Annotated in this window: 46 protein-coding genes and 1 riboswitch (2 of these 47 cut by a window edge); of the genes, 27 read left to right on the forward strand and 19 right to left on the reverse strand. The window is 49.9% G+C overall.

Translation table 11 applies throughout. The features are described 5' to 3' along the window. Together FPE01S_RS19645 and FPE01S_RS19650 are read right to left on the reverse strand one after the other, a co-directional pair. On the reverse strand, window positions 1-690 hold the 5' portion of the coding sequence (locus FPE01S_RS19645) for an amidohydrolase family protein (RefSeq protein WP_046370810.1). It extends 609 nt beyond the left edge of the window; only the first 690 of its 1299 coding nucleotides appear in the window; the start codon lies at window positions 688-690; its stop codon lies beyond the left edge, outside the window. A gap of 11 nt (window positions 691-701) precedes the next feature. Next, window positions 702-3782 (reverse strand): amidohydrolase family protein, encoded by a 3081-nt coding sequence (locus tag FPE01S_RS19650; RefSeq protein ID WP_046370811.1) that lies wholly within the window; start codon window positions 3780-3782, stop codon window positions 702-704. Between the two features lie 78 nt (window positions 3783-3860). Between FPE01S_RS19650 and deoC the strand changes: the two genes are divergently transcribed. Genes deoC through FPE01S_RS19665 form a run of 3 tightly spaced genes read left to right on the forward strand, consistent with a single transcriptional unit; the run spans window position 3861 to window position 6192 of the window. Beyond that, the gene (gene deoC / locus FPE01S_RS19655) at window positions 3861-4535 is read left to right on the forward strand and encodes a deoxyribose-phosphate aldolase (RefSeq protein ID WP_046370812.1); all 675 of its coding nucleotides are present in this window, start codon (window positions 3861-3863) and stop codon (window positions 4533-4535) included. Window positions 4536-4565: 30 nt separating this feature from the next. Then, window positions 4566-4997, forward strand: coding sequence for an SPOR domain-containing protein (locus tag FPE01S_RS19660; protein WP_052956047.1), 432 nt, complete (start codon window positions 4566-4568; stop codon window positions 4995-4997). Between the two features lie 16 nt (window positions 4998-5013). Then, window positions 5014-6192, forward strand: a complete 1179-nt coding sequence (locus FPE01S_RS19665; RefSeq protein ID WP_046370814.1) for a M20 metallopeptidase family protein — start codon at window positions 5014-5016, stop codon at window positions 6190-6192. 9 nt (window positions 6193-6201) lie between these two features. On the opposite strand, the gene FPE01S_RS19670 is transcribed toward FPE01S_RS19665, so the two are convergent. The 4 genes from FPE01S_RS19670 to FPE01S_RS19685 are packed head-to-tail and all read right to left on the reverse strand — an operon-like array spanning window position 6202 to window position 8973. Then, the gene (locus FPE01S_RS19670; protein WP_046370815.1) at window positions 6202-6921 is read right to left on the reverse strand and encodes a hypothetical protein; all 720 of its coding nucleotides are present in this window, start codon (window positions 6919-6921) and stop codon (window positions 6202-6204) included. Then, window positions 6918-7298, reverse strand: coding sequence for a GntR family transcriptional regulator (locus tag FPE01S_RS19675; protein WP_046371252.1), 381 nt, complete (start codon window positions 7296-7298; stop codon window positions 6918-6920). The genes FPE01S_RS19670 and FPE01S_RS19675 overlap by 4 nt, the downstream gene beginning before the upstream one ends. Before the next feature lie 17 nt (window positions 7299-7315). Then, the gene (locus FPE01S_RS19680) at window positions 7316-8122 is read right to left on the reverse strand and encodes a hypothetical protein (RefSeq protein WP_046370816.1); all 807 of its coding nucleotides are present in this window, start codon (window positions 8120-8122) and stop codon (window positions 7316-7318) included. A 20-nt stretch (window positions 8123-8142) separates the two neighbouring features. Further along, window positions 8143-8973: an ABC transporter ATP-binding protein gene (locus FPE01S_RS19685; protein ID WP_046370817.1), complete on the reverse strand. Its 831-nt coding sequence runs from the start codon at window positions 8971-8973 to the stop codon at window positions 8143-8145. A 103-nt stretch (window positions 8974-9076) separates the two neighbouring features. On the opposite strand from FPE01S_RS19685, the gene FPE01S_RS19690 reads away from it, so the two are divergent. From FPE01S_RS19690 to FPE01S_RS19710, 5 genes are all read left to right on the forward strand, one after another. Then, window positions 9077-11419 carry an NADP-dependent malic enzyme gene (locus tag FPE01S_RS19690; protein ID WP_046370818.1) on the forward strand — a complete coding sequence of 781 codons (2343 nt, stop codon included), beginning with the start codon at window positions 9077-9079 and terminating at the stop codon, window positions 11417-11419. 42 nt (window positions 11420-11461) lie between these two features. Continuing rightward, window positions 11462-12199, forward strand: coding sequence for an MlaE family ABC transporter permease (locus FPE01S_RS19695; protein WP_046370819.1), 738 nt, complete (start codon window positions 11462-11464; stop codon window positions 12197-12199). 355 nt (window positions 12200-12554) lie between these two features. Further along, the gene (locus FPE01S_RS19700; RefSeq protein WP_046370820.1) at window positions 12555-13364 is read left to right on the forward strand and encodes an ABC transporter ATP-binding protein; all 810 of its coding nucleotides are present in this window, start codon (window positions 12555-12557) and stop codon (window positions 13362-13364) included. A 38-nt stretch (window positions 13365-13402) separates the two neighbouring features. Further along, window positions 13403-14278 (forward strand): succinate--CoA ligase subunit alpha, encoded by an 876-nt coding sequence (sucD, locus tag FPE01S_RS19705; protein WP_046370821.1) that lies wholly within the window; start codon window positions 13403-13405, stop codon window positions 14276-14278. 318 nt (window positions 14279-14596) lie between these two features. Further along, window positions 14597-20713 carry an alpha-2-macroglobulin family protein gene (locus tag FPE01S_RS19710; RefSeq protein WP_046370822.1) on the forward strand — a complete coding sequence of 2039 codons (6117 nt, stop codon included), beginning with the start codon at window positions 14597-14599 and terminating at the stop codon, window positions 20711-20713. A gap of 106 nt (window positions 20714-20819) precedes the next feature. On the opposite strand, the gene FPE01S_RS19715 is transcribed toward FPE01S_RS19710, so the two are convergent. Then, on the reverse strand, window positions 20820-21983 hold the full coding sequence (locus FPE01S_RS19715) for a glycoside hydrolase family 172 protein (protein WP_046370823.1): 1164 nt from the start codon (window positions 21981-21983) through the stop codon (window positions 20820-20822). Between the two features lie 86 nt (window positions 21984-22069). On the opposite strand from FPE01S_RS19715, the gene FPE01S_RS19720 reads away from it, so the two are divergent. Both FPE01S_RS19720 and FPE01S_RS19725 read left to right on the forward strand, forming a co-directional pair. Further along, entirely contained in the window at window positions 22070-23152 is a 1083-nt protein-coding gene (locus FPE01S_RS19720; protein ID WP_046370824.1) for an NAD(P)/FAD-dependent oxidoreductase, read from the forward strand. A gap of 20 nt (window positions 23153-23172) precedes the next feature. Then, window positions 23173-23556, forward strand: coding sequence for a hypothetical protein (locus tag FPE01S_RS19725; protein WP_046370825.1), 384 nt, complete (start codon window positions 23173-23175; stop codon window positions 23554-23556). On the opposite strand, the gene FPE01S_RS19730 is transcribed toward FPE01S_RS19725, so the two are convergent. Further along, on the reverse strand, window positions 23543-24340 hold the full coding sequence (locus FPE01S_RS19730) for an MOSC domain-containing protein (protein WP_046370826.1): 798 nt from the start codon (window positions 24338-24340) through the stop codon (window positions 23543-23545). The genes FPE01S_RS19725 and FPE01S_RS19730 overlap by 14 nt on opposite strands. Window positions 24341-24377: 37 nt before the next feature. Between FPE01S_RS19730 and FPE01S_RS19735 the strand changes: the two genes are divergently transcribed. Both FPE01S_RS19735 and FPE01S_RS25150 read left to right on the forward strand, forming a co-directional pair. Beyond that, window positions 24378-24668, forward strand: coding sequence for an Rdx family protein (locus FPE01S_RS19735; RefSeq protein ID WP_046371253.1), 291 nt, complete (start codon window positions 24378-24380; stop codon window positions 24666-24668). Next, window positions 24661-25275 carry an NTP transferase domain-containing protein gene (locus FPE01S_RS25150; protein ID WP_072054024.1) on the forward strand — a complete coding sequence of 205 codons (615 nt, stop codon included), beginning with the start codon at window positions 24661-24663 and terminating at the stop codon, window positions 25273-25275. Before FPE01S_RS19735 ends, FPE01S_RS25150 begins: the two co-directional genes overlap by 8 nt. Here FPE01S_RS25150 and FPE01S_RS19745 read toward each other — a convergent pair. From FPE01S_RS19745 to nirB, 7 genes are all read right to left on the reverse strand, one after another. Then, window positions 25272-26693 (reverse strand): rubredoxin, encoded by a 1422-nt coding sequence (locus FPE01S_RS19745; RefSeq protein ID WP_046370827.1) that lies wholly within the window; start codon window positions 26691-26693, stop codon window positions 25272-25274. The two genes, FPE01S_RS25150 and FPE01S_RS19745, sit on opposite strands and share 4 nt — an antisense overlap. Next, on the reverse strand, window positions 26690-27175 hold the full coding sequence (locus FPE01S_RS19750; RefSeq protein ID WP_046370828.1) for a nitrate reductase associated protein: 486 nt from the start codon (window positions 27173-27175) through the stop codon (window positions 26690-26692). Before FPE01S_RS19750 ends, FPE01S_RS19745 begins: the two co-directional genes overlap by 4 nt. After that, window positions 27175-30684 carry a nitrate reductase gene (locus tag FPE01S_RS19755; RefSeq protein ID WP_046370829.1) on the reverse strand — a complete coding sequence of 1170 codons (3510 nt, stop codon included), beginning with the start codon at window positions 30682-30684 and terminating at the stop codon, window positions 27175-27177. Before FPE01S_RS19755 ends, FPE01S_RS19750 begins: the two co-directional genes overlap by 1 nt. 4 nt (window positions 30685-30688) lie before the next feature. After that, window positions 30689-31990 (reverse strand): NarK family nitrate/nitrite MFS transporter, encoded by a 1302-nt coding sequence (locus tag FPE01S_RS19760; protein WP_046370830.1) that lies wholly within the window; start codon window positions 31988-31990, stop codon window positions 30689-30691. A 4-nt stretch (window positions 31991-31994) separates the two neighbouring features. Then, window positions 31995-33533, reverse strand: coding sequence for an alginate export family protein (locus FPE01S_RS19765; protein WP_046370831.1), 1539 nt, complete (start codon window positions 33531-33533; stop codon window positions 31995-31997). Window positions 33534-33569: 36 nt separating this feature from the next. Beyond that, window positions 33570-33917: a nitrite reductase small subunit NirD gene (nirD, locus tag FPE01S_RS19770; RefSeq protein WP_046370832.1), complete on the reverse strand. Its 348-nt coding sequence runs from the start codon at window positions 33915-33917 to the stop codon at window positions 33570-33572. A gap of 80 nt (window positions 33918-33997) precedes the next feature. Further along, window positions 33998-36499, reverse strand: coding sequence for a nitrite reductase large subunit NirB (gene nirB / locus FPE01S_RS19775; RefSeq protein WP_046370833.1), 2502 nt, complete (start codon window positions 36497-36499; stop codon window positions 33998-34000). Window positions 36500-36684: 185 nt separating this feature from the next. Between nirB and cobA the strand changes: the two genes are divergently transcribed. Both cobA and FPE01S_RS19785 read left to right on the forward strand, forming a co-directional pair. Next, complete coding sequence (gene cobA, locus FPE01S_RS19780) at window positions 36685-37467, forward strand: uroporphyrinogen-III C-methyltransferase (protein WP_046370834.1); 783 nt, start codon at window positions 36685-36687, stop codon at window positions 37465-37467. After that, window positions 37464-38156 (forward strand): Crp/Fnr family transcriptional regulator, encoded by a 693-nt coding sequence (locus tag FPE01S_RS19785; protein ID WP_046370835.1) that lies wholly within the window; start codon window positions 37464-37466, stop codon window positions 38154-38156. Before cobA ends, FPE01S_RS19785 begins: the two co-directional genes overlap by 4 nt. An 8-nt stretch (window positions 38157-38164) precedes the next feature. On the opposite strand, the gene FPE01S_RS19790 is transcribed toward FPE01S_RS19785, so the two are convergent. Further along, window positions 38165-38965 (reverse strand): zinc-dependent peptidase, encoded by an 801-nt coding sequence (locus tag FPE01S_RS19790; RefSeq protein WP_046370836.1) that lies wholly within the window; start codon window positions 38963-38965, stop codon window positions 38165-38167. 216 nt (window positions 38966-39181) lie between these two features. After that, window positions 39182-39961: a zinc-dependent peptidase gene (locus FPE01S_RS19795; protein ID WP_046370837.1), complete on the reverse strand. Its 780-nt coding sequence runs from the start codon at window positions 39959-39961 to the stop codon at window positions 39182-39184. Window positions 39962-40031: 70 nt separating this feature from the next. Here FPE01S_RS19795 and aspS point away from each other — a divergent pair, with 70 nt between their 5' ends. From aspS to FPE01S_RS19840, 9 genes are all read left to right on the forward strand, one after another. Further along, the gene (gene aspS, locus FPE01S_RS19800) at window positions 40032-41861 is read left to right on the forward strand and encodes an aspartate--tRNA ligase (RefSeq protein ID WP_046370838.1); all 1830 of its coding nucleotides are present in this window, start codon (window positions 40032-40034) and stop codon (window positions 41859-41861) included. Between the two features lie 2 nt (window positions 41862-41863). Continuing rightward, complete coding sequence (locus FPE01S_RS19805; RefSeq protein WP_046370839.1) at window positions 41864-42358, forward strand: hypothetical protein; 495 nt, start codon at window positions 41864-41866, stop codon at window positions 42356-42358. 78 nt (window positions 42359-42436) lie between these two features. Then, on the forward strand, window positions 42437-43888 hold the full coding sequence (locus tag FPE01S_RS19810) for a circularly permuted type 2 ATP-grasp protein (RefSeq protein WP_046371255.1): 1452 nt from the start codon (window positions 42437-42439) through the stop codon (window positions 43886-43888). A 23-nt stretch (window positions 43889-43911) separates the two neighbouring features. Continuing rightward, window positions 43912-44853 (forward strand): alpha-E domain-containing protein, encoded by a 942-nt coding sequence (locus FPE01S_RS19815; RefSeq protein WP_046370840.1) that lies wholly within the window; start codon window positions 43912-43914, stop codon window positions 44851-44853. An 8-nt stretch (window positions 44854-44861) separates the two neighbouring features. Next, window positions 44862-45803: a transglutaminase family protein gene (locus FPE01S_RS19820; protein ID WP_046370841.1), complete on the forward strand. Its 942-nt coding sequence runs from the start codon at window positions 44862-44864 to the stop codon at window positions 45801-45803. Window positions 45804-45809: 6 nt separating this feature from the next. Beyond that, window positions 45810-47078, forward strand: a complete 1269-nt coding sequence (locus tag FPE01S_RS19825; protein WP_046370842.1) for a replication-associated recombination protein A — start codon at window positions 45810-45812, stop codon at window positions 47076-47078. 9 nt (window positions 47079-47087) lie between these two features. Beyond that, entirely contained in the window at window positions 47088-47540 is a 453-nt protein-coding gene (locus tag FPE01S_RS19830) for a GNAT family N-acetyltransferase (RefSeq protein WP_046370843.1), read from the forward strand. 119 nt (window positions 47541-47659) lie between these two features. After that, window positions 47660-48631 (forward strand): DUF6089 family protein, encoded by a 972-nt coding sequence (locus FPE01S_RS25155; RefSeq protein ID WP_052956049.1) that lies wholly within the window; start codon window positions 47660-47662, stop codon window positions 48629-48631. A gap of 65 nt (window positions 48632-48696) precedes the next feature. Beyond that, on the forward strand, window positions 48697-49074 hold the full coding sequence (locus FPE01S_RS19840; protein ID WP_046370844.1) for a hypothetical protein: 378 nt from the start codon (window positions 48697-48699) through the stop codon (window positions 49072-49074). A gap of 184 nt (window positions 49075-49258) precedes the next feature. Here FPE01S_RS19840 and uvrA read toward each other — a convergent pair whose 3' ends face one another. Next, a complete protein-coding gene (gene uvrA / locus FPE01S_RS19845; protein WP_083990354.1) occupies window positions 49259-52207 on the reverse strand; it encodes an excinuclease ABC subunit UvrA in 2949 nt (982 codons plus the stop codon). 91 nt (window positions 52208-52298) lie between these two features. On the opposite strand from uvrA, the gene FPE01S_RS19850 reads away from it, so the two are divergent. The 4 genes from FPE01S_RS19850 to FPE01S_RS19865 all read left to right on the forward strand — a co-directional run bounded on the left by FPE01S_RS19850 (window position 52299) and on the right by FPE01S_RS19865 (window position 56990). Then, complete coding sequence (locus FPE01S_RS19850) at window positions 52299-52973, forward strand: YiaD family glycine zipper/OmpA-like lipoprotein (protein WP_046370845.1); 675 nt, start codon at window positions 52299-52301, stop codon at window positions 52971-52973. A gap of 77 nt (window positions 52974-53050) precedes the next feature. After that, window positions 53051-53177: riboswitch (SAM riboswitch) on the forward strand. Window positions 53178-53322: 145 nt separating this feature from the next. After that, window positions 53323-54513 (forward strand): trans-sulfuration enzyme family protein, encoded by a 1191-nt coding sequence (locus FPE01S_RS19855; RefSeq protein WP_046371258.1) that lies wholly within the window; start codon window positions 53323-53325, stop codon window positions 54511-54513. A 20-nt stretch (window positions 54514-54533) separates the two neighbouring features. Further along, entirely contained in the window at window positions 54534-55790 is a 1257-nt protein-coding gene (locus FPE01S_RS19860; RefSeq protein WP_046370846.1) for a homoserine dehydrogenase, read from the forward strand. A gap of 39 nt (window positions 55791-55829) precedes the next feature. Further along, window positions 55830-56990, forward strand: coding sequence for an AI-2E family transporter (locus FPE01S_RS19865; RefSeq protein ID WP_052956050.1), 1161 nt, complete (start codon window positions 55830-55832; stop codon window positions 56988-56990). On the opposite strand, the gene FPE01S_RS25965 is transcribed toward FPE01S_RS19865, so the two are convergent. Next, window positions 56877-57671, reverse strand: partial view of a hypothetical protein gene (locus FPE01S_RS25965; RefSeq protein ID WP_157474110.1) — the 3' portion only. It continues 429 nt past the right edge of the window; the window shows 795 of its 1224 coding nt (coding positions 430-1224); its start codon lies beyond the right edge, outside the window — the gene reads right to left on this strand; its stop codon occupies window positions 56877-56879. The genes FPE01S_RS19865 and FPE01S_RS25965 overlap by 114 nt on opposite strands.

Here is a 57671-nt window from a genome sequence, read left to right on the forward strand (position 1 = left end):
GGAAGCATGGGCAGGTTCGAACGCATATGCTTTTGCTTCACGGAAAAATGCTTTCATCTTATCAACCTGCTCCATGCCCCTTTTCAGCGGATCCCCGGGAGGGTTGGAGGCATCGCCGAAGGGATTGGGTCGGTTGATCAGGTCCGGCATGTTCAGGTGAATGCCATTATCGGGTTTGTAACCTGCATCTTCCCAGTTCCAGGCATCGAGTTGCACCACCGAAGATGACCCGCTGATCAGCCCGCCCTGTGGGGTAACACCGGCCAGCAGGATCCCGTTGCTGCGGAGCGTATTGATCACTTTTGAGTCACTGTTGTAGGCAACGATGGAACGGATGGAAGGATTGAATTCTCCGAGCTCGTTAAAGTCGGCGGTGGCGCGAACGGCATTCACCTCCACCAGTCCCAGTACGGATGAACTCAGGATAAGCCCGGGATACACATGCTTTCCTTTCACATCAAAAACCTTCACATCATCCATGGGGATGGGTAGATCTTTCGCAATCTTCTCAATTTTTCCGCCTTTTATCATGATGGTCACGCCGTCCAGTACCTGTCCGTCACCCACATGAACAACAGCATTTTTAATAAACAGGAGGCCGTTGTAGGCCGGTGCCGGGTAAACCGTTTCCTGGGCAGCCACAGAAAGTGACAGCAGGCCGTAAAAAAGAAATCCGAATATATTTTTCATGGAGAATGTCATTATTGGTTATTGGCTTGTTCACCGTCTACCACGAGCAATCCGTGGCGGTGGAAATGTTCACTGCAGGTCTGCATGATTTCCATGCTGGCCTGGGCGGGAACAGTAGGTACACCACCTTTTTTCTCACCGGCCATTTTCTGTACGAGGCGGCTGCGTTCTGCTGAAATAGCAGCTCTCAGGGCGAGGTCGCGGGTGCGGTCAAAATAGATGATGCCGTCTACGATCGTCTTTTCGGCTTTCGCATAGATGCTCAGCGGATTGTCAGACCACAATACCAGGTCCGCGTCTTTACCCACCTTAATGCTGCCCACCTTATTGTCGACGTGCAGCATTTTCGCTGGGTTCAACGTAACCATTTTCAGGGCATCTTCTTCACTCATTCCGGAGTACTTCACACTTTTTGCAGCTTCCTGGTTGAGGCGGCGTGCCATTTCTGCATCGTCGGAGTTGATCGCCACATTGAGCCCCACCTGCTGCATAATGCCCGCATTATAGGGAATGGCGTCCACCACTTCCATCTTGTACGCCCACCAGTCGCTGAAGGTGCTGGCGTTGGCGCCATGGGCTTTCATTTTATCGGCCACCTTGTATCCTTCCAGGATATGGGTGAATGTATTGAAGCGGAATCCAAAGCGATCGCCTACCCGCATGGCTGCAGTGATCTCACTTTGTACGTAGGAATGGCAGGTGATAAAGCGCTTGCTGTTGAGGATCTCCACCAGGGCATCCAGTTCAAGGTCACGCCGTACGGTAGCGAAGGGATCAGCAGTGACTTTTTTCCCTTTTCCGGTCGTGGTGCCGGTGCCGGCTGCGCGGATCGCCGCTTCATAGTCACGGGCACGGGTAAACGCATCTGCCAATACTTCTTCCACACCCATGCGGGAATCCGGGAACCGGTTGTTTTGGGAAGACGACGTGCGTTTCACATTTTCTCCGAGCGCAAATTTGATGAAAGGATCAGCACCGGCAAATTTGAGCGCCTCGGGGTTGCTTCCCCAGCGGAGCTTGATCAACTGGGTTTGTCCGCCGATGGTGTTGGCTGAACCGTGCAGGATATGCGAACTGGTTACTCCCCCGCTGAGCTGGCGGTAGATATTGATGTCTTCCGGGTTCAGGTTATCGGCTATGCGTACTTCGGAGGTGACAGACTGTGCACCTTCATTGATCGACATGGCTGCAATGTGGCTGTGTTCGTCGATGATACCCGGCGTAAGGTGTTTGCCCGTACCATCGATCACCTGTGCCCCGGCAGCAGAAAGACTTTTACCGACCGCTGCAATCTTTCCGTCTTTAACCAGCACATCGGCGCCTTCTATCTTTCCGTCTCCTTCATTGGTCCACACGGTTGCGTTGCGGATCAGGATCGTGGTGGAAACCGGGAGCGTATCCCAGCCATAGCCGTTAAAGGGGAATTGAATTTTTCCCAGCGAAAGCGGCGCTTTCTTTTTAATGCTGTCTGCTTTTGCGGCGACATCACTTTTGAACACGGCTGTCCACAGCAGCTTGTTGCCTGCCGTGTCTTCACCGGTTCCCTGCCAGCTGCCGTCGTTGTTCACACCGCTCAGGCGTGTAGTCTTTTTGCCGTTTTTGGTTTCCGGGAAACTGATGCGTACAAATTTTCCGTCGCTGCTGAATTTCGCATCAATGGTGTCTTTGGCGAAAAGCCTGGCCGATGTTGCGCTTTTTACTTCCAGCAGGTAGCTGGCAGATTGTTGTGCGCCCGTGAGGGTCAGCGTATACAGGCCATTTACGGCCGACCAGCCCGATTCGTTGACTGCATATTTCTCTCCCTGTACCCAGTTCTGATAAATGATGGTTTTCTCCTGGAATACCGGGCCGGATGTAATGAGGAAATTTGCCCATTTGCCTGGCTCCAGCGTACCGACATCAGTAGTACCGATCACGGCCGCCGGTGTGATGGTCAGTGCTTCCAGTGCCTTGTTTTCGGTGAGGCCGTATTCGATTGCCTTGCGCAGGCTGGCGAGAAACTGTTTGGTGTCTTTCAGATCAGCGGCAGTGAGACAGAAAGGAATGCCGGCCTTTTCAAAAGCGGCCGGATTGGTGGGTGCCAGCTCCCAGTGTTTCATATCGGCCAGGGAAACGAAACGTGCATCATTGGGATCCTCCACATCCATCGCCTGCGGGAAATTCAGGGGCAGGATAAAGGTAGCGCCGGTGGCTTTCATGTCCGCTATGCGCTGGTATTCGTTGCCACCGCCCTTGATGATGAACTGTGTACTGAATTCATCACCGATCCTATCGGCCCGTACAGCCATCCATTTATCGTTGGCTTCAAAAAAACCAGGCAATGCCTGGTTGTTGTTCCATGCCTGCAGGCTCAGGTTGAGACCTTCTTTTGCCGGCCTGGATGCATACCATTTTCCGTCGATGAAGGATTGGCGCAGCAGGGCGATACTACCCATCAGGCTTGTCGGGTAGCTTTGCGTGGAAGAGCCTTTGCTGAAAGAATAAAATGCAGCAGCTCTCTCTTTCAGGATCACTTTGTTTTCCTTTTCGTTTGCCAGGGTGGCCAGTGTTCCGGTACCACGGGCAATACCATCTTTCTGATGGGTCAGGACGGTGCCAAACCCCTGGTCACGGAAATTTTTGGCTTTGCTGTCATCCACCACAAACAGGGCTGCCGCTGAAATATCACTGCGGATCGCCTGGTTCCAGCCATAGGCGCCTTTCTGATTGCTGGTGAGTTGTGCCGGGGCGGAGAAATTGAAACCGCGTGACGGTCTTTCCGGTACCGGTAAGCCATAGTCGCTGTAAAGGTCAATGAAAGAAGGATAGATGTATTTTCCTTTGCAATCCACTACCATGGCCTGAACGGGCAATTGTATTTTTTCGCCTGCTGCAACGATCCTGCCGTCTTTTACGAGCAGTGTCGCATCCTGGATGGTAACACCCGGGCGAACGATAAGGGTGGCGTGTGTGAAAGCGTAGGTGGTCTGTTTTTCTGCGGCGATACCATTGACGGGGAATGTCGTTTGTGCCTGCAGGTGACCAGCCAGGAAGGTGGCCGTCAATCCAATGACGGCATGCCTGCCGGAAAGTAACCGGAAAAATTTTCTCATGAAGCGATGTTTGTTAGCGTGAATGCCGAATATAATTAAATGGCCTAACTTCGAAAGCGAATTTTAACCCCGGTGACCATGAACCTCGCAGCTTGTATTGATCACACCGTATTAAAACCGACTACTACCATCCAGGACGTGGAGAAGTGTTGCCGGGAGGCGGTTGAATTTGGCTTTGCAGCAGTCTGCCTGCCACCGTCTTTTGTAAAGCGGGCAGCAACCATCCTCGCTCCCACAGATGTCAAAGTGGCGACTGTAGTGGGGTTTCCTTTCGGTTATTCAGCAACGGAAGCCAAAGTGGCGGAAACGATCCTTGCACTGGTGGATGGTGCGCAGGAAATCGACATGGTGATCAATCTTATTGCGCTCCGGCAGAATGACTGGGCCTACCTGGTGAAAGAAGTCAACCTGCTCCGGGAAGTTTGCCACAATAAGGGGCGGCTGATCAAAGTGATCATCGAGTCCGGCATCCTGAGTGATGATGAGATTATCGGTTGCTGCGAAAAACTCGGTGCGCTGGGCATCGACTTCATGAAGACCAGTACCGGTTATGCAGAAAAGGGAGCGACGCTGGAAGCCGTTCAATTGATGCGCAAGCACCTGCCGCCAGGGGTGAAGATCAAAGCGTCTGGCGGGATCCGGGATTACGCCTTTGCCAAAGCCCTGGTAGATGCAGGGGCGAGCAGGCTGGGGTGCAGCGCGAGCGTAGCCATTGTAACGGGGGCGCCCGACCACCAATTGGGGAATTATTGAGATTGGCGGGAAATTTGATTATCCTAACATATGAGAGTATTATTCTTTTTACTGATACTGATCTCCACCGGGAGCCTGTGTATGGCCCAGGTGGATTCCAATACGGTTGCGCTGCATAAGGATTCCCGCATCGATCTCCTGATCGCCAAGCAAACGGAGGTGAATGAATTCACTACCCGCGAGTCGCGGCGCAATGTTCCCGGTTTCCGGATTCAGGTGATCAACACGACAGACCGGACGGCAGCGATCCAGGCAAAAACCAGGGTGTACCAGTTATACCCGGAATTAAAAGCCTACCTGCTTTATCAATCCCCTTATTTCCGGCTTCGCGTCGGCAACTTCATCAACCGGAAAGATGCCGAGAACTACCAGAGACAGCTGAGTAAGGAATTCAAGCAGAATGTTTTCATTGTAAATGACGTGGTAGAGGTAAATCCTGACAAGAGCGTGGAACAGCAGTAGCCTTTATCTTTGCTGCATGTCTGTTGAAGCCCGCATTAAGGAACTGGCCGCCGTACATGCTCCCCGATTTATTGATGTCCGCCGCCACCTGCACGCCCATCCCGAGCTGAGTTACCAGGAATTTGAGACCAGTGCTTACGTACAGGCACAGTTGCAATCCATGAATATTCCGTTCCGGATCATGGCAGGCACAGGTGTAGTGGGATTGCTGGAAGGCAAAGATCCGGGCAGCCGGGTAGTTGCACTCCGGGCCGATATGGACGCGCTGCCGATTGAGGAAGCCAATGACATTCCCTATAGATCCACCCGCCCGGGTATCATGCATGCCTGCGGTCATGACGTGCATACCAGCTGCCTGCTGGGCGCAGCGCAGATCCTGAGTGAGCTGCGGTCAGAATGGAGCGGAACGGTGAAACTGATCTTTCAGCCGGGTGAAGAAAAAAACCCCGGCGGTGCCAGCCTCCTGATCAAAGAAGGTGTATTGGAAAACCCCGCCCCTGCTTCTATATTCGGTCTCCATGTACACCCGCAGTTGCCCACCGGCCAGGTAAGCTTCCGGGGCGGAAAGGTGATGGCGAGTGCCGACGAATTGTATATAACGGTAAGGGGTAAGGGCGGACATGCGGCGGCACCACACTTAACCACCGATACTTTGCTGGTTGCTTCCCAGATCGTGGTTGCCCTGCAACAGGTCATCAGCCGCAACCGCGACCCTCACCAGCCTTCTGTTTTGTCGATCACATCGATCCAGGGCGGACATACCACCAATGTGATTCCTGCTGAAGTGAAAATGATGGGAACTTTCCGGGCAATGGATGAGGAATGGCGCTTCAAGGCCCATACGCTGATCCGAAATATCGTAGAAGGCATAGCCCATAGCCTGGGTGCTGAAGTTGACCTGCATATCGATGTCGGCTATCCTACAGTGTACAACAATGAACAACTGCATGTAAAAGCCAGGAAGCTGGCTATCGATTATATGGGCGCTCCGCATGTGGAAGAGACCGAACTGCGGATGGGCGCGGAAGATTTCGGTTATTATTCACAAAAGATCCCGGGTTGCTTTTTCCGGCTGGGTGTGATGAACGCCGGAAAGGGGATAACTTCCGGCGTGCATACACCTACTTTTAATATTGATGAGGATGCCATTCAGACAGGAATGGGAATGATGGCCTGGTTTGGCTCGATTGCCTGAACCAATCTGCTATTGGACCACGGCAGGTTTCAGCCTGCTGATAATCCGGTAAGGAGCATTTACCACCGTCATTTCTGAGATCGTACCACTTACTTCGCCTACTGTTGCTTTGGGATCAATTTCGACAGCTGACTCTCCCTCGAGGTTGAGTTGCAGCCCGGCTATTTCAGATTTGGACTGAATTTTCACTTTGCTGTTCCGGGCAGTCACTTTTACCTGTCCGTATTTTGCGATTGTTTCATGATCATACTCATTGCCCAGTACCAGCCCCGCATCATGCTGTAGCAAGATATCTGATGGCTTCTCCGGTGATAAAGAATCTACTGAAATCGTTAAACCATCAGCTACCAGCAGAGACACCAATGGCAGGTCAATGTCCATACTCACCCCTTCTCCATTGTCCACCTCCGGGGTTCCGGGCTTATGCTTCCACTCAAACACCAGTGTGTCGCCGGCGCGGTGAATATCCAGTGTATCGCCGGGTGCCTGGTAATACTGATAGTACTGGGGTTGTGCGGCATAACCAATATTACACGTTCCTTCCCGGTATGACTTTACCACGACATAGTTGGCCGGTTCCAGTTTGGTTACTTCTCTTTTGGGGTTATTAAAATTTTCGGTAGTGAAATTGTTGCTTTTGATCTTGCTGATAAAACCGGCCAGCATCATCAGCGGAACGAGCACGATGAACAGGACGAATCCGATCAGTATGCGGTTACTATTTTTCATGATTGGGAAAATTGTTGGTGTTTGAATTGATGGAATGCTTCGTCGAGATCACCGGGTTCGAGGCCCAGCATATGCATGACGCGGAAGAGTGCCGGTAATTCCTTCTGTGTGAATTCTGCTTTCCGGTACTGCCTCGCCAGCGCTTTGCCTTCTTCCGGAATGAAATAACCGATACCCCGTTTGTCGAAGATGATCTGTTGCTGCCGGAGATGTTCATAAGCGCGGGCAACAGTATTGGGATTGACTTCCAGCTGAACCGCCATCTCGCGGACGCTGGGGATCTTTTCATCCGTTCGGTATTCTCCCAGGAGGATCTTCTCACAGATGAAATCAACGATCTGGAGATAGATGGCCTGTCCGTTATTATTGAATTGCATGTTGCGGGATTTGTGGTTTAGATTTCTTTTTCTTTGAGGCGGAACCAGGCGATCACCCAGAAAACCGGTGCCCACATCCATTTGATCACCTCCAGGGAAACGTCCTTGAAAGTTTCGCCGTAACTGTAAATACGATACATGTCCGGCTGGTCAGGTATGTTATTCTGCACCACCCTGAAGCCTTCCCAATAGAATCCGGAAGGAAGCACTGCCTTATGGACCTTAACCATCACAAATATGTAAAGGCCGATAAAAACTACTCCCACAATGATCGTCTTGATATAGGCAAATCGTTTGAAATACACCGAGCCGAGCAGGAATAAAGCCTGAACGGCAAGAAATCCCATCAGGAGGTAAGGGATGACCTTTGGAGCCGGACCATCCTCTCGCAGCGGTACCAGCCGGAGGGATGGATCTGTTGTCATTTTGTAGCGAACCCAGGCAAAAGCTGCCCATTTCACGAGGTAAAAACAGGCCGTATATACTGCAAAAAAAGCTACGGTTGTAAACAGGATAACCGTAACGAGTTTTTCTGCATGCGTTGCCGGGAGGGAGAGCAGGTATTGCCCCTTCTCTTTTTCTGCAAATGCCTGGAAAGCGATGCTGGCATAAATACAACCGATGAGGTAAAGTCCCACGAAATATATGACGACTGTCTCTTCCTCTCTGTAGTTGGTATGGCTGATGGAAATCCAGAAAATAATAAATGTAAGCAGGATCACGGCCAGCAGGGCGAGGGTGGCGAGACCGTAGAAGCGGTTATTTTCCAGCCACTGCTTGCGCAGGAGCAAGGAAAGTCTTTTAAAGCTGAAAGCATTGTTCATATGAAATGGTTTTGGGCGGTCTATTTAAAGATGGACTGCATTTTTTCCTGGTTGGTCACGATGGCCTTATACAACATTTCCAGGTCGATATTGCCATCACCGTCTTCCGGGTTCGAAGTAATGATGGCATTACCCTTGAGGGAAGTTTCACGGTAAATGGCATTCCGGATCTCATCGCTGTCGAACGAGATCTTGAACTGGAGGCGGTTGATGATCCGGTCTACGGTCTGATCGAAGAGGATATTTCCTTCATCGATGATGGTGATCCGGTCGATCAGGTTCTCAAGATCTTTCACCTGGTGGGTACTGATCAGGATGCACTTCTCCGGCGAGACAGCGCCTGCCATCACCTTGCGGAACTGGCTCTTGCTCATGATATCCAGCCCGTTGGTGGGTTCATCCATCAGCAGGATCGGCGTATTGCAGGCGAGTCCGAAACTGATCAGCGTCTTCTTTTTCTGACCGTAACTCATTTCCTGGAGGAGTTGTGTCTCCGGAATGGCAAATTCCTTCAGGTAGTTTTTAAACTGGTGATGATCGAACCGCGGATAGAAAGCAGCATTGCATTCCACGAAGCGCGGGATGGAAATATTGGGAAAATAGAATTCTTCGGGCACCATAAAAACCTGCTGGAGGAATTGGGGTTCCCTTTTTCCGGGGGTAAAGCCGGCGACCTGCAAAGCGCCCTTCCGGGGGAAGAGGAGCCCGGCAATACAGCGGAGCAGGGTGGACTTACCCGTGCCGTTCTTGCCCAGCAACCCGTAGATATGTCCCGGCACCAGGTCAAGGTGCAGTCCCTTGAACACCGGGCGGGAGCCGTAGCTGTAGTGGAGATTGGTGATCTGGATCATACTGTTGTTTTAGTGTACTATCGTACTAGTACAGTACAAACATACAGCATTATCCGATCCCTCCAAATTTATTTGGTTTCTCCTTTCCGTAATTTGCACCCCTATGAGTAAAGAGACCAGAAAGTCGCAGGCCCTCGAGTACCATGCCAAGGGCAGACCTGGAAAAATTGAAGTAGTACCCACCAAAGAAGCAAAAACCCAGCGGGACCTCTCTCTCGCTTATAGTCCCGGTGTTGCGGAACCCTGTAAAGAAATAGCCTTAAATACAGAAAATGTTTATCAATATACGGCCAAGGGAAATCTCGTGGCCGTAATCAGCAATGGCACTGCGGTGCTGGGGCTGGGCGATATCGGCCCCGAAGCCAGCAAGCCGGTGATGGAGGGAAAAGGTGTTCTGTTCAAGATTTTTGCTGATATCGATGTATTTGATATTGAGGTGAATGAAAAAGACCCGGTAAAATTTGTAGAGATCGTCAAGGCACTGGAGCCGACATTCGGCGGCATTAACCTGGAAGACATCAAGGCGCCGGAATGTTTTTATATTGAAGATCAGCTGAAAAAGCAGCTGAATATTCCGGTGATGCATGACGATCAGCACGGTACGGCTATTATCAGCGCGGCGGCCCTGTTGAATGCCCTTGAATTGCAGAAGAAAAAGATCGACAAGGTCCGTTTTGTCGTAAATGGCGCAGGTGCTGCTGCCATGGCCTGTGTGCGGTTATATGTGGAACTGGGTGCAAAACATGAAAATTTCACCCTGTTTGATAAAGATGGCGTACTCCACAAGGGCCGCACAGACCTGGGCGATAAAATGCCCTTCGCTGTAAAGCAGGCGGATGCCACCCTCGAAAAGGCCATGAAGGATGCCGACGTGTTCCTCGGGCTGAGTGTCGGAAATGTGCTGACGGCAGAAATGGTTCAGTCGATGGCCCGGAACCCGATCGTTTTCGCCATGGCCAATCCCGACCCGGAAATTGCCTACGAAACGGCTGTTGCCGCCAGGAAAGATATTATCATGGCAACCGGCCGGAGTGATTACCCCAACCAGGTAAACAATGTACTGGGCTTCCCCTTTATTTTCCGCGGCGCACTGGATGTCCGTGCCCGGCAGATCAACGAAGAGATGAAGCTGGCAGCCGTGCGGGCGCTGGCAGATCTTGCCAAAACACCGGTTCCCGATATCGTGAACCTGGCCTATAACGAAAAGAATATTGTCTTCGGTCCTACCTATATCATCCCCAAACCGCTGGATCCGCGCCTGTTATCAACGGTGGCCCCTGCGGTGGCCAAGGCAGCGATGGACAGCGGCGTGGCAACGGTTCAGATCAAGGACTGGAATGCATATTCAGTAGAGCTCAATAAAAGGCTTGGCCTGGATAACCAGCTGATGCGTGTCATCGGAAACCTTGCCAGGAAAGATCCGAAGCGCGTGGTATTTGCCGAGGCAGATAACCTTAAAATCCTGAAAGCAGCGCAGATAGCCTTTGAAGAAGGGATCGCTTATCCCATCCTCCTGGGTGACGAAAAGAAGATCCGCGAGATCGCCTTACGGAACCAGATCGAACTGGACGGTCTACCGATCATCGATCCCCGCAGCGACGACCAGGAGGAAAAAAGGAAGGCGTACGGCCAGATCTTCTTCCAGAAGCGTCAGCGGAAGGGTATCAATAAATATGAAGCGTTTAAGATCATGCGCGACCGTAACTACTACGGCTGCATGATGGTGGAGACCGGCGATGCCGATGCCATGATCTCCGGGCTGACGCGGAACTATGACGAAACGATCCGGCCTGCCATCCAGGTAATCGGTACAGAAGATGGCGTGAAAAAGATCGCCGGCATGTACCTGCTGCTCACGAAAAAGGGGCCGTTGTTCCTTGCCGACACAACTGTCAATTTCAACCCCACTGCCGAAGAACTGGCGGAGATCACCCTGATGGTGGCGAAGGAAGTGAGGAATTTCAACCTCACGCCGAGAATCGCGATGCTGAGTTATTCGAATTTCGGAAGCAGTGCTTCACCTGAAGCGAAGCTGGTGGCGGAAGCCCGCCGCATCGTGAAAGAGCGGAACCCATCGCTGATCGTGGATGGTGAAATGCAGGCCAGTATTGCTTTCGACAAAAAGATCCTGAAAGAGAACTATCCTTTCAGTGAGCTGGTTGACCAGGATGTGAATACCCTGATCTTCCCGAACCTGGCAGCCGGAAACGTGGCCTATAATTTATTGAAGGAAGTTGGTGGTGCCGATGCGATCGGTCCCATCCTGCTGGGCATCAAGAAGCCGGTGCATGTATTGCAGCTGGGCAGCAGCGTTAGGAGCATCTATAATATGGCCCTGGTTGCTGTGATCGATGCACAGATCAAGTGCAATAAAATTCCGACGGCTGAGATTGTGGGAAAGAGCAAGTGGTGGAAAAAGTTCAGGAAAGTGTCCAGGGATATGTAATTTGTATTTAGGAAGCCAATCATAACTGAAGCCAGCGTTCTTATGAAATTTGTAACGGAGTTCGGTCGCTATATCCTGATGCTAAAAGGCATGTTCTCCAAGCCGGAGAACCGCAAAGTTTACTGGAAGGAGTTTATGCACCAGTGCAATGATATCGGCATTGGTTCACTGGGCATCGTGGTGATCATTTCGGTTTTCATGGGTGCGGTGTCAACGCTGCAGACAGCCTACCAGTTGGTAAGTCCGCTGATCCCGAAATCGTCCATTGCCCAGATCGTGCGGGATACCGTTTTGCTGGAATTCGCCCCCACCCTGGTGTGTATTGTACTGGCGGGTGTGGTGGGCAGCCGGATCGCCAGTGAGCTCGGCAATATGCGGGTGAGCGAACAGATTGATGCCCTGGAGATCATGGGCATCAATACCAAGACCTACCTTGTAGCGCCCAAGATACTGGCGGCGCTGCTGGTGATCCCCATGCTGGTGGTCATCTCGGCGGGACTGGGCATCTGGGGCGGCCGCCTGGCCGGGCAGGCAGCAGGCATCCTGTCAACTTCAGACTATGACAAGGGTTTGCTGCAAAGCTTTTTACCTTATAATGTATTTTTTGCGATGGTGAAGGCATATGTATTCGCGTTTATCATCTCGAGTGTGCCGGCATTTTACGGATATCATGTGGAAGGCGGTGCGCTGGAGATCGGCAGGGCGAGTACCAAGTCGGTGGTGGTGAGCTGTGTGCTGATCCTCTTTGCGGACTATGTGCTTGCGGCGATACTGTTGTAGACAGGGCCCGCGGAGCGTGTTTTTGTTTCCTGCTGTTTTGTTTTGTTCTTCCCGCTGCGCGGGAAGTTTCACGCAAAGACGCGAAGGTGCAAAGGCGCAAAGATTAGGTGAATTTAGGTGGTAGCGAAGTTACCTATAAGTGGGGTAAGTATATTATTGAATTGGTTTAAAGTTTTTACAGGAAGTTGGGGCAGGCCAGGATTACGCATTTTGGTTACTGACTTCAGAAGCTGGCAATGACGATGAATACTGTCAAATAAATACCAAAATACTACTTTGCGCCGTTGCACCTTTGCGTGCTTTGCGCGAAACCGAAGCATAGCGTGAAAGGCGCGCAGCGCCTAAAAAAAGAACCATGATCGAAGTAAAAAACATCAAGAAAGGATTTGGCGATAAGCTCGTGATCAATGATGTCAGTGCCGTGATGGATGACGGCAAGTGCAACCTGATCATCGGTTCTTCCGGAAGCGGTAAAACCGTGTTTATGAAATGCCTGGTGGGGCTATTCAGGCCTGATGCCGGACAAATCCTTTACAATGGTGAAGATTTCACAGCCATGTCGGAAGAGCAGCGCAAGGAAGTTCGTAAGGAGATCGGCATGCTGTTCCAGGGGTCAGCACTTTTTGACAGCCTGACCGTGGAGCAGAATATTCAGTTTCCCCTGAATATGTTCACCGACTGGAGTCCTGCTGAGAAAAGAAAACGGGTGAATGAAGTGTTGGAAAGGGTGGAACTAAAGGATGCCAACAAGAAATTCCCGTCAGAGATCAGTGGTGGTATGAAAAAACGGGTGGGTATTGCCCGGGCGGTGGTGTTGAATCCCAAGTACCTGTTCTGCGATGAACCGAACAGTGGCCTGGATCCGCAGACCTCGCTGGTAATCGATAAACTCATTAAGGAGCTTACCGTAGAATATAAGATCACCACCGTGATTAATACCCATGACATGAACAGTGTAATGGAGATCGGTGACAAGATTATTTATATGTATAAGGGAGAAAAAGAGTGGGAAGGAAATAATAAGGAAATCATTTTCTCCAAAAACCAGCGGTTAAATGAATTTATTTTCGCTTCCGAGTTCCTCCGGGATGCCAAGGATATGCGCATGCTGGAGCAGGCCGGGAAGATTGACAATAACCGAAATATGGATGATCTGATCAAATAATTTCCATTAGTTTTGCCCCCGATCCAAAACCAAGTCAAATGAGTGTTTTAATCAATAAGGATTCCAAAATTATTGTTCAGGGTTTTACTGGTACTGAAGGTACATTCCATGCTACCCAGATGATCGACTACGGCTCCAACGTTGTAGGTGGTGTTACTCCCGGTAAGGGCGGCACCAAACACCTTGACCGCCCGGTGTTCAATACCGTGGCCGAGGCTGTTAAAGCAACCGGGGCGAATGTTTCCATCATTTTTGTACCCCCTGCATTTGCTGCTGACGCGGTAATGGAAGCGGGAGATGCCGGTGTAGCACTGGTTGTCTGCATTACTGAGAACATCCCTGTTCAGGATATGGTGAAGGCCAAACACTACCTGGCTGGTAAAAACACCCGCCTGATCGGGCCAAACTGTCCGGGTGTGATCAGCGCCGGCGAATGCAAAGTAGGCATTATGCCCAGCGCGCCTTTCAAAAAAGGCAAGATTGGTATCGTTTCTAAAAGTGGTACGCTCACTTATGAAGCTGCGGATCAGCTGGACAAAGCCGGACTGGGTGTTTCTACCGCAATCGGTATCGGTGGCGATCCGATCATCGGAACTACCACCAAGGAAGCCGTTGAACTGCTGATGGGCGACAAAGACACGGAGGCCATCATCATGATCGGTGAGATCGGCGGATCTATGGAAGCGGATGCAGCCCGCTGGATCAAGGAAAATGCCACCAAACCTGTAGTGGGCTTCATCGCCGGACAAACAGCGCCTCCCGGCCGTCGTATGGGACATGCCGGTGCAATTGTAGGTGGTGCAGATGATACTGCTGCTGCCAAAATGCGGATCATGGCCGAGTGCGGCATCAATGTGGTGCAAAGCCCGGCGGATATCGGCAAGCGTATGGCCGAAACGCTGAAGAAAGCGTAAGCAAACTAGTTGAGAAGATATATCGAACAGCCGCCTCCGCAGAGGTGGCTGTTTGCGTTGAGGGATAGAAGAAGGTTTGACTTTGCCTGCCGACCGTGTCTGCCGAAGCGCAGCGGAGGCAGAAGCTTTAGCGTAGGCAGGGGTTTGAAGTTACTCAGAGCCGGGCTTTGTTTTTCTGATGACAGCACCGCTGCTGGTTTGGGCAGATTGCTGCTTTAAGAAATTGTTGGCATTTCATTGGCGGAGTGAAATATGTAATCGGGCGATGCAACGCATCCTCCTCCGGGGTTTTCAATAACTTGAATTAAAATCGATCACATGCGGTTTCTTGGAATGTTTTTACTGGTTATGGCGTCTAACCTGATCTGGGCACAAACGATGAAAAAAACGGATTACGACAGGTGGTGGAAAAAGATTGATGACATGGTGCATGAAAAAGGCCAGTTCCGGAGTGCACTGACTGAAGTCAACAAACTTTTTAATACAGCCAGGACGGAGAAAAAGGAAGACCAGCAGGTGAAAGCGCTGATCTACCGGCTTCAGATCACTTCGGTAGTGGAAGAGGGTGGTGACACTACCACTATCCGCACCCTTCAGAAGGAAGCAGCGGTGGAAACAGGTGTAACCGGCAATATTTACAATAGTCTCCTCGGAGATGCCTATCGCCAGTTTTACAACGAACATCGATGGGATTTGAACAAGAAGGATCGCATATCGGGAGCTTCAAAAAGCGACTTTCTGCAATGGGGGCCGGATGAGTTCCACCAGGCTATCCGGGAACAATACCTGCGTTCACTTTCCAATCCCTTGTTATTGCAAAAAACCAAAGTCAGCGATTATAGTGCTATCATTATTAGGGGAAACACCCCCGGCCTCCGCCCCACGCTTTACGACCTGGTTGCATGGCATGCTATGGAATATTTCCAGCAGGAATTTTATGAGGTCAGGCGTAACACTGCCGGATATTCGCCGGATAACCCGGCGCTGATGGCACCAGCGGACCAGTTCATTTCGATTTCCCTGCAACCGGCAGATAGCGCCAGCAATCATTGGCAGGCGCTTCGGCTTTTTCAGCAACTATTAGCCTTTCATCTGAAATCTGGCAATGCAGATGCATTGGCCGACGCAGACCTGCTTCGGTTGAAATTTGTTCGTGACAATGCTGTATTCCAGGACAAGGATGCCCAATACCGGCAGGCGCTATCGGCGTTTGCGACTGCAACGCATTCGAAAAAGGGAAAAGCGTCTGCTCAATACCAGCTTGCAGAACATTACAATCAGACCGCACCGGTTGACAAAGCAAAAGCAGTCGATCTGTTAAACGAAATCATCAATACTGCAGAAACAGGTGATCGTGATCGAAAGCTTGCAGAGAACCTGTTGCAGGTAATAAGGCGACCTGTGCTCTCCTTCCAGGCAGCCCAGGTAAACCTACCCGGCCAGCCATTCCTGACTTTGCTGGAATACGCGAACTCTACGAACAGCTACTGGCGTGTCTACCCTGCTGCCAACCGTTTACTGAAAGAACTCATCGACGACCGGGATGCATTTGATTCTGCAAGCTGGGCAGCCATTCAGCAAAGCAAGCCGGTAAAACAGTGGTCACAGCTACTGCCTGCAACAAACGATTACCTGAATCACCGCGTCGAACTGAAAATAGATGCCTTGCCGGTGGGTACCTACCTGGTAATGGTTTCCAATGATGCTGATTTCAGGAAAGGAAAGTCATTTCTCGCCGCGCAGATCGTTCATGTATCTGCCATCAGTTTTGTGCAGAAAGGTGCAGACCTTTTTGTACTGGATCGTGACAATGGCAAACCGCTGGCAGATGCAAACGTCACGTTCATGCAATCAAAATATGATTACGACAGCAGAAAATACAAGGCTGCGTTCACGAAGTCTCTTCTGACCGACAAGAACGGCTATATCGATCTCGGCAGGAACTTACCCAGTGACCGGGTAGAGTCGACCAATTTCAAACTGGACATCAAATACCAGGATGACCGGCTTTACATTTTTGAGAACAACCGTTTATACTATAGCCGACCCGGGAAAGACGACGACGATAGGGCTTTGGAAGACGAAGCGAAAAATGCAAAGTCATGGTTCTTCCTGGATCGATCTATTTATCGTCCCGGCCAGATTCTTCATTTCAAAGTGGTAATGACGACCCTGGATGCAAAAACAGGAAAAAACAAATTGTATGCGGGTCAGAAGGAATTGATCAATCTTTTTAATGTCAATGGCGAAAAGATCGACTCGCTGGAATTGACATCAAACGACTATGGTTCGTTCAGTGGCCAGTTCACCCTTCCGCCAGGGGGACTTAACGGATCCTTCCGGCTGCAGGCCAGGCATTCGGCAGGCAGCCAATATTTCCGGGTTGAAGAATACAAGCGGCCAAAATTTGAAGTAACACTGGAGAAACCGGCAATTGACTTCCGGCTGATGGACGCTGTAAAGATTTCTGGGCTGGCGAAAGCCTATGCCGGCAATGCGATCAACAACACGAATTTCAAATTCAGGGTAACCCGGCAGGGACAGAGAATTCATTCCAGGAAAATATGGCCACCGCTGTCCTCCGGCGAAACTGAAATTGCACAGGGAACCGGTCAGACCGACGCCAACGGCAATTTCGTGGTTGATTTTACCGCTACACCTGATCCCAGGATCAGCAGGGAGCACAGGCCGGTTTTCGACTATACCATTACGGTAGATGTCACCGATGCCAATGGCGAAACCCATTCTGCTACCCTGACGCTCCCGATCGCCTACCAGGCGATCAAGCTCACCATTGCAGATCTGCCGCAACTCATGGAACCCGCAAAGTTGCAGACTGTGGAAGTTATCAGTACCAATAGTGCAGGAAGAGAAGTGCCCGCGAAAGTGACCTTGCAAATGGCGCCGCTTGAAGCGCCGCAAAGATTGATACGTCCGCGCTTATGGGAGGTACCGGATGTGTATGCTTATGATGAAAAGACCTTCCTTGAATATTTTCCGAACGATGAATACCGGAATGAATCATCGTACAATACCTGGAAACCCGGGCAGCCGGTGATCCAGGTAACAGACAGTGCCAACCGGGAGAACGGAATACCGATCAACTGGAAAAAACCACAGCCGGGCTGGTACATCATCACTGCAACGGCGGTAGACCGCTACGGCGATACCGTTACGGCAGAACAAACCATGTTACTGATCGACCGAAAATCACGCACCCCTCCTGCACCGGCATATGTTCAGTTTCTTTTTTCGCAGCTGTCCGGAAAACCGGGAGATAATCTTACCTACACTTTCAGCAGTTCAGTCAGTAATCTCTTTGTTATTACCCAGCATAACAACAATTCTTATCTGGCACACTTCCAAAAAGGGGAAAGGAGTAAACCATCGTTCCAGTTCCTGAATGTTGAATCCGGGTATGCTACCGGATCGCTTTCCCTTACAGAAGCTGACCAGGGAGGAATGAGTATGGATTACCTCTTTGTGCAGCACAACCGTGTCTTTACCAGCAATATTTACATTCGTGTACCCTGGCAGGACAAAGAACTGGATGTGCGATTTGAGACATTCAGAGACAAGACACTTCCTGGTAGTAAAGAAACCTGGACAGTTCATGTTGGCGGCGGTAAAAGCGCACCTGCTGCAGCTGAACTGCTGACCAGTATGTATGATCAGTCGCTTGACCAGTTTGTTCCACACCAATGGACGACGCCGGAGATCTGGCCAATCTATATGTACAACTATAATCACCGGTGGAACGCTACAGGTGCATTTAGCCTGGGAGCGGTGACGACCAATCTGCCTCCATTCAATTATACTGATATCCCGGAACTGGACTATGACCGGCTGATCGCCTTCGATGCGATGGTTTTTCCTGGTGCAACCGGATACTTCACCAGGAGACAGGCAAGATCACTTTCCTATAGTGTAACAACTGTAAAGGATGAATCAATAGTAATGTCACTGAAGTCAAAGAAAAAGTCATCAGCTCCTGCTGCAGCTCCCAGTGAGGACGCAGACTCGGTTCAGGATATAGGTTCAGGCTTATCCAATGTTAATATTTCCCCCAGGCCGGAAAAGGGAATTGAAGCTATTGTGCCCAGGACAGATTTCCGGGAAACCGCTTTCTTCTTCCCTCAATTGAAGGCTGACGACAAGGGTAATTACAGTTTCAGCTTTACGACGCCGGAGGCGCTGACCAGCTGGAAGTGGCAGGTATTTGCACACAATAAGGATCTGGCATTCGGCTATGGATCAAAGACCACCATTACCCAGAAAGAACTTATGGTGCAACCCAATCTGCCCAGGTTCCTGCGGGAAGGCGACAAGATGGAGATCGCGACCAAGGTCGTGAATATAAGTGATAAGGAAATCACCGGGCAGGCAGAGTTGCAGCTGATCGATCCGGCAACCGGCGATCCGGTAGATGGCTGGTTCCGCAATTTCTTCCCGAACCAATATTTTACCGTAGCTGCGGGAAGCAGTGAGTCTGTCAAATTTCCTATTGAAGTTCCCTACCTGTACGACAAGGCATTGACCTGGCGGATCATCGCCCGTGCGGGAGATAATAGCGACGGGGAGTCAGCTACCCTGCCTGTATTGAGCAGCCGCGAACTGGTGACCGAATCAAAAACATTCTCCTTCAACAAGAGTGGCACCAAAACAATGGAATTCCCGGAACTGTTGGAGTCGGGCACCAATGAGACACTGAGCACCAGATTTCTGACAGTGGAATTTACGTCACAACCTGCCTGGTATGTGGTGCAGGCGCTTCCCTATCTGGCCGAATATCCTTACGAATGCGTGGAGCAAACATTCAACCGGTTATACGCCAATCTCCTGGCGGCACATATTCTCCGGAAAATGCCGCGCATCAAGACCATTTTCGAACAGTGGCAATCGGCTGATACCGCGGCACTGCTGAGCAACCTGCAGAAGAATCCGGAACTGAAGCAGGCGCTTCTTGAGGAAACACCCTGGGTTTTTACAGCAAAGAGCGAAACGGAACAAAAGAAAAAGATCGCAGCGCTGTTTGACCTGGTGCAACTCGGCAAGACCACGGCATCACAGGCAGCGAAGCTGAAGGAAATGCAATCACCGAACGGCGGTTTCAGCTGGTTCAAAGGTGGTCCGGATGATCGCTATATGACGCAATATATTGTTACAGGTATCGGTAAGTTGCAACAACTTGGCGCAATTCCGGAAAACCTTAAGGTGCTCAACGAGATCGTGCAACTGGCTGTTCCTTACCTTGATGCGCGCATTGTTGAGGATTATAATAAACGTGATAAGAATCCAAAGGCGCCAGTGCTGAACAACTACGCCGCGCAGTACCTGTACATGCGTAGTTTCTTCCAGAAAATGCCACTAACAACCGCTACACAACCAGCAGTTACCTGGTTCAGGAAACAGCTGCAGTCCAACTGGATTCAGGGCAGCAGGATGATCCGGGGGATGATCGCGCTAAGCTTATTTAAATCCGGTGACAAACAAACAGCATCACAAATTCTGCGGTCCCTGTCAGAAAGCGCAGTGCGGAATGATGAACTGGGTATGTACTGGAAAGAATCCGGCCCACGGTACTATTGGCGGAATGCGCCCACTGAGACACAGTCGCTGATGATCGAGACTTTCCAGACCCTGGGTGCCAAACCTGCTGAAGTTGCTGCACTTAAAACCTGGCTGCTAAAGAATAAACAGACGCAACACTGGGCTTCCACAAAGGCAACTGCGGATGCCTGCTATGCATTGCTACTGCAGGGTGACAACTGGCTGGAGAACGGTCCGAAGATCACTGTCGACCTCGGCACGGTTACTTCTGTAAGTTCATCAAAAGAAGAGGCCGGAACCGGGTATTACCAGAAAGTGATTCCGGGCACAGCAGTACATCCTGAGATGGGTAAGATTACTGTTAAGGCAGATTATCCGGTCAGCGCGCCTTCTTCAACACCGGTATGGGGCGCGGTATACTGGCAGTATTTTGAACAGATGGACAAGATCAAACCATCGGCTTCACCATTGACACTGAAAAAGCAGGTGTTTATAGAAAGGCAATCAGACAAAGGACCCGTGCTCGAACCAGTTGCCGATGGCACACTTCTACAGGTTGGCGATAAGATCCGTGTGCGGCTATCCATCAGTAGCGACCGTGAAATGGAATACGTTCATATCAAGGATTTGCGAGCCAGTTGCCTCGAACCGGTGAATGTACTGAGCGGCTACCATTGGGACGGCGGGCTCGGTTACTACCAGAGTACGAGGGATGCCAGCATGAACTTCTTTGTTGGTTACCTGCCAAAAGGAACCTATACCCTGGAATATGCACTATTTGTAGGCCAGGCCGGGCAATTCAATAACGGCATTGCCAAAGCGCAGTGCATGTATGCCCCCGAATTCACCAGCAATACCAATGCAATCCAGCTCAGAGTTGAGTAAGACTGAAGTCCTGTAACACGAAGCCTTCAGAAAAACAGAACCGCCGCCTGGAATCAGGCGGCGGTTCTGTTTTAATCAGCAATGAATAGTTTCAAGAATCCGGTTATTAATTCACTTCCAGTGCGTCCTTGCCGGGCAGGTTGGGATAGGTGCCATGGGGCTCGCGCTGGTACCAGTAGGCGACGGTAATAATGTCGGAATGTTGGGCCAGGTAGCGGCCGCCGCTATGCCATCCCAGGTCCTGGATGGTTACTTTAAGGTCGCCGTCGAAACGGATGGGATCCATGATATGCCAGCGATACATACCAAAGCGGTGTTGCGAACGATAGAGGCCGTCGGGACGGGACACCTGGTGCAATCCCGCGTAAGCGGTGGAAAACTCCTGGTATTCGTGCGTTTTCTGATTTTCGAAATTGTAGGAGCCGCAGAAATAGTCTTCAGTACCCGTTCCCACGATAGTGGCGTATTCCTTGTCACCATCCATATAAAATTTGATCTCCCCTTCTCCCCACCAGCCATTATTGGTAACACCAACGCCCATATAGGTGCCTACATACTGTCCTTTCCCTTTGATGCCGTCAATGATCGTATGTACACTGCCGTTACCCGGGGAAGAGCGGCGATACTGCGCATGGAAATAGCCTTCATCCTCGCCTACATCAGTCAGCGTATAGTTTACCTGGTAATACAACCGCATCGGTTCCAGGTCGTTGATATTTTCCATGGTTATGCGGCATTTTTTGCGGAATGGCATCTTCCAGTAACAGTTGAATGCACTGCCCGGATTTACGGTAACAGCGAGGCTGTTCATGTGCGCATATTCGCCCCATCCCATCCCGAAAAATGCACCTACGGGTGCTTCTATGGAAGGCGTCTTCTCGTCATCCCAGTAAAAACGGATGATGCTGAAATTCCAGTTGCCGGTTGGCGTCATCCAGATCTGCTGAATGGCTCCCGGCCCTTCCATTTCAGCAATGGTAATCGTCTCTTTCGGATTGATGATGATAAAAGGATTGATCTTCCAGCCTGTTCCGAGGTCACGTGCCTGTTCCGCTGCGTTGGCGACATTCCGCTTGCCTTTGTCTTTGACATCTGCCATACCTCCTTTTCCTTTCGCACCGGAAAAATTTTCCGGGCTGATCGACCTGGTTTTAGCATCTGACAATCTTGAAAGGTTGCCCATGTTCATATCGAGGCCATTGAATTTCTGCTGGGCAGAACAGAGACCCGCCCATACCAGCAGCAGGGAAAGCAAGCAAGTTTTACGCATAAAGGTCTTTTTTACAGTTATGATGCAGAAAACTAGCCTAAAGAGGCAATCCCGCAAAATCAAATTTGTCACTTAATTTTCCGCCTGTGAAAATCGAGACACTGATCATCGGGCAGGGCCTCAGCGGTACCTGGCTGTCTTACTGGCTGAGGCAACAGGGCCATTCCTTTTTGGTGATTGACAGGGAGCAACCGCAAAGTCCCTCACGCATCGCTTCGGGCGTGATCAATCCCGTCACGGGGCGCGTGCTGGCCAAAACCTGGATGGCTGAGCAGCTGCTTCCTTTTGCGTTGGACAGTTACACTGCTATCGGCAACCAGTTAAACTTCCCCTGCATCAACAGCTCGGAAATCCTCCATTGCTTCCCCACCTTGCAGATGGCCGAAAGTTTCCAAAAGCGGCTTCCTGAATTGCCTGAATACCTCGGCCTCGTGCCCAACGAAACGGCGTGGCAGCCCTATTTTTCTTTTTATCATGGCCTCGGCAGTATTCATCCTGCATTGCTGATCGACCTGAATGGCCTGTTGCATCGGTGGCGGCAATTATTGAAGCAGGAAGGAATATTGCAGGAGGACATTTTCAAAGAAGATGCGTTGGAATGGATTCCCGGCGGGGTGCGTTATGAAGGCATCGAAGCAAAGCAGATCGTTTTCTGCAATGGGGTATCGGCCATGGATTACCGTTATTTCGACAGGCTCCCCTTTGCACCCAACAAGGGAGAAGCGTTACTGCTGGAAGTGGAAGGACTGCCCTCCGGCCGGATCTATAAAAAAGGCATCAGTCTCGTTCCTTTTCCCCATTACCAGGAAACGGGCAATGAAAAATATTTCTGGGCAGGCTCTACCTACGACAACCGCTTTACAGACCCGATGCCCGGCGCAGCTTTCCGGGAAAAGACCCTGGCGCAACTGAGAGACTGGCTGAAAGTGCCCTTCACGCTGGTTGATCACTGGGCAGGCATCCGGCCCGCAACAATCGACCGCCGGCCGTTCGTGGGAAAACATCCTCACCGCGATTCGCTTTATATGCTGGATGGGATGGGAACAAAGGGTTGCTCCCTTGCGCCCTGGTTCGGCCGGCAGCTGGCAGCAATATTAAGCGGCAGTGCTGAAAGCCAACCTGTCCAGCCTGAAGCAGATCTGTCCCGGTTTTCGAGACTGCTGGCCTGAAAAAAAATTATTTTCGTGGCATGGAAAACACGCCGCTGTACAGCATTCCTGCCAAATACCGTAAAATCGAGAACCTGCATATTGTTTTCTGGCTGATCAAAGACATGTGCTGGGCCATGCTCTGGAAACCCCTTGGATTAGTGATGATCGTACCGACCGTTTCGGTTGCTGTGCTGATCACCTGGCAAACCCGGAAACTAAAGGCTGAATTGTACCATAACCTGGCCGTATTGTTCTGGATCATTGCCAACTGTTACTGGATGGTAACAGAGTTCCTTGCGCTACCAGATGAGACCAGGTATTATGCTGCGGTACCTTTCTCCATCGGCATAGTGATCATCGCTGCCTATTATATCAGGGTATTACCAGCCGAAAAGACGGAGGCTATGGCTAATGCCGGATAAGTTCGTCGCCAACCCGTATCGTGCCTGAACCTTCATGCAACAGGTTCTGACCAAACAGCACCTTCTTGCCCACAGTCCGGTAAGCAGCAAGGGTTTTCAATGGTTCCTTTCCTTTTTCGCCAGTCTGCTGATTGACCGTGGTCATTACACAGCGGGCGCAGGGCTTGACTCCCCGGAAATGGATATCACCAATATGGAAGGTGAAGTCCTCGTCTTCCTCGAAAGCGTAACCACCCCCGAAAACAATATTTGGCCGGAAACGATCCATCGAAACCGGCATTTCCAGCCGGCTGTTCAGGTCGTCCAGGGAAGCCTGACCGATCACCAGTACCGGATAGGCATCAGAAAAACCAGTGATCTCTTCGTTGGCTGCATAATCGAGGTCCACTTTCCGGATACTGTCCTCCGGCATATACACCAGACGGCAGGAAAACCCGATCTGACGGGTAAACCACTGATCCGCTTCGGATGATACATACAGGGCACTGCAAACGTCGTCCCAGATCGTAACTTTTATGGGGTCGCCACCCGGCGCATCAAAAGGTATTTCTATACCATCAGCCGGATCTGTTTTCAGAAATACCAGGATACCATTTTCAACGATCGCAGTCTGCAGGAGTGCCATCCGTGGATGCTCGCGTTGTGTAAGGAACCTGTTGTTCTCATCTACAAGCATCCATCGGCGGTCGTACTGCAGGCCCCTGGTTTCTACCTTTGCTTCTGCAACGGCAATTCCGCCAAGTGATTTGATCGGATAGATGTGGAGTTCTGTGATCTGCAGCATCCTGCAAATTATTAATTTTAAGGCAGAAACCACTTTAATGAAACCAACGATCACGATCGAATATTGTCCCAAATGTCATTGGCTGTTACGTGCCGCCTACATCGCGCAGGAACTCCTCACCACATTCGAAGAAGACCTCCAAGCGGTGAGCCTCGAACCGAGTGCCGTGAGTGGGAGATTCACTATCCGGGTGAACGAGGAAATACTGTTTGACCGCAAGACCTATGGTGGTTTTCCGGAGATCAAGGAACTCAAGCAGCTGTTGCGCGATAAAGTGAGTCCTGGCAAAAACCTGGGGCATTCCGATACACCGGTTCATCATGCCTAACGAAAACGCGCCGCTATATGGTCTCGTCCTGTGCGGTGGCGAGAGCACGAGGATGAAACAGGAAAAAGGCCTCCTGGTAACCGGCGGAAAGACCTGGGCTTTACGGACAGCGGATCTCCTGGCACCATTCGTGCGAAACGTTTGGCTTTCGATCCGCAATAACCAGGAAGAAGAATATCGCGTTGTGATTCCTGAAGCATCGTTTATAGCCGATGAAGATCATCCACAATTATTCGGGCCATTGACAGGTTTGATCAGTGCAAACCGGCAATTCCCTGGCGCTGACTGGCTGGTACTCGCCTGTGATCTGCCGGCGCTGACATCCCGCACTTTGCAGCAACTGCCGGAGGCACTCCGGCAAAATCCCGGTTATGATGCTTATGCATTCTTTCACCCGCAGTCCGGTCAGTTTGAACCATTGGTCGCCATTTATTGCCAGTCCTTCCTGCATAAGGTTTGCGAGCTCCTCAAGACATCCGCTGAACCCGCACCCGGACTTCAAAAGCTACTGCGTCTGCACAAGACATTCTCATTGCCGGTTGATACAGAACTCCTGCAGGAATTGACCAATGCCAATGATCCTCAAACCGCCCGCCCCTGGCTTTAGGCTGATTGTTTCTCCCATTCGCGTGGCACGAATGCGTCTTTGGGTGCGTCGCATACTGCGCACTGATATTGAGCAGGCAGATCCCCAAAGGATGTTTCAGGATCATCATAAACAGACAGGCATTCACCGCATTGATGAATTTGTTGAACGGCGGTTTTATCAGGCTGACGATTAGATTGTTCCACCTGCTGGCTTGCGGCAATCGATTTTCCATCATAATAGGCAATTATTGCGCGTCGCAATTGTTCCGGCAACAGCCAGCGGGGATTGTTCCTGCTGAATACCCAGGCCGTCCGTTTGTTTGGGTTGAATTCTTCGGAGCAGCAGATATCATAGCGATACCAGAATGACCATCTTCCCAGGCGGATCATCGCCCGGCGACGAATCAGAATATTGCAAAAGACCTCGGAGCGCGGCCTGGTCTTGATACCAAAACAGATACCGAATGTCCGGATATCATCACGATTGAGTTTTTTCAACAGGAATATTTTCAATGCGAGCGCATCGGGATTCTGATCCTCTACCTGGAAATTCAGTTCGTTGGCAGCGTGCCGCATATTGATCCGGAACTGGTCGAGCAACGCGTTCCAACGGGGGCGATCTGCATCTTCGATGCTTTTGATCATGATAGACTTCCAGGGGGTGATACAGAACTGCCCGATCCTTGTTTCCAGGCATAGCCGGCAGATGCTTTTCAGGAAGTCGATTGACAACCACTCTTCCCGGGTGTAAATACCAAGCCAGTTCTTATTGCCATAACGGTTGAGCCCCTCGTAATAGGGCAGGTTAAATGGCGGAAGCTCGAGATGCGCTTCCGCTTTTTTCCAGAGGTAGTGCGCCATCGCCGGATGTCCAAACAAGGCATCTCCATTCATTTCACCCTTCATCAGCTGATCTTCCAGGCAGGCCGTGATGCTGGCGAGGTCATTGGTATAAGCACAGACCGGAGCTTCGTAAATAATATTTGTTTTCGGAAACCGGATAAAGCAATGCCAGTAGTGAGGCGATCCCGGCGCCGCCACCCAGTTGATGTTCCCGGTAAGCATTGGCGTAAAACTCTGGTTGGCATCTGAAATATTCACCTTAAGTCTTGGCCGGAAATCAAATGCATCAAAGATATCCTTGTATACCCCTTCGCTCAGCCAGCTACGCGTGATAAAAATTTCTTCCGCGGGAAAAGAACTGACGATATTGGGAAACCCCTCCAGGTTATTGACATAGTCAATTCCCAATGCATCCAATTCTACGCATAGTGCGTTCCGGATGCTGTCATCAACTTCCAGGAACATCTGTTGCCGCAAACCAAAACTTGCCCTGCGGAGCCCAAGGCGACCGGCTGCCACCAGTATGTTATACAGATCACCCGGCGACACAATGCCGCCGCGAAAGTCTATCCGGATGACTGGTCCTGGTTTCATGGTTGTTGGTTTACCGGTCTTTTTCCCCAACCAAATTCTTCCATAGCATGGGGGAAATTTTTGTTTTCATGTCCGGGGCGGCAAAGTTTCACCAGGGCAAACCGCTGAAGCTCATCGAGCCTGCTCCACTCAGTGTGTTTTATTTTCCAGCCATATTGAATTGCCTGTAATTGAACCTCTTCAGGAACGATATCCTGCTGCTGCCAGGATGGCGATTGTTCCGGCTCAAATAATTTAGGCGACTGGCCGGAATGTTTTTCGGACAGCCTGATGAGTAGCTCGCGGTAATGGCTGATCTCTGTTTCGTTAACACAGGGAGCATTAACCAGCAACTGTCTTTCCGTGAAATGGCAACGCACCCAGGTAAGCAACAGCAGCTTCACACCGGCAAGGTCCAGTTTAAACCGGACAACCATTGGGATACAACGGATGCCCGTATCTACAAAATCTGCTTCGAATCTGAAAAATGCTTTTTTATCCATTACATGCCTGTTGTGTTTTCAAGAATATTTTTCACTTCGGAACGACAGCTTCCGCATCCCATGCCTGCACCGGTCAGCTGGCACAACTGCAGCAGATCAGTACATCCGGCTTCAATACGCGACAGCAAATTGCCTTCCCCTACGCTACTGCAACTGCAAACCAGTTTGCCGAGAACCGGCTCCGATTTTTTACCCGAGCGCAGCAACTGCAGGCGCTTTTCGCTGAGTTCAAGTTTCTGCTGGATAAGATCCCGGAATTCAAGAAACTCAGATTTATCGCCCATCAGGATCGCACCCACCAGCCGGTCTTTGTAAATAATACACTTCTTATAGTATCGCTGTGCCTTGTCGATGAAGACCACTTCTTCATAACCGGGCAGATCAGGACACTCAGTGATGCCCAGAGAACAGATCTCTGTACCATGAACTTTAAGGATATTCATGAGCAGTGAGCCATCATACCGATGAGATACATCTCCATTCAGAAAGGATGCTACGACGGCCGCCTGTTGTTCGGCAGCAGCCGTAATTCCGAACATCGCGCCCCGGAACTCTGCAATTTCACCAATGGCAAAAATATCGGGATCACTGGTCTGCATGAATTCGTTCACTACTACTCCCCTGCCCAGTTCCAGTGATGCAGCCTTTGCCAGCTCCGTATTCGGTTGGGTTCCGATGGAGGTCACGAGCGCCTGGCAGAATTTCTGAAGCCCGCTCCTGAGCCGGACACCTTCAATTGTCTCCATACCGAGGCAGCGTTCAATCTCATCATTACAACACACGTCAATTCCCTTGTTCTCGAGTTCTTCCTGCAGTAACTGGCTACCCAGTGCATCCAGCTGCCGGTCCATCAGGCGTGAACTGCGGTGCAAAAGGAATACGTTGAATCGCGCTTCGCGCAAGGATGCTGCGAGTTCGATGCCGAGTAATCCACCACCAACGATGCCAACCGGCCTTCCGTCAGGAAGCAGGTGGGCCATCAACTGGTCTGCGTCTGACCTCGAGCGTATCGTAAAAATCCCGTTCATGGGCGGCAGGTCACGCAAGGTAGCGGAACGGCTCCCCATGCCCAGGATCAGCCGATCGTAGGCATGTGTAATGCCCTGGTCGTCTGTAACTGTTTTTTGTTTACGGTCGATGGCAACGATACTAATCCCGCGGTGCAGTTGAATATTGTGACGCTGTTCGTCTTCCACTGTCATTTTCACCAGCTGTTTCCAGGGCATAGCGCCATTGATATAATCAGGCAGCAGCACCCTGTTGTAAAAGGGCAGGTTCTCCCTGCTGAAAACCTGGATGGTGTCCTCCTTATTGAGTGCCCGGTGCGACTTCACAAAACCATGGGCGCCCGCGCCGGCACCAACAACGATGATCCGCCGCACTGGCGGTATATAGCGGTGCACAGCAACCGCAGTAAATTTGAAATCGGGCTCTTTACTCATGGGATCAACCACGTTGGCGGTAAGGTTGTTGGCGCGCAGCAAGTCGTTGTCTTTCTGTTTACCCCAATGCATCGGCAGGAACACCACTCCTTTTTTTATGGTGGTGGTAAGCTTTGCCTTTACCCTCACCTTTCCGCGGGGGCTGATCACTTCCACCAGGTCATTTTCCCGGATACTTCGGCGCCGGGCATCCTCCGGATGAATTTCAAGGAAAGGTTCGCGAATATGTTGTTTCAGCTTATTCACCTTTCCCGTCTTACTCATGGTATGCCATTGGTCCCGTATTCTGCCTGTGGTAAGGATCAATGGAAATTCAGGTGTGGTCTTCTCGCTATCGTTGTCGTCCGGAACATCGTGAATGATGGCTTTACCGGAAGCCGTCGGGAACTGATGATCGCTGAAGAGCCGGCGTCCGGACGAACCCGTGCTGGCCGGCTCTGCTGCAGGGTCTTTTATTTCAGGGAATGGCCATTGCAGGGAGCGGTGCCGGCGCAACAACGCGTAATCTATTCCGCTGAAGTCAATATTGGTGCCTTTCGTAAGCTGTATGTGTTCCCTGAAGATTTCCCCGGGGTCTTTGTAATCGAACCCGTGAAATCCCATTTTCTGCGCAAAGCGGCAGATGATTTCCGCATCCGGCAAGGCTTCACCTGGTGGCTCACGAAGTTGTTCCAGCAGGGTAATGCGCCGTTCTGCATTGGTCATCGTACCTGTTTTCTCGGTCCAGCCTGCTGCGGGTAAAATCACATCTGCATAAGCCAGGGTTTCAGGCCTGTTACTGATGTCCTGCACCACTACGAATTTTGCCTGTTTCAGGGCTTCTTCGGCCATCCGTACATCTGGCAGGCTTACCAGCGGATTGGTACAAAGCAACCAGATTGCCTTCAACCTGCCCTCCCTTAATGCGGAAAACATCTCCGTCGCGGTGAGCCCTGGTTGCGGTGCGATCGGCCCGCTCTGCCAATATTCCTGCACTTCCCGGCGGTGCTGTGGATTATTGAGATCCCTGTGCGCGGGCAAAAGATTGGACAGACCGCCCACTTCTCTTCCTCCCATTGCATTTGGCTGACCGGTAAGGGATAACGGCCCTGCACCTGGCTTACCGATCTGCCCGGTGATCAGGTGCAGGTTAATGAGAGAAAGATTTTTGTTCACGCCCACAACACTCTGGTTAAGACCCATCGTCCACATGCTGAGGAAAGCCCCGGCATTACCGATCAGCCTGGCGGCCTCCCTGATCTGTTCGGCTTCAATGCCGCATAGCTGTGCTGCTTCTTCGACCGTACGCACCATAACAGTATCCTGCAACTTTTCGAACCCTTCCGTATGATACCGGATGAACCGGAGATCGATATCTCCGTTTTCGATCAGGCATCGTGCCATGGCGTGATGCAGGGTGATGTCCGTACCGGGCTGGATCTGCAAATGACAATCTGCCAGCGCCGCCGATTGCGTAACGCGGGGATCGCTCAGGATTATCCTGAGTTTAGGATTGGCTGCTTTAGCGGCTTCCACTCTCCGCCAGAGTATCGGGTGACACCAGGCGGGATTGGCACCTGCAACAAACAGGCAATCTGTATGTTCAATATCGTCGTAGCAGGCAGGAACAGAATCTTCCCCCAGGCTCATCTTGTACCCAACTACCGCCGAACTCATGCAAAGCCTGCTGTTGGTATCAATGTTGTTGCTACCGATAAACCCTTTGATCAGTTTATTGACCACATAATATTCTTCTGTAAGGCATTGGCCGGATGCATAAAAAGCAACAGCATCGGGTCCATGCCGCTTGATTATTGCAGTAAAAACAGCAGCCGTTCTTTCCAGTGCAGCATCCCAGGAAACCCGTTGCCGTGGAAGATTTCGTCCGTACCGCATTTCAGGAAAAAGAAGCCGGTCTGAGTCGTCAGTGAGGGTATGATGCAGGTTCATGCCTTTGGAACAAAGCATGCCTTTATTCACCGGGTGATCGGGATCTCCCTCCACCATAATTTTCCCCTGCCGGTCTTTGCTGACCAGTATGCCGCAGCCAACGCCACAATAACAACAGGTTGTCCTGACGGTTTTCATTTGATTATGCACGCATTGCGGTGGAGAGATCTTCGGCAGTGGCTGCTTTGGCCGGGCGAAGGAAGTAACGCAACACGGCAACGACAAGACCTACGCCGAATACGGTCACGCCCAGGTAAAAAAATGCAATAGCGTAGGGAAAAGCCTTGAAAAGAAATCCGATCAGCATCGCGCCTATATTACCTCCGGCGCCAACGATACCTGCAACACTGCCCACCGCTTTTTCATTGATAAACGGCACCATGCTGTATGTGGCTCCGTTAGCCATTTTGAGGCACAGTCCGAAGAAGAACATCAGCGAGATTGCCAGCCACAACACCCCGGCTTTGGCAAAAAGCATGATACCAATTCCTTCGAACACCAATAATATCATCAGCAGATTTACTTTTCCCGAAAAACCGAAGCGCTTTCCTATACGATCAGAAAGTATCCCTCCAATAGCCCTCGCAAAAATGTTGAGCCAACCGAAGATGCTGGCCAGCAGCCCGGCCATGATCAGCGTCGCTTTATAATCATCGTGAAAAAAGGATGCCGCGAAATTATCCACGGTTATCTCGACTCCGAAACAAGCCGCATAGGCCAGTGTCAGCATCCAGGTGCGGTAATCCTTTGCCGCCAGGAGAAATGTATTTTCTTTTTTCTTCCCTTTCACCTCAAGATCTTCAAGATTACCTGCCGGCGTGTCTTTGGTGTAACGGTAATATACAAACGCCATTACCAGCAGTAATATTCCCGGAAAAACCATGGCCAGCCGCCAGCTGTCTTCCCTTGAAACCATTCCCATCGCAACCAGTCCGGCTGCGATCAGCGGCATCAGGACCTGGGTAGCGCCACCGCCGGTATTACCCCATCCGCCGGCTACGGCATTGGCTGTTCCCTTGATCTGCGGGGCAAACATCACAGCGGTATGGTATTGTGTTAAAACGAAGGAGGCACCGATTATTCCGATCGCAAGCCGGAACAGGAGGAAGGTTGTATAGCTGTTGCTTAACCCGATCAGCATTACCGGAAAAGCACAAATGACCAGCAAGGCGGTATAGGTTTTACGGGGGCCGAACAAATCACATAGCCTTCCGACAATCAACCTGGCCAGGATGGTTGCAGATACTGCCGCGATCCCGATATTTCCCTTCTGCACCTTCGTCAGGTGTAGTTGTTCACTGACCAGCGGCATCAGCGGCGCGATACCAAACCAGGCAAAAAAACAAACGAAGAAAGTCAGCCAGGTAATGTGGAAGGTGCGCATCTGAACGCCTTTCGTTTTAAAGATGTTCAGCGACTGCAGCGGAGCGTTGTTGCTTTGCATGGCTTTAGTTTTTGGTATTGATGAGGATAGATGGGCGGATATTCAGACTGAGGTAGGTCCACCATCCGTTATGGCGCACCGCGTCGGGATTAAGGTTCTTGGCATAAGCAAGACTGGTGGTACCTGCCATAAAGCCCGCACCGTATTCGAGTGTTGCCCATGAGGCGGGCTGGTATTGCATCAGCAGGTCAAATTCACTTCCGAGATATCGTGATATTGCTTTACCTGCTGCATCCTGCTGATCATTGGCCAGGAGGAAATAATGATAGTCCAGACCGGCATTGAACCGCTGCGACTTGCCAGTGTATTTCACCTTCAGGTAGGGATTTTTTAATCCACCTGCGGGAGCTCCTGTTCCTGCATAGAAATAGTCCATTTGCCCCCAGAACTTGTGCGGCGTACCATAGAGGGGATCAAACCGGTGGTTGACAGATCCCGGATTGAGCGCATCATTTCCGGACAACAAGTCAAAACCTGCGGTGTACTGCCAATTGGTTTGTTTGAATGTGAGGTTAATACTGCCCATCCACGCGAGGAGATTGTTGCCGTCGCGGTCTTTTCCCCATTGTGACCAGGCGCCAGCCTGCAACAGGCATTTCTTACCGGGATCAAGGGCTGCATTCCATTGCAGGCCAGAGGTCACGCGGGTGACGACCCCGGCAGTATTGAATCGTTTGCCGTAGATATACCCTGTATCTGTTCCTGCAACATTTCTTACAGAATCCTGCGTATATCGTCCGAACTGATCAGCAAACAGGAGCGCTGCAACGCGATGCTGCTTCCAGGTTTTTGCAGCATACAGGAACTGAAAGGCTTTGTAATTCTGGGTGGCAGCGTTGGTGGATGGTGGATTCTGCAAAGCCGGCGTACCATTTTTGGCACTGTTACCGTTACTGGCAACTGCAGGAATAAACCCCGAAGGAGTTGGTGCAAGATTCCCTTTGCTGTCTTTCACATAGGGTAATACATTGGCAGGTGTATAGGTAGTGCCATTGTAGGTGAACGCATCCGTATTCTGGTTAAATGCCAACGCAAGATCCACCTGCCAGCCACTTTGCATCATCCGGATCAATGCTGCATCATGGCGGCGCGCTTGCTGCAACCAGTCGAGGTTTCCGATCAGGCGCTGATCATCATAAACCAGTTCCTGCCGGCCTATCCTGATACTGAGATAGTCCAGCACACCATGTGACCAGGAGGAATCTTTTTTATTGGCAATGATCCATTCCGCCCATGCTTCGTGCATACTGAGGCGATTGCCGTCAGCATTGGAAACAGAAGAAGCGTCCTGGCCCCAGATCCTTACATCCTGCAGTGAAAACTGAAGCTGAAGCCGGGGATGCTGGTAGTTGATGCCCAACCGGCTTCTCTGCGAAATGAATGCTGCCGGATTTGCTTCTTTTGGCTGAAGCGTACCGACCCCTCCCCGCAGTTCAGCACGTGGCCGGATTTGAGCCTGAAGACTGAGTTGTGCATGCACCCGCGAGGCTATGCCGAGTAACAGCAGGGCGAGTACAGGAATTCTTTTCAGTTGCTTTCCCATAAGTAGTTGTTGGTTGTTTGGTTGGAAAACAGAGAATCATTCGTCCATTCCGATAAATACCCATCCGTTTTCAATCTTTACCGGATAGGTTTTGATGCTGCATTCATCGCCGGACAAACATTCCCCGGTTTCGAGGGAAAAAGTTTTTTTGTGAAAGGGACAGGCAACTTTGGGAATGTCACCCTGTGATCCAATCATGCCCCGGCTAAGTGCCATCTGATTCCGGTGTGGACATTCATTCTGGGTGGCATACCAGGTGTCGGTCCGTGTAAAATGGAAAAGCGCGACCTGTTCTTCTCTGATCTTTACACAAACGCCACCATTTTTTGGTACATCAATGGTACGGCATGCCTGGTACCAGGTAATAGGTGCTGATGCTATCATGGTTGTAGAATTAGTATAGTGTCGGGGCGGTTGCGAACCGCCCGACTACTGGCAAACAATCGGGAGAGATGCAATCGTGGCTATTTCCATTCGGCAGCGCGTTTCTGGTCGCGCAGCGGGGCAAATGCTATCGTAGGGTCTTTTTCTTCCGGTGCATTTACAAAGTGGCTGAATCGTTTTCTGATCTCAGGGTCATTGACAGCTGCTTTCCACTCGCATTCATAGCTGGCTACCAACAACTGCATTTCTTCTTCCCATGCAGCAGCCAAACCGAGGCTGTCATTCACCACCACATTGCGGAGATAGTCTATGCCGCCTTCCATTTTATTCAGCCATGTGGCAGTACGGGTAAGCGGATCAGCTGTCTTAATATAAAACATCAGGAAGCGATCGATATAACGGATACAGGTTTCTGAATCGAGATCAGCAGCAAGCAGTAATGCATGTTGCGGTTTCGATCCGCCATTGCCGCACACATACAGGTTCCATCCTTTTTCGGTAGCAATGATGCCGAAATCTTTTGATTTCGCTTCTGCACATTCCCTGATACATCCGCTGACACCTGATTTTATTTTATGCGGAGCGCGTATTCCGCGATACCGTTCCTCCAGGCGAATGGCATAGCTCACCGAGTCATGGAGTCCGAACCGGCACCAGGTACTGCCAACACAGCTTTTTACTGTACGAAGCGCCTTGCCGTAAGCATGTCCGCTTTCGAAACCCGCAGCGATGAGTTCTTCCCAGATAGCCGGCAGATCAGACAGGTGTGCGCCGAAAAGGTCTATGCGCTGTCCGCCCGTAATCTTGGTATAGAGTTGATATTTCTGTGCGACCTGTCCAATGATGATGAGTTTCTCCGGTGTAATTTCCCCACCGGGGATTCTTGGTACTACGGAGTAGGTGCCACCTTTCTGAATGTTCGCCAGGAACCGGTCGTTGCTGTCCTGCGCAGTATCATTGCCTTTACGGAGAATCATTTCTCCCCACAAACTTGCAAGGATGGAACTGATGGCAGGTTTACAGGTCTCACAGCCATGGCCTGATCCCAACTGGGAAAGCACTTCGTCGTAACTGCGTATGTCGTGCAATTTCACCAGATCGAACAGCTCCTGGCGGGTGTAGGGAAAATGTTCACAAAGAAGGTTCCTTATATATTTTCCCTGGGCTTTCAGGGTGTGGTTCAGCAGGTCTTTGACCATTGGCATACAACCTCCACATCCTGTGCCTGCTTTTGTACATTTCTTAATTGCATCTACAGTTTCGCAACCGTCTTCTGTTATAGATTTCAGTATTGCCGCTTTGGTCACAGCTTCGCAGCTGCATATCTGTGCGGCATCGGGTAGGGAGTCAACGCCCATACCTGTCTGCTCACCTGCAGACCGGCCTCCGAAGAGCAGGGCATCTGCCTGTGGTGGAAGCACGATCTGATTCTTACAGGTTTGCAGTAACATATTGTAGTCTGCGGCATCACCCACCAGCACACCCCCAAGCAGTGTTTTTCCGTCTCCGCTTATGTTGATACGCTTATAGATTCCCTGCTGATGATCAGTTACAGAAATGGTCCGGATGTTGTCGCCTTCAATAAAGGGATCTCCGAAACTGGCGACATCCGTGCCGATAAGCTTGAGCCTGGTACTCATATCAAACCCGGTAAAACTGCGGTGCCTGCCAGAGATCCGGTCGGCAACCACATCGGCCATTTCATACCCTGGTGCCACGAGGCCATAAATCATATTACCGTGCAGGGCGCATTCGCCGATGGCGAAAATGTGGGGGTCGGTGGTTTCCAGATTGTCGTTTACCACAATCCCGCCCCTGCTTCCTGTTTCGAGTCCCGCAGCGCGGGCCAGTTCATCTCTGGGCCGGATACCGGCAGAGATTACAAGGATATCAGTGGAGAGTTCTGTTCCATCCGTAAATCTCATTTTTGAAACGTTGTCATCTCCTTCAATAGCAGCCGTATTCTTATTGGTATGGATAGTTAGACCAAGCTGTTTCAAACGCGCTTCCAGCAACAGTGAACCGGTAGCGTCAATCTGGCGGGGCATGAGCCGTGTAGCGAATTCGATCACATGGGTATTGGTGATTCCCAGGTCGACAAGGGCTTTTGCAGCTTCCAAACCCAACAAGCCACCGCCGATAACGGCTCCAGTACGGCATTTACCGGCCCAGTCGCGCATCATCTCAAGATCTTCGATCGTGCGATAAATGAAAACACCTTTCTTTTCCGTGCCGGGCACGGGCGGAACAAAGGCTGCCGAACCGGTTGCCAGGATCAGAAAGTCGTAAGAAACGGTAATGCCCTGGTGAGAGGTGATGGTTTTGGAAGCCCGGTCGATCCGGATAACAGGATCTCCCAGGAGGAGCCGGATCTGGTTTTCTTCATACCAGGCAGCCGGAGCCAGGGTGAGTTCTTCAGGCGATTTTCCGGCGAAAAATTCACTTAGGTGTACCCGGTCATACGCTGGACGTGTCTCTTCGCCGAAAACAGTAATCGTGCGTTGGGCAGGTGGAATTCGGTTGACCAGTTTCTCGCAGCATTTGTAGCCAACCATCCCGTTGCCGATAATTACGATCCTCATACATTGGTTTTGGTGATGATCCTAATTATGGCAAGCAATCAATTATAAATAATTATATGTAATGTATCCTAAGCAGTTAAATAGATATTTTTATTACAAACATTACTTATGTCATAAATCTAAATAATAATAATCATATTTTGTAATACAAATAATGACATTTATCACATTTTATTTTTTTATATATGCATAATACTGCCTCCCATCTCCCATTTTTAAGCCTGGTTGGTGCCGGTCCCGGTGACCCCGAACTGATTACTGTAAAGGCCATCAGGGTACTTTCTACTGCGCGCGTTATCCTGTATGATGCCCTTGTGAACACTGCTCTGCTGGACTATACTCCCGCCAGTAGTCTTAAAATATTCGTAGGGAAGCGTTATGGCTGCCATACACTCTCTCAACAGGAAATCAATGATCATATCATCGCCTATGCGAAAAGCCACGGGCATGTGGTCCGGCTTAAGGGAGGAGATCCTTTTGTTTTCGGCCGGGCCGCAGAAGAACTGGAAGCAGCAGCGGCTGCCGGTATCCCGTCACAGGTGATCCCTGGCATCAGCAGCGCCCTTGCCGTTCCCGCGGCAGCTGGTATTCCGCTCACGATCAGGGGATGCAGCGAAAGCATTTGGGTGACTACCGGTACCACCCGTAATGGCGACATTTCCTGCGATATTGCGCTGGCTGCTCAATCATCGGCCACGGTAGTCATTCTTATGGCCATGAGCCGCCTGGAAGAGATCATGGAAATATTCGCCATGCACGGTAAGGCTCACCTGCCGGTTGCCATTATCCAGAACGGTACCCATGAAGTGCAAAAAATCATAACGGGAACGGTCAGGGATATCGCTTTCCGGTCAACAGCCGCCGGTCTGTCCAACCCGGCTATTATTGTGGTGGGCGAGGTTGTCAACTTTCCACAACTGCTGCAACAGGTTGAAAAGCAGCAAAAAGGTTTACATTTAGCGGAATGAAGTCCGCCAAGCCTTGTCAACTCAATAACTGTTTTTTCTGTAACGGATGCCTGCCGGAATGGAAGCCGGCAATTGACGGGCACCGTAAAACGATCAGGTTTAGCAAAGGTGAAACGCTATTCCAGGAAGGCGACCCGGTATCCGGTATTTTCTTTGTAGAAACCGGCTGTGTCAAAGTACACAAACACTGGGGAAGCGAAAAGGAATTGATCCTGCGCTTTGCAAGCAATGGAGATATCATCGGTCACCGGGGACTTGGATCGGAAACAGCGTTCCCGGTAACCGCAACAGCGCTTGAGCCAACAACTGCCTGTTTTATTCCCATAGACTTTTTTTTGGCTTCCCTGAAAGTGAATCATGAGTTCACGCTTCAACTGATGCTATTTTATGCAAAAGAGCTTCAGGACTCCGAAAGAAAAATGCGCAACCTTGCCCACATGCCGGTAAAGGGGCGACTGGCAATTTCCCTGCTGTTATTACAGGAAAAATTCGGGAGGGATAGTGAAGGCGCACTTAACCTACCGATCCAGCAACAGGATATTGCTTCCTACATCGGTACTGCTTATGAAACATTGTTCCGCTTTATGCAGGAATTCATCGCCAATGGCTGGATCAGGAAAGACGGCAAGAAGATCTATATACTGGATGCAGCCGCGCTTGCACAAACAGTCGATTCACTTTCTGCCTGACCTCCTTCTCAGGCTGCTTTCAATCCGCTGACAAGCACATCAAACGGATCCTGCTTCAGCAGGCGCACCATCGCGTGATACAAATCGGGGAGCTCATGGCGGAAACGAATGGGGTTTTCAAAAAACACTTCCACGCTTACCGCCCAGAATTCATGATAGTTTGATGCGGCATATTCACCCAGGATAGTTTTCCTGCCTCGTTGCATGTCCTGATAGATTGGGCGTGCCACTTTAGAATATTCGTGAAACTCTTTCTTGAAATGTTTGTCTTCGTCTGTCTTTGTGATAAAATTGACGTAGGCCAGAGCATGGGCCATCTCATGCAGCCCGACATTGCTGCTATCCTGCGTACTGCGGATGCCCTGCAGGAAATTATCCCATGACAGGTAAATTCCGGAACTGTCAACATGCCCCATAAAAGGGAGTGAATAGTAGCCATAGTGATAGTCATGCTGAAGCACATAGATATCACGGAAATAATTAAGCGAAAAATTTTCCAGACCCAGGGTGAGTTGTGCCGCGGTGGCGCTGATCAGGATCGGCATGTCGTCTGATTTTTCGACACCCACATAGTGAAATTTTTTTGAGCGGTAGAAAAGATAAGCACGAAACAACCATTTCTGCTGTTGGGCAAGATCAAGTTTATTGAAGTACCTGATGTTGTTGGAGATCAAAGACCGAAAGTAGGTTTCATGCTGTTCGAACCCCTTCTTCCGGCGATAGAGGAGAAATTTCTGGAGGCGTACATGCAATGCATCAAATGCAAAGATGATACAGAACACCAGCAAACAAATGAATACGATTTCCATAAGGGTCTCTTTTGGTGGTAAGAAAATCGGCTTTGTTAAGCTGGTTAGACACAGTTATGGATGTGAGGGTCTTCGCAGAGGAGATTGTACGGATTAATGCGAGAGAGGTAGCAATTCGGGAAACCAGATACAAGATAAATCTAGAATTTGAGCTTTAAAAGTCTTTTAGCATAATATTAGTCTAAAAAGTAGATTTACTATGCCCTCTATCGGGCATTACCTGTTTGCATTTTCAAGTAATACGATGGGGTCTTGTTGTAAGAGGTCCACCAGTGTCTGGTACAGGTTTGGTTCTTCGGCTTTAAGTTGCCGCGGTTGTTCAAAAAATGTTTCAACGGCAACTGCCCAGCATTCCTGCATACTTGAAGCAGCATAAGGATTCAGGACGGAAGATCCGCCTGCCCTGATTTTTTGAAACAACGGCAACGCTGCAATTCTGAATGACTGATATTTCTGGCTGATCTCATCGTCGCCGATACTGAAAGCATGCGCCATCTCATGCATACCGAGATTATCAGCATCAGTATAGTCACGGTAACCCTTCAGAAAATGATCCCAGCTGATGTAGATCCCCATGCGGTTGACATGACCGGCAAAGTCCCGCTGATAACCTGGAAGGCGATATGCGGTTCTTACCACGAAAATGGTCTCGAAATGGTCGAGGGTAAAGTGTTCGAGGCCGAAAGTCAGCTGGATGGCTGCTGACCCGATCAGGATTTCGGCGTTTCTGTTTACGGGCATGCCTACAAACCGGAATTCGATTGCGTCGAGAAACCGCCCGAGCCTTTCCCGGAAGCGCACCCTTTCATTATCCGGCAACAGGGCGTAGTAGGGGTTGTTTTCCAGCAACAGTTGATGAAAATCAGCCATGTCAGTTCCGGAAACGGGCGCACGCTCCCTGCTCCAGCGCCTTACCCCGCGATAAAGCGTGTCCCACTGCCAGAGCAGGATCACTAACGGTACCAGGCCGGAAAATATGGTCAGAAAGACGGCCATTTGTGCTTTTGCGGGTGAACTCCTATCAATTACCTTTGCCCCTCAATAAAAGACCGAAAATACAATCAGCATGTATAGAACGCATACCTGCGGAGAATTAAGACAGGAAAATACCGGACAAACAGTAACCCTGGCAGGCTGGGTGCAGACTGTCAGGAAATTTGGCAGCATCAGTTTTGTCGATCTTCGTGACCGGTATGGGATCACCCAGTTACTCTTTGGAGAGTCGCTCAACCAGTTACTCGATGAGCAACCGCTGGGTAGGGAATTCGTATTGCAAGCCACCGGCAAGGTGGTTGAAAGGACAAACAAGAATCCGCAGATGCCTACCGGTGATGTCGAAATTGATATTACTGCTTTCAAAATACTGAATAAGGCGGCAACGCCTCCGTTCACCATTGAGGACAAAACAGATGGCGGGGACGACCTCCGCATGAAATTCCGCTATCTGGATCTCCGCCGCAACCCTGTTCGACGGAACCTCGAACTTCGTTATGCCGTTAACCGTTCCGCCAGGAATTACCTCCATGACAACAATTTCATGGATATCGAAACACCATTCCTGATCAAAAGTACCCCGGAAGGGGCCCGCGACTTTGTGGTACCCAGCAGAATGAATCCCGGCCAGTTCTACGCACTGCCGCAAAGTCCGCAAACCTTTAAGCAGCTGCTGATGGTGAGTGGATATGACCGGTATTACCAGGTGGTAAAATGTTTCCGCGACGAAGATCTCAGGGCTGACCGCCAACCGGAATTCACCCAGATCGACTGCGAGATGAGTTTTGTGGAACAGGACGACATCCTAAATATGTTCGAAGGCCTGGTTAAAAGGGTTTTCAAAGATGTAAAACAAATCGATTATGCCGATAAGGTCGACCGGATGACCTGGAATGATGCCATGATCCGTTACGGAAACGACAAACCGGATATCCGTTTTGGCATGGAATTGACTAACCTGAAGACCATTTTTGAGGGTCAGTCCGGTATTGAAGAAGCAAAAGCAATTTTTGAACAGTCCGGTTTCAAAGTATTTAACGATGCGGAAACCGTTCTCGCTATTGCGGTACCCGGTGCCAGTGAATATACCCGCAAACAGACAGATGAACTGACTGAATGGGTTAAGCGCCCTCAGATTGGTATGAACGGACTTGTGTTCATCAAGTGCAATTCCGACGGTTCATTCAAGAGCAGTGCCGACAAATTCTTCCCTGAAGACCAGCTTAAAGCGCTTGCCGGCATTTGCGGGGCGCAACAGGGCGATCTGATCCTTATTCTTGCTGGTCGTGAAGAGCGTACCCGTAAGGCTGCAAGTGAACTCAGGCTGGAAATGGGAGAAAGGCTTGGCCTTCGCCGAAAGGATGAATTCAAGCTTCTCTGGGTGCTCGACTTCCCCCTGTTTGAATATGCCGAGGCTGAAAATCGTTGGGTAGCCCGCCACCACCCGTTCACAGCCCCAAAACCTGACCAGATCGCCACAATGATCAATAACGATCCTGTCATCAGGGATGCTGCCAATTACCTGAGCCACCCCTATGCCAATATCAAAGCCAATGCCTATGATATGGTGTTAAACGGCAACGAGATCGGCGGAGGTTCTATCCGTATCTTCCAGCGGGAACTTCAGGAAAAGATGTTTGACGCCCTCGGTATGAGTAAGGAAGAAGCGCAACACAAATTCGGATTCCTGCTGGGCGCATTTGAATATGGAGCCCCCCCGCACGGAGGTATCGCTTTCGGCTTTGACAGACTTTGCGCTATCCTTGGCGGTTCGGAAAGCATCCGCGACTTTATCGCGTTCCCGAAGAATAACAGTGGCCGTGACGTGATGATTGATGCGCCTTCAGTTATTGATGAAGCACAATTGGAAGAACTGCAAATTCAAACCGACCTGAAAAGCTGATCATGGCAATGATATTGTACCGCATACTCACTTATACCCTTTTGATCGCCGGGGCATTGTTCGCGATGGCATTCCTCAGTACATTGATGCTCGCACTTGCTAATCCGATTTTACTGTTACCGGTTTTTGTGATTGGCTGCCTCCTGATCTATACCTATACCAGCTGGCGCTTCCTGAGTAAGGCGATTGATGCACATCAATACTGCAAACGCTCTCTGCGGGATCTTATCCGGGTAAACGGGTTTGTCTCCCTGTTTTTAGGGTGCTATATGCTCATCGTTGCTTACATGATGCTCTTTCGTCCGGAGATGCTGGATACGGCAATCGATCAGGCAATCTCTATGCAGAAAACCACGGTTGAAGGCATGGAGGATGCCATGCGAAAGACGATACCGCTCATGGCGAAGCTTATGTTAACCTATGCCATCGTCCTCATTACCCATATTTTCATTACATTCCGGTTAATCCGGCAACATGCAGATGCATTTGACGAGTAAGTAAATATTCCTTAAATTGGAAAAACGAGTTGCTTGCCCATGGGCAGCAGCTCGTTTTTTTATTATAACCAAACGCTTATGAGGGAGGCTTCTGTATTCAATAACTATTGCATGATTCCTGAGTCGTGGGATGAAATGTGCAGCGGCAATCAGATCCGGCCGCAATATCAGCAGGTATTCGATACACTGAATAATCTGACAGCAGCGACGCTTTCCGGTAAGGATCAACTCGCCGGAGAACTTTTTCTCAACCAGGGAATTACTTTTACTGTTTACAGCGAAAACGAGGGAATTGAGCGGATTTTCCCGTTTGATATTATCCCGCGCATTATTCCGGGAAAGGAGTGGTCGCATATCGAAGCCGGCATCAGTCAGCGGCTTAAGGCACTTAATCTCTTTCTGAATGACATCTACAGCACCCAGCAAATTCTGAAAGACGAAATCGTGCCGATGGACCTGATTGCTTCCAGTCCGCAGTACACCCGGGAAGTTTTCGGCATAAAAGTGCCCTACGACATATTTGTGCATATTTCCGGAATTGACCTGATCAGGGGCGCAGACGGCACTTACTACGTGCTGGAAGATAATCTCCGGACACCCTCAGGTGTTTCCTATATGCTTGAAAACAGGGAAGTCACCAAACGCCTTTTCCCGGAAATGCTTTCGGCGAATGCGGTTCGTATGGTAAACAACTATCCGTTGGAACTGTACAATATCCTGGTTTCACTGGCACCCAGGCAGATTGCAAATCCTACAGTGGTGTTACTGACACCGGGCGTTTTCAATTCTGCCTATTACGAGCACACTTTCCTGGCCCGCACCATGGGAATTCCGTTGGTGGAGGGCCGCGATCTGATGGTGGACAATCACAAGGTTTACATGAAAACCACCATGGGTTTGCGGCAGGTAGACGTTATCTACAGAAGGATTGATGATGATTTTATGGATCCGCTGGTTTTCCGGCCTGATAGTGCTTTGGGAATTCCCGGAATCCTGGGTGCATACCGGAAGGGTAATATTGCACTGGTGAATGCATTCGGGAACGGCGTGGCTGACGACAAGGCAGTTTATGCGTATGTTCCCGCCATGATCAGGTATTACCTCAATGAAGAGCCGATCCTGCCCAATGTGCCGACCTACCAGATGGCTGATCCTGAATCAAGGGAATATACTTTCAGGAATATCGGCAATATGGTGATCAAGCGAACCAACCAGTCCGGCGGTTACGGCATGCTGATGGGAAACTCCGCAGGCGAAAAAGAAATCAGCCTGATGCTGAAAGCTGTGGAAGAAGACCCGCGGAATTTCATCGCCCAGCCCATTATCAAACTCAGCACTGTACCCTGCTTCCTCAATAACCGTTTTGAACCGAGACATGTAGACCTGCGGCCATTTGCACTTTGCGGCCCCTCGGGAATAAAAATTGTACCCGGTGGCTTAACGCGTGTTGCGCTTCGCGAAGGTTCGCTGGTGGTTAATTCTTCGCAGGGTGGAGGTAGTAAAGACACCTGGATACTGAATGATCATTAATCTTAAACCTGTTAACCCGGAATATGCTGAGTAGAATTGCCGATGCCCTATACTGGCTGAATCGTTATTTCGAACGAACTGACGCTCTTCTCCGCTCCCTGCACATCAATTACGCCCTTTCCCTTGATAAAGGTGAGTACGCCGCACAGAGCTGGCGATTACTGGCAGACATGTATAGTACTGCCACTGACGGCAGGAGGATACAACTGGCAAGTGATCCGCTGGCGCTTGTGCAGCACCTCATTTATGACAACACCAATGGAAATGCCATAAGGGCAATGGTGATCAAAGCCAGGGAGAACGCCCGCGGCGCACAGGATCACATTACCAAGGAAGTGTGGGAACAGGTAAATCAGGTCTATCACCTGATCAATAATCCACTGCTGCAACAACGCATGCAACGGAACGATACCCTGAGTGTTCTTGAGCAACTGGGTACCCAGCTGATCCTTTTTAACGGCGTAACCGACAGCACCATGCCCCGAAATATGGGTTGGAATTTTATGACGCTCGGAAAGTTTACAGAGCGTTGTATGATCACGCTGGAGTTTGCAGACAGAAGTTTTGCAGATACCGGGTACAGCCTAGAACATTCCCATGATGTGCTGTACTGGCGCAACCTGCTCTTTTCGTTATCGGGATATGAACTTCACCTGAAGACCTACAGGAGCAGCAACTATAACAGGAACGTTACTGATCAGGTGTTGTTCAACAAACAATTTACCAGGAGTGCCAGCTACTGTTTAGACCGGATCGGGTTTTATCTGAACAAAGTAATCCAGAACAATCAAAGCGATGAGGCCAATGCGCTGCTGAAACAGTTCGGCCGCCTGCAAAGCCGCGTGGAATACGCCGACTTTGCTACCTTACAGGAAGAGGGCCTGCAATCCTATATACGGGAGCTGCGGTCAGGTTTGCTGCAATTCAATCTTCAATTCAGCCAGTTATTTTTTTCTTACGCGTAAATTGCCCTATGCCGACATTCAGAATTCATCACATCACCAGCTACGAATACAACCGGCCGGTAACGGAAAGCGTCAACGAGATCAGGATATTTCCCTTTGCCTGTACAGCGCAGGAAGTACTGCAACATGATCTGACCATCACCGGCAATCCCGAAATGCATTTCTATATTGACTACTGGGGAAATAAGGCGGGCGTTTTCAATCTTGTTTCCGCCCATACCGAACTGATCATCGAAAGTAAATTGCTTGTCCGGACGGTCCCGTCACCAAACCCAGCCCAGCAATACACTTCGGGCTTCGATCAGCTTCACACCGAATCCATTGCACAGTTTAACCTCCTGGAATTATCCAATCCGGAACTGTTGAAACAGCAGGCAGCCATTGATGAGATCGTAGGCATTATACATCAGCCCTGGAAAAGCGTCAGTGGTACAGTACAGGAATGTTGTCAGTTCATCTATCAGCATTTTAAATATATTCCCGGTATAACCGATACCGAAACGACGGTGGATGAGATCATCACCCAACGTGCGGGTGTTTGCCAGGATTTTGCGCACGTCATGCTGCAGGTTTTGAGAACATTGCGTATCCCCTGCCGGTACGTCAGCGGATATATATGCCCCAACAAAAATGGCCTGCGTGGCGAGGGTGCTACGCATGCCTGGGTGGAAGCCTGGATCCCCGGTGCGGGTTGGGCAGGCATTGATCCCACGAATAATATATGGGTATCCAATCATCATGTCAAACTTGCCGTAGGCCGTAATTTCCGGGACTGCACGCCGGTGAAGGGCAGTTTTAAAGGACCCGCAAAGCAGAATCTCTTTGTATATGTTTCAGTGGGATATGAGAATGGCCAGCATTTTGAAGAAACGAATCAGGTGCGTTCGCCGGGTCCGGGGGAAGAACGATATTTGTTCCCCGCCGGTGATGGTACCGGAATGCAACAATAGATAACCATGGCCGCCCCCCTCGCAGAACGATTGAGACCCGCATCACTGAATGAACTGATCGGGCAGGAACACCTGACAGGAACAGGAAGCATCCTCCGGAAAGCTATCGAACAGGGTAATGTGCCCAGCATGATTCTCTGGGGCCCGCCCGGCGTTGGCAAAACAACTATTGCCAATATTATCGCCAATGAACTGCGCATTCCTTTTTTTACACTCAGTGCTATTTCATCAGGCGTAAAGGAAGTAAGAGAGGTGATTGAAAAAGCAAAAAACCTCGATAAAGCAATCCTGTTCATCGACGAGATTCACCGGTTCAACAAATCGCAGCAGGATGCCCTGCTTGGGGCCGTCGAAAAGGGAACCATAACGCTGATCGGAGCTACTACAGAAAACCCTTCCTTTGAAGTAAACAGTGCCCTTCTCAGCCGTTGCCAGGTATATGTACTAAAGTCACTCAGCGAACCCCAGCTGCTCGCACTGATCCGGCAGGCCATCGAAAAAGATGACTGGCTCAACAGCAGAAATCCGCAGCTCCTGGAAACCGAAGCTTTATTGCGGTTAGCTGGTGGTGACGGAAGGAAACTGCTGAACCTCCTGGAGCTCGTGGTACAATCTGCAGGCGATGTCGTGAACGGAAACGTTGAGGTAACGAATGACCTGGTTATGGCCGTCGCGCAACAGCAACTCGCCATGTACGACAAAAGCGGCGAGCAACATTACGACATCATTTCTGCCTTTATCAAATCTATGCGTGGCAGTGATCCCAACGGTGCAGTATACTGGCTTGCCAGGATGATCGCCGGTGGTGAAGACGTTAAGTTCATAGCACGCCGCATGGTGATTCTTGCCAGCGAAGATATCGGCAATGCCAATCCCAATGCACTGCTGCTTGCCAATGCCTGTTTTGAAGCAGTCAATAAGATCGGCCATCCCGAATCAAGGATCATCCTTTCACAATGTGCAGTTTACCTCGCTACCTCACCCAAGAGCAATAGTTCGTATATGGCGATCGACGCAGCCCTGGCACTGGTCGCGCAAACAGGTGACCTTCCGGTTCCCCTCCACCTCAGAAATGCGCCAACCAAACTGATGAAGAACCTGGGTTATGGCAGGAACTATGAATACGCACACTCCCATGAAGGCAATTTTTCCCTGCAGGAATACCTGCCGGATGCGTTACAGGGCCGAATGCTTTATGAGCCTTCCGCGAACGCCCGTGAAGAGGAAATCAGAAAATTTCTCCGGACCAGGTGGAAAGACAAATATGGCTATTAACTTAACAGCATGAATATCCGCTGGCAACTTAGCCCCTTCCACGACCTTAAAGCAGATGAAGTATATCAGCTGCTCCGCCTGCGCAGCGAAGTATTTGTTGTAGAACAGCAGTGTGTCTTTCTCGATATGGACAATAAAGACCAGCAATGCTGGCAATTACTGGGATGGAAGGGCTCCAGCCTGGCCGCCACCTCCCGAATTTCCCCGCCCGGCCTGCTGTTTGAAGAAGTTTCCATCGGCCGTGTAGTCAGTTCACCGAAATTCCGGGGGGAGGGCATAGGAAGGCAACTGATGGAGCAATCCATCTCGAGCGCCATTTCCCTGTTTGGCAGGCAACCGATCCGAATCGGAGCCCAGTTGTACCTGCTTCGCTTCTACGAATCTCTGGGATTTTCTGCCCAGGGAGCTGTCTACCTGGAGGATGGCATTGAACATGTAGAAATGGTACTACAACTCTCGTAGTTACCCGCTAGTATAAATACGCATTATAAAAAAAAACGGTTTTCGTTATACGACAGCGTTCTTCCAGTTCGTTTCATGATTGAATCCATGTAACCGCTCGAAAACAAAATCTGATATTCATGAAACAGCATTTACACTATGTAGTGCGTAAATGTACCTTATCTCTACTTGCACTATCATTTACACAAATCACCTTCGGTCAGATAAATCTGGCGAACCAGCTGGAAGCTGGCGTCACGTTTGGGCCGTCCAATTTTCTCGGTGATCTGGGAGGCAACAAAGGAATAGGCAAAGGTTTCCTGAAAGACAATAACTTCCCGATGACCAAGTTCATCATCGGCGCCCATATCTCCACCTACCCAAGTCCTGTATGGGGCCTGAGGCTGGCAGTAAACTATGGATCGCTTCAGGGAGAAGATCAGATCATTAAGGGTCAGGGTGGCTATGAAGAAGCCAGGAAATTCCGTAACAGTGATTTCCGTTCCAAACTGATCGAGGGTATGCTGGTTGCGGAAATTTATCCTACTGTGTATTTTGAATACGACCCTGATGATTTCTATAAGAAGTTCCGGCCATATGGCATTATCGGCGTGGGGGTATTCCATTTTAACCCCCAGGGAACTGACCCGCTGACAGGAGGTTATGTGAACCTGAAAGAATTGAGTACCGAGGGACAGGGATTTGCTGAATATCCTGACAGACAACCATACAAGCTGACACAACTGAATATTCCGATGGGCCTTGGCTTGAAGTATTTCATTTCCGAAAACACGACCATTGCTCTCGAGGTGTTGCACCGGAAAACCTTCACCGACTACATCGATGATGTCAGCACCACCTACGTTGATCCTGAATTGTTTGATAAATATTTCGGCATCGGATCTCAAAAAGCGCAGCTCGCCAGGAGAATGGCCAATAAAACCGATCAGAACGGCACTGCCAGTGCAAGTTTTGAGCCAGGCGATAAGCGTGGAACAGCGACGAACATGGATGCCTACTATTCCATTGGTTTTAAACTTGGCTTCCGGTTGGGCAGAGAAAGAGATGGCGACAGTTACAGGTCCATCAAATGTCCGACGTTACGCTTTTGACCCGTTATCCGGCCGACTAACCCTGATATTCAGTTGACGTAAAGGAAACTGTTATCACAACATCTATGAAAACGATTCGTCAACTACTGCCCGCGTTGATATTACTTGCCGGCGGCGCTGGTGTGCAACCATGCAGTGCCCGGTCGGTAACAGACACGGTAAAAACAGACAGCATCATTATTCAGAAAAACTTAAACGATAAAAAATATTCCGTCAACATCTACACCAATGCTTCCCAGCAAGTACTTTTTTTCTCTGCCGCAGGTGAAGAAGGAAAGACCTACCAGTTGCTGCTTTTCCGTCAGAAAGGCAAGCTGATCAAACAAAGCAGGATCCGGAACAGGGAAACTGCTGTAGTCAGCAAACCAGATAAAGGCAACTATTACTTTGAAGTGTTCAGTGATGATGTCAGGATCGAAACAGGCACGATTGAAGTGCGATGAAAAATTTTTAACCAGTAAGCGGCAGGGAAATTGGTAAAATCCAATTATCCGGTTCTAGAGACCTGATCCGTTCCCTATTATCAAGTACCCTTTCTCAAAAGATTTTATTGATTCCCTGCCAACGCTTATTGGGCCAATATCCTCAACTGCCAGCGACGAATAATTGCTGGCAGTTTGTTTTTTATTATTTTGACTTTGCCGTTTTCGACGCGGTCTTTTTTTTGACAACTGTTTTTTCAGCCGGGTTGCCATTTTCTGAAACCGCCACCGCAGCCTTCAGTTCCTCCTTTACAAATCTTGCGGTGTGCCCCACTTTAAGTTTCGCCATCTCTTCCGGTGTACCCTCGAATAAAAGTTGTCCTCCGCCATCACCCCCCTCCGGACCTATATCAATGATATGATCCGCTACCTTGATGACGTCGAGATTGTGTTCGATAACAAGCACCGTATTGCCGCGCTCCACCAGTTTATTGACAACATCCAGAAGATGCTGTATATCCTGGAAATGAAGCCCTGTTGTCGGCTCATCCAAAATATAAAAAGTTTTTCCAGTATCCTTTTTTGAAAGCTCCGTAGCCAGCTTTACCCGCTGCGCCTCTCCTCCGCTCAGGGTAACTGCAGATTGCCCCAGGGTGATATAGCCAAGGCCAACTTCCTGCAGCACTTTGATCTTGCGGTACAGATAAGGGACAGCCTGAAAGAACTCTACTGCTTCATCCACTGTCATATCCAATACATCACTGATCGACTTGCCTTTATACCGGATCTCCAGTGTTTCCCGGTTATATCGCTTGCCATTACATTTCTCGCAATGCACATAAACATCCGGCAGGAAGTTCATTTCGATCACACGCATGCCCCCACCTTCACAGAGGTCACAACGACCGCCTTTTACATTGAAAGAAAATCTGCCTGCTGCATATCCTCTGATCTTCGCTTCCGGAACAGCAGCAAACAATTGACGGATCTCCGTGAAAAAACCACAATATGTCGCAGGGTTACTTCTTGGCGTACGGCCGATCGGAGATTGGTCGATCTCGATCACTTTGTCAATATTCTCCAACCCCTTAACTGATTTGTAAGGCAATGGCTTTTGCTTGGAATCATAACAGTATTGTGAAAGGATCGGATAGAGCGTTTCGTTGATAAGTGTGGATTTCCCGCTGCCGCTTACCCCCGTTACCAAAATCAGTTTACCAAGTGGAAACCTGATATTCAATTGCTGCAGGTTATTCCCCGATGCCCCTTTGATCTCGATGAATTTTCCATTTCCGGAACGCCGTGTTTCAGGAATTGCGATCTGCTTCTTGCCACTCAGGTAAGCAGCCGTTTCAGAACCGGCATCCAATACCTGCTGGGGGGTGCCTTCTGCCACGATTCTTCCGCCGAATTTACCGGCACGCGGGCCGATATCGACCAGGTAATCTGCAGCCATCATAATGTCTTTATCGTGCTCCACGACCAACACACTGTTGCCTATATCCCGGAGATTCTGCAATGCCGAGATCAGGCGCTGATTGTCCCGCTGATGGAGACCAATGCTCGGCTCGTCCAGAACATAGGTGATTCCCTGCAACTGTGAACCGATCTGGGTAGCCAGCCTGATGCGCTGTGACTCGCCGCCACTCAGTGTTCTGGTTGGACGGTTTAATGACAGGTAGGTCAATCCCACATCCAGGAGAAACTGCAGTCTTTCCCGGATCTCTTTCAGAATGTCTTTCGAAATAAGCTGTTGTTTATGGCTCAGGCGCTTTTCAATACCATTGAACCATTCGTACAGTTTATCAAGATTATACTGACTGATCTCGGCAATATTTTTTCCATCAACCTTAAACCAAAGGCTTTCGATCCGGAGACGGTCGCCATTGCAGGTAGGGCAGGTATTCAACTCCATAAAGCTTTCCGCCCATTCCCGTACCGCATCGGAACTAACCGTGCTGAACCAACGCTTCAGCTGAGGAATAATTCCTTCAAACTCTTCTGCATAGATCCGCTCACCTGGAACCGCTTCTGTGAAATCAATTGTCGTTTCTTCCAGCGCTTCTTCCTGTCCGTAGAGGATCAGGTTAAGATCTCGTTCCGGCAGGTCACTGATCGGCTTTTTAAGATCGATCTTATGCTTGCGGGCCAGTTGCTGTACTTGTTTGTATACATATGCCTCGCGCTCTTCGCCCAACGGAGCGATGCCTCCTTCCCTGATGCTCACAGACCGGTCGGGAATGATCGCCTCCATACTGACCTGGTAAACCTGTCCCAGCCCTTTACAGGTAGGGCAGGCGCCATAAGGAGAGTTGAAAGAAAAGCTGTTGGGGGATGGTTCTTCATAACTGATACCTGTATCCTGGCACATCAGCTGGCGGCTGTACTGAATCACTTCATCAGTGTCATTGATGAGCAGGAACAGCAGCCCCTTCCCTACCTGCATGGATTTCTGGATACTCTGACTCAGGCGCAGCTTCATATCCGGTGTCACTGCAAGCCGGTCAATCACCACTTCAATATCATGAATCTTGTAGCGGTCTACCTGCATTTTGGGTACCAGATCCTTCACTTCGCCATCCACCCTCACTTTCAGGTATCCTTTCTTCCGGATATCTTCAAACAGTTCCCGGTAATGTCCCTTTCTGCCGCGAACCAGCGGTGCCAGCAGGCTGATCTTTTTCTTGCTGAACTTACTGTAAATATTTTCAACAATTTCCTCCTCTGAGAATTTCACCATCTTCTTGCCGGTATTGTAGCTGTAGGCATCTGCTGCCCTTGCATACAGGAGACGGAGAAAATCGTATACTTCGGTAATGGTGCCGACCGTTGAGCGCGGATTCTTATTCGTGGTCTTCTGTTCAATGGAGATGACGGGAGACAACCCGGTGATCTTATCGACATCCGGCCTTTCCATATCTCCAACAAACTGGCGGGCATAAGCGCTGAAGCTTTCCATATAGCGGCGTTGCCCTTCATTATAGATCGTGTCGAATGCCAGCGATGATTTACCACTGCCGCTTACTCCTGTAAAAACCACCATGCGGTTTTTGGGAATCGTCAGGTCAATGTCTTTCAGATTGTGCTCACGTGCACCTACCACTTCGATATTTTCCAGATCCCTGACGGGTATCGTTTCTGCTTTCTTTGCCATTTTTTTCTCCTCGCTGCAAAATACTGCAAATCCTAATTTATCTACCTTTGGCCTGCATTTTGCCTATCACTCACCAATAAACAAGATTCACATGAAAAAGTTTGTAAAAGCGATTTTGTCAGGAACGGCCTGTATAATTCTGATCGCGGGATGTAAATCGATGAACAATACACAGAAGGGTGCTGCGATAGGAACTGGCGGTGGTGCCGCCGTTGGTGCTGTTATCGGGAAAGCAGCCGGAAATGCTGGTCTCGGTGCCATCATCGGCGCAGTTGTCGGAGGCACTGCCGGAGGATTAATAGGAAACAAAATGGACAAGCAGGCCAAAGAGATCAAGCAGGAAATTCCTGATGCCAATGTGGAAAGAGTGGAAGAAGGCATTGTAGTGGAATTCAACAGCGAAATCCTCTTCGGGTTTGATAAATCTGACCTGAGCGATGCTTCCAAAACTGAGCTGAAAAAACTGACCACTATTCTGAATAAATACCCTGATACAGATCTTGAAATAGCCGGCCACACAGACAGCCAGGGTGCAGCCGATTACAACCAGAAATTGTCAGAGCGCAGGGCGACTGCAGTGGCGGATTATATTGTAAGTGCGGGGGTGGCCAAATCAAGGGTCAAAACCAAGGGTTATGGGGAATTTGAGCCACGTTACCCCAATGACACTGATGCCAATATGGCCAAAAACAGACGGGTAGATTTTCTGATCACCGCAAATGAGGCCATGAAGAATGAGGCCAAAAAAGAGGCCGGTCAGAACTAACGCCGAAAGCCGGTCCTAAAAATATTTTGGAAAGTTGACCGGGGCGCTGCTATCTTTGCGCCAGTTCTTTACAACATCGCTTATCAAGAAAGGCAGAGGGAAATGGCCCGATGAAGCCTTGACAACCTGTTTTCCACCTCAAAATGGAAAGTAAGGTGCCAAATCCAGCCCGCAAACGGAATCCGGTTGCAGGGGAGATAAGTCTGATGAATAGCTTTACAGAATAAAAATTCTAATATGAGCTCTTCTGATGATTTATCGGAAGAGCTTTTTTTATGCAAAAGCGCTTCCGGTACACTTGATGGGTGGTGTCGCAACCAATTGTTTATCAACAAAAAAAATGTTTAACATGCACGCGACAACACAACTTTTGCACAGCATTCCGGTAGACCCCCAAACAGGAGCGATCGCTGTACCGATTTACCAGACCAGTACATTCGTACAGGACGCGCCTGGAATCAATCGCGGTTTTGACTACAGCCGTTCGAACAACCCTACCCGCCAGGAACTGGAAAAGATCGTGGCCAAACTCGAAGGAGGTACCACTGGTGCAGCTTTCGCCAGCGGTCTGGCGGCGATTGACGCAGTAATCAAACTCCTGGAATCCGGGGACGAGATAATTGCTGTTGACGATATCTACGGTGGCGCCTTCCGGTTATTTGAGAAAGTCTATAAAAAATTCGGAATTACCGTCAACTATGTTGACACTACCGACCTTGGCGCCATTAACCGGGCCATTACTTCCAAAACAAAACTGATCTGGCTGGAAAGCCCGACCAACCCCACGCTCAAAATATCTGACATCCGGGCTGTTGCTGAAATTGCTCACCGATATGGCATTCTGCTTTGTGTCGACAATACCTTTGCTTCACCCATCCTCCAGCAACCGCTGAAACTCGGTGCTGATATTGTCGTACACAGTGCTACAAAATATATTGGCGGACACAGCGATGTGATCGCGGGACTGGTCGTTACCCGTGAGGAAGCCATTGGCACACAGATCAAGTTCTATCAGAATGCCTGCGGAGCAGTTCTCGGCCCTTTTGACAGCTTTCTGCTGATCCGTGGACTCGAAACGCTACCGCTCCGTATCGCTCAACACAGCCGCAACGCAGCAACCATCGCACAATACCTGGAATCCCATCCCCTGGTGGACAAAGTATTCTATCCGGGCCTTACAAGCCATCCCCAGCATGGATTGGCACGGCAACAACAAAAAGACTTTGGCGGTGTTATCAGCTTCAGTCTCCGGACTGACACTGAAGCAGCAGCCATCAGCCTGGTTACCAATACTACGCTCTTCCACCTGGCAGAAAGTCTCGGCGGTGTAAAAAGCCTCGTAAGCCACCCCGCCAGCATGACCCATAAGTCGATCGACGCGGCGACAAGAAAAGCAGCCGGCGTTAAAGACAGCCTTATCCGGCTGAGCGTCGGCCTTGAAGACCCGACAGACCTGATCAATGACCTTGAAACCGCTCTGGCTATTGTTCAGGCAACCCAAAGTGAAAACGGCATTGCACAACAGCTGCACCATTGTTAACCCCATAGCAAACACCATACATGACTTACCACAAGCAGTTAACCATCGGACTATTTGGATTCGGAGTAGTTGGAGAAGGCCTTTACAAGGTGCTACAACAAACACCCTCGTTGAGTGCCCGAATAAAAAAAGTATGCATCAAAGACCCGAATAAAAAAAGAAACGCGCCTCCGGTGCTGTTTACGACAGATCGTGAAGAACTGTTGCAGGATGAAGAAATCAATGTGATCGTTGAAGTGATCAATGAGGCCGGTCCTGCATTTGATATCGTAAAAACAGCCTTGCTGAAAGGAAAATCTGTGGTAAGTGCAAGCAAGAAAATGATCGCAGAACATTTGCCGGAACTCCTGGCACTACAGCAGGAAACCGGTCAGAGCTTTCTGTACGAATCCGCTGCCTGTGCTTCGATCCCCGTCATCCGCAACCTCGAAGAATACTATGATAACGACCTGCTCCACGGCATCAAGGCAATCGTTAACGGTTCCACCAATTTCATTCTTACGAAGATGTTCGAGGACAAGCTCGACTTTCAGCAGGCTTTACTGCTGGCCCAACAACTGGGCTTTGCGGAGTCTGATCCAAAGCTTGATGTGGAAGGTTTCGATGCAGTGAACAAGTGGGCTTTCCTGCTCACCCACGCTTACGGCATCATTGAACACCCCGACAATTTATTGTTCACCGGTATTCAGAACATTCACGCGATGGATGCCCGGGTTGCTGCTGAAAAGGGGCAGCAGATCAAGCTGGTGGCACAGGCGCAGAAACTGACCAATGGCAAGGTGGCCAGCTTTGTTATCCCGCAATTTATTCCCCAGGAAGACCACCTGGCATTTGTAAAGAATGAATACAACGGCGTGGTGATAGAAAGCGGATTTTCCGACAAACAGTTCTTTTACGGAAAAGGTGCAGGAAGTTTCCCGACAGCCTCAGCTGTATTAAGCGACCTTTCTGCCCTCCGCTACGATTACAAATACGAATACAAGAAACTCTATCACCACCAGCCGAATACCCTAACGGATGACTTTTACCTGAGGGTATATGTGAGCTTTACCGACTGGAAACATATCCCACGCGAAAAATTTGAATGGATTGAAGAATGGCATGCACGGGAAGAGAGGAAATACCTGGTAGGGGTACTGCCGGTGAAAGAACTGTTTGAAAACAACTGGTGGAAATCCAACCATACTTCCCTGATCCTGACTGCAGATCCAATCATTGAGGATGTAGCCATCCAGCAACTGAAGAAAAAAAGCCTGGAACTGGCGGGTATAGTATAGTTCGATTCAGGGCTACAGGAATTAATTGTAAATTCCTGTATGGAAAACGCCGTTGTCAAAAAGGACAAAAATGCCATTGAAGTCTGCCTGGTAGTATTACTATTCCTGGTGTTGCTGTGGGCTTTGTACAAAGTCATCGGTCCATTTTTCGGTGTATTCACCTATGCCTGTATTCTTGCTGTTTCGTTCCGGCATTTCTTTCATAGAATGCAACGGTCTATGGGAGGAAAGAAGGTATGGGCAGCCATAACCTATGCTTTTTTACTGATTGCCATTATGGCCATCCCCTTCCTGCTGTTCCTGAATGCATTGGGTAAATATTTTCATCATGTGCAGGAAATGCTGGTCAATCTCAAATCATCGGGTATACCTGCGCTGCCGGAATGGATCGCTTCACTGCCGCTGGTTGGAGATAACCTGCAGAAGAGCTGGACGCTGATGCAACAGGACCCAAACGCTTCTATTCATGTGTACGAGCACCAGATCAAAGCAATACTGGGGAAGATTCTGCATGAAGGTGCCGGTTTGCTCGGGTCCGGAGCTGAACTGATACTGGGCATCATCATTTCTGCCGTTTTTCTCGTGCACCAGGAGAATCTTCTGCGCATCGTTTACAGGGCCAGCCAGCATATCATCGGGAAAGATGACGGACCAGCACTGCTGGATGCCGCTGCAAAAGCTGTACGTGGTGTTGCTATTGGCGTAATGGGAACCGGATTTATTACTGCAGTGCTTGCGTGGCTTGCCTACACAATTGCGGGTATTCCGTTGCCAACGGTGATGGCAGCGCTGATTTTTCTGTTTACCATTATTCAGATTGGTGCCTGGGTAGTCTGGGTGCCCCTTGGTGCCTGGTTACTGTATAATGGCCATACTGGCCAGGCTGCATTCGTTGGCATATTCGGCATTGTCCTGATCCTGCTCGACACGTTTCTGAAGCCTGTCCTGATCGCCAAATCCGGAAAATTACCGATCCTGGTTTTGTTTGTTGGCGTGCTCGGGGGGCTGGCCGCCTGGGGATTCACAGGAATGTTCAAAGGTGCGATTGTCCTTGCTGTTGCCTATACCATTTTTCAGTCCTGGATGTCAAGGCATCCTATTACGGAGGTCCCCGGCGAGCCGGAGACTGATAATGGTGAGGAGGGCAAGTACAATAATAATGGCGATCCAGAGCATGGACTTTCCGATGCCGTTACCTGAAGAAGCTTTCACCGGCTGTTGCCTGGCCAACAAACCTGCTGGTTGAATATCTGCCATTACCCGGGGAAGGCTGTCGCGAAAATATTTGAGGTCATATTGGGGGGGCGTTTTTAAGGAGTCATCTCCAGCCAGTAACCGGTATTTTTCACCGGCTCTGAGCCATGCAATGACACTTTGCTGCAATTGGTAAGCAATTATCCTGTTCCAGCGCAAAGGCTGATCATCTTCATTTTCGACTACCAGCCAAAGTGATTTACCCCGGTTTTTTACATTGATATCACCAGTTCCGCCCGAACGCAACAACCTGGTATTAAGAATATCAGTACAGGTTTCATTGGCGTAGAGGGAAACTGATCGGTGGAAAAATCTCGCACCGTCCGGTTGAAGCACCAGCTTATCAAGCGTAAATGGCTCCTTCCAGTCCAGCCGTATATAAGACTTCCTGTTGCTGCTGTCGCGCTGGGTAATGGCAGCCGGAGGCAGCAAAACAAACTTCCCTTCCAGAAGATCGTTTTTATATATTCCTGCCTGCAAAAGTTTCACTGGTACCAATCCTTTTTCTTCCTGTACGATCCTTATGTAACGGTACCTAACACCCGGTAAAGGGATCGCCTGCACGAATGAACTATCATCATCACTATTGACGCTTTCCAGCGGAATATGCTCCTTTATGGCAAACCA

The organism is Flavihumibacter petaseus NBRC 106054, from assembly GCF_000974785.1.
GTDB classification, from domain to species: Bacteria; Bacteroidota; Bacteroidia; order Chitinophagales; family Chitinophagaceae; genus Flavihumibacter; species Flavihumibacter petaseus.

Excerpts from the sequence above, each read along its gene's own strand:
- FPE01S_RS19650 (WP_046370811.1), bottom strand. The coding sequence starts at position 3,782 with ATGAGAAAATTTTTCCGGTTACTTTCCGGCAGGCATGCCGTCATTGGA.
- deoC (WP_046370812.1), top strand. The coding sequence starts at position 3,861 with ATGAACCTCGCAGCTTGTATTGATCACACCGTATTAAAACCGACTACT.
- FPE01S_RS19660 (WP_052956047.1), top strand. The coding sequence starts at position 4,566 with ATGAGAGTATTATTCTTTTTACTGATACTGATCTCCACCGGGAGCCTG.
- FPE01S_RS19665 (WP_046370814.1), top strand. The coding sequence starts at position 5,014 with ATGTCTGTTGAAGCCCGCATTAAGGAACTGGCCGCCGTACATGCTCCC.
- FPE01S_RS19670 (WP_046370815.1), bottom strand. The coding sequence starts at position 6,921 with ATGAAAAATAGTAACCGCATACTGATCGGATTCGTCCTGTTCATCGTG.
- FPE01S_RS19675 (WP_046371252.1), bottom strand. The coding sequence starts at position 7,298 with ATGCAATTCAATAATAACGGACAGGCCATCTATCTCCAGATCGTTGAT.
- FPE01S_RS19680 (WP_046370816.1), bottom strand. The coding sequence starts at position 8,122 with ATGAACAATGCTTTCAGCTTTAAAAGACTTTCCTTGCTCCTGCGCAAG.
- FPE01S_RS19685 (WP_046370817.1), bottom strand. The coding sequence starts at position 8,973 with ATGATCCAGATCACCAATCTCCACTACAGCTACGGCTCCCGCCCGGTG.
- FPE01S_RS19690 (WP_046370818.1), top strand. The coding sequence starts at position 9,077 with ATGAGTAAAGAGACCAGAAAGTCGCAGGCCCTCGAGTACCATGCCAAG.
- FPE01S_RS19695 (WP_046370819.1), top strand. The coding sequence starts at position 11,462 with ATGAAATTTGTAACGGAGTTCGGTCGCTATATCCTGATGCTAAAAGGC.
- FPE01S_RS19700 (WP_046370820.1), top strand. The coding sequence starts at position 12,555 with ATGATCGAAGTAAAAAACATCAAGAAAGGATTTGGCGATAAGCTCGTG.
- sucD (WP_046370821.1), top strand. The coding sequence starts at position 13,403 with ATGAGTGTTTTAATCAATAAGGATTCCAAAATTATTGTTCAGGGTTTT.
- FPE01S_RS19710 (WP_046370822.1), top strand. The coding sequence starts at position 14,597 with ATGCGGTTTCTTGGAATGTTTTTACTGGTTATGGCGTCTAACCTGATC.
- FPE01S_RS19715 (WP_046370823.1), bottom strand. The coding sequence starts at position 21,983 with ATGCGTAAAACTTGCTTGCTTTCCCTGCTGCTGGTATGGGCGGGTCTC.
- FPE01S_RS19725 (WP_046370825.1), top strand. The coding sequence starts at position 23,173 with ATGGAAAACACGCCGCTGTACAGCATTCCTGCCAAATACCGTAAAATC.
- FPE01S_RS19730 (WP_046370826.1), bottom strand. The coding sequence starts at position 24,340 with ATGCTGCAGATCACAGAACTCCACATCTATCCGATCAAATCACTTGGC.
- FPE01S_RS19735 (WP_046371253.1), top strand. The coding sequence starts at position 24,378 with ATGAAACCAACGATCACGATCGAATATTGTCCCAAATGTCATTGGCTG.
- FPE01S_RS25150 (WP_072054024.1), top strand. The coding sequence starts at position 24,661 with ATGCCTAACGAAAACGCGCCGCTATATGGTCTCGTCCTGTGCGGTGGC.
- FPE01S_RS19745 (WP_046370827.1), bottom strand. The coding sequence starts at position 26,693 with ATGAAACCAGGACCAGTCATCCGGATAGACTTTCGCGGCGGCATTGTG.
- FPE01S_RS19750 (WP_046370828.1), bottom strand. The coding sequence starts at position 27,175 with ATGGATAAAAAAGCATTTTTCAGATTCGAAGCAGATTTTGTAGATACG.
- FPE01S_RS19755 (WP_046370829.1), bottom strand. The coding sequence starts at position 30,684 with ATGAAAACCGTCAGGACAACCTGTTGTTATTGTGGCGTTGGCTGCGGC.
- FPE01S_RS19760 (WP_046370830.1), bottom strand. The coding sequence starts at position 31,990 with ATGCAAAGCAACAACGCTCCGCTGCAGTCGCTGAACATCTTTAAAACG.
- FPE01S_RS19765 (WP_046370831.1), bottom strand. The coding sequence starts at position 33,533 with ATGGGAAAGCAACTGAAAAGAATTCCTGTACTCGCCCTGCTGTTACTC.
- nirD (WP_046370832.1), bottom strand. The coding sequence starts at position 33,917 with ATGATAGCATCAGCACCTATTACCTGGTACCAGGCATGCCGTACCATT.
- nirB (WP_046370833.1), bottom strand. The coding sequence starts at position 36,499 with ATGAGGATCGTAATTATCGGCAACGGGATGGTTGGCTACAAATGCTGC.
- cobA (WP_046370834.1), top strand. The coding sequence starts at position 36,685 with ATGCATAATACTGCCTCCCATCTCCCATTTTTAAGCCTGGTTGGTGCC.
- FPE01S_RS19785 (WP_046370835.1), top strand. The coding sequence starts at position 37,464 with ATGAAGTCCGCCAAGCCTTGTCAACTCAATAACTGTTTTTTCTGTAAC.
- FPE01S_RS19790 (WP_046370836.1), bottom strand. The coding sequence starts at position 38,965 with ATGGAAATCGTATTCATTTGTTTGCTGGTGTTCTGTATCATCTTTGCA.
- FPE01S_RS19795 (WP_046370837.1), bottom strand. The coding sequence starts at position 39,961 with ATGGCCGTCTTTCTGACCATATTTTCCGGCCTGGTACCGTTAGTGATC.
- aspS (WP_046370838.1), top strand. The coding sequence starts at position 40,032 with ATGTATAGAACGCATACCTGCGGAGAATTAAGACAGGAAAATACCGGA.
- FPE01S_RS19805 (WP_046370839.1), top strand. The coding sequence starts at position 41,864 with ATGGCAATGATATTGTACCGCATACTCACTTATACCCTTTTGATCGCC.
- FPE01S_RS19810 (WP_046371255.1), top strand. The coding sequence starts at position 42,437 with ATGAGGGAGGCTTCTGTATTCAATAACTATTGCATGATTCCTGAGTCG.
- FPE01S_RS19815 (WP_046370840.1), top strand. The coding sequence starts at position 43,912 with ATGCTGAGTAGAATTGCCGATGCCCTATACTGGCTGAATCGTTATTTC.
- FPE01S_RS19820 (WP_046370841.1), top strand. The coding sequence starts at position 44,862 with ATGCCGACATTCAGAATTCATCACATCACCAGCTACGAATACAACCGG.
- FPE01S_RS19825 (WP_046370842.1), top strand. The coding sequence starts at position 45,810 with ATGGCCGCCCCCCTCGCAGAACGATTGAGACCCGCATCACTGAATGAA.
- FPE01S_RS19830 (WP_046370843.1), top strand. The coding sequence starts at position 47,088 with ATGAATATCCGCTGGCAACTTAGCCCCTTCCACGACCTTAAAGCAGAT.
- FPE01S_RS25155 (WP_052956049.1), top strand. The coding sequence starts at position 47,660 with ATGAAACAGCATTTACACTATGTAGTGCGTAAATGTACCTTATCTCTA.
- FPE01S_RS19840 (WP_046370844.1), top strand. The coding sequence starts at position 48,697 with ATGAAAACGATTCGTCAACTACTGCCCGCGTTGATATTACTTGCCGGC.
- uvrA (WP_083990354.1), bottom strand. The coding sequence starts at position 52,207 with ATGGCAAAGAAAGCAGAAACGATACCCGTCAGGGATCTGGAAAATATC.
- FPE01S_RS19850 (WP_046370845.1), top strand. The coding sequence starts at position 52,299 with ATGAAAAAGTTTGTAAAAGCGATTTTGTCAGGAACGGCCTGTATAATT.
- FPE01S_RS19855 (WP_046371258.1), top strand. The coding sequence starts at position 53,323 with ATGCACGCGACAACACAACTTTTGCACAGCATTCCGGTAGACCCCCAA.
- FPE01S_RS19860 (WP_046370846.1), top strand. The coding sequence starts at position 54,534 with ATGACTTACCACAAGCAGTTAACCATCGGACTATTTGGATTCGGAGTA.
- FPE01S_RS19865 (WP_052956050.1), top strand. The coding sequence starts at position 55,830 with ATGGAAAACGCCGTTGTCAAAAAGGACAAAAATGCCATTGAAGTCTGC.